This is a genomic window from Paenibacillus sp. FSL R10-2782, assembly GCF_038592985.1.
Classification (GTDB): domain Bacteria; phylum Bacillota; class Bacilli; order Paenibacillales; family Paenibacillaceae; genus Paenibacillus; species Paenibacillus terrae_C.
Map to the genome: position 1 here is coordinate 5,385,713 of NZ_CP151951.1, position 57,671 is coordinate 5,443,383.

Annotated in this window: 55 protein-coding genes, 1 pseudogene and 2 riboswitches (2 of these 58 running past the window's edge); of the genes and pseudogenes, 23 read left to right on the forward strand and 33 right to left on the reverse strand. The window is 46.7% G+C overall.

Annotated elements, in window-relative coordinates; translation table 11 throughout:
* The 3 genes from NST83_RS24510 to NST83_RS24520 form a co-directional block, all read right to left on the reverse strand.
* Positions 1–940: the start of an S-layer homology domain-containing protein gene (locus NST83_RS24510; RefSeq protein WP_342415996.1), read on the reverse strand. It extends 1,688 nt beyond the left edge of the window; the window shows 940 of its 2,628 coding nt (coding positions 1–940); it begins with the start codon at positions 938–940; its stop codon lies off the left edge, out of view.
* A 418-nt stretch (positions 941–1,358) separates the two neighbouring features.
* Entirely contained in the window at positions 1,359–2,471 is a 1,113-nt protein-coding gene (locus NST83_RS24515) for a response regulator (protein WP_342415997.1), read from the reverse strand.
* Entirely contained in the window at positions 2,464–5,607 is a 3,144-nt protein-coding gene (locus NST83_RS24520; protein WP_342415998.1) for an ATP-binding protein, read from the reverse strand. The genes NST83_RS24515 and NST83_RS24520 overlap by 8 nt, the downstream gene beginning before the upstream one ends.
* 77 nt (positions 5,608–5,684) lie before the next feature.
* Here NST83_RS24520 and NST83_RS24525 point away from each other — a divergent pair, with 77 nt between their 5' ends.
* Complete coding sequence (locus NST83_RS24525) at positions 5,685–5,888, forward strand: hypothetical protein (protein WP_342415999.1); 204 nt, start codon at positions 5,685–5,687, stop codon at positions 5,886–5,888.
* A gap of 47 nt (positions 5,889–5,935) precedes the next feature.
* Here the strand turns inward: NST83_RS24525 and NST83_RS24530 are convergent.
* The 14 genes and pseudogenes from NST83_RS24530 to NST83_RS24595 all read right to left on the reverse strand — a co-directional run bounded on the left by NST83_RS24530 (position 5,936) and on the right by NST83_RS24595 (position 20,034).
* A pseudogene (locus tag NST83_RS24530) lies at positions 5,936–6,761 on the reverse strand (Rpn family recombination-promoting nuclease/putative transposase).
* 428 nt (positions 6,762–7,189) lie between these two features.
* Positions 7,190–7,957 (reverse strand): amino acid ABC transporter ATP-binding protein, encoded by a 768-nt coding sequence (locus NST83_RS24535; protein WP_342416000.1) that lies wholly within the window; start codon positions 7,955–7,957, stop codon positions 7,190–7,192.
* A gap of 4 nt (positions 7,958–7,961) precedes the next feature.
* Positions 7,962–8,678, reverse strand: a complete 717-nt coding sequence (locus NST83_RS24540) for an amino acid ABC transporter permease (RefSeq protein WP_044646437.1) — start codon at positions 8,676–8,678, stop codon at positions 7,962–7,964.
* Between the two features lie 30 nt (positions 8,679–8,708).
* On the reverse strand, positions 8,709–9,518 hold the full coding sequence (locus NST83_RS24545; protein WP_137060824.1) for a transporter substrate-binding domain-containing protein: 810 nt from the start codon (positions 9,516–9,518) through the stop codon (positions 8,709–8,711).
* Positions 9,519–9,658: 140 nt separating this feature from the next.
* Positions 9,659–10,468 (reverse strand): nickel import ATP-binding protein NikE, encoded by an 810-nt coding sequence (gene nikE, locus NST83_RS24550; protein WP_342416001.1) that lies wholly within the window; start codon positions 10,466–10,468, stop codon positions 9,659–9,661.
* 37 nt (positions 10,469–10,505) lie between these two features.
* Positions 10,506–11,336: a nickel import ATP-binding protein NikD gene (gene nikD / locus NST83_RS24555; RefSeq protein ID WP_342416002.1), complete on the reverse strand. Its 831-nt coding sequence runs from the start codon at positions 11,334–11,336 to the stop codon at positions 10,506–10,508.
* Between the two features lie 20 nt (positions 11,337–11,356).
* Positions 11,357–12,187 carry a nickel ABC transporter permease subunit NikC gene (nikC, locus tag NST83_RS24560; protein WP_342418039.1) on the reverse strand — a complete coding sequence of 277 codons (831 nt, stop codon included), beginning with the start codon at positions 12,185–12,187 and terminating at the stop codon, positions 11,357–11,359.
* On the reverse strand, positions 12,187–13,131 hold the full coding sequence (gene nikB / locus NST83_RS24565) for a nickel ABC transporter permease subunit NikB (protein WP_342416003.1): 945 nt from the start codon (positions 13,129–13,131) through the stop codon (positions 12,187–12,189). Before nikB (NST83_RS24565) ends, nikC (NST83_RS24560) begins: the two co-directional genes overlap by 1 nt.
* 46 nt (positions 13,132–13,177) lie before the next feature.
* Entirely contained in the window at positions 13,178–14,803 is a 1,626-nt protein-coding gene (gene nikA, locus NST83_RS24570) for a nickel ABC transporter substrate-binding protein (protein WP_342416004.1), read from the reverse strand.
* A gap of 142 nt (positions 14,804–14,945) precedes the next feature.
* On the reverse strand, positions 14,946–15,725 hold the full coding sequence (locus NST83_RS24575) for a dipeptide/oligopeptide/nickel ABC transporter ATP-binding protein (protein WP_342416005.1): 780 nt from the start codon (positions 15,723–15,725) through the stop codon (positions 14,946–14,948).
* Positions 15,722–16,678, reverse strand: a complete 957-nt coding sequence (locus NST83_RS24580; protein WP_342416006.1) for an ATP-binding cassette domain-containing protein — start codon at positions 16,676–16,678, stop codon at positions 15,722–15,724. Before NST83_RS24580 ends, NST83_RS24575 begins: the two co-directional genes overlap by 4 nt.
* Positions 16,675–17,490, reverse strand: coding sequence for a nickel transporter permease (gene nikC, locus NST83_RS24585; protein ID WP_342416007.1), 816 nt, complete (start codon positions 17,488–17,490; stop codon positions 16,675–16,677). Before nikC (NST83_RS24585) ends, NST83_RS24580 begins: the two co-directional genes overlap by 4 nt.
* 15 nt (positions 17,491–17,505) lie before the next feature.
* Entirely contained in the window at positions 17,506–18,435 is a 930-nt protein-coding gene (nikB, locus tag NST83_RS24590; protein ID WP_342416008.1) for a nickel ABC transporter permease, read from the reverse strand.
* 15 nt (positions 18,436–18,450) lie between these two features.
* On the reverse strand, positions 18,451–20,034 hold the full coding sequence (locus tag NST83_RS24595) for an ABC transporter substrate-binding protein (protein WP_342416009.1): 1,584 nt from the start codon (positions 20,032–20,034) through the stop codon (positions 18,451–18,453).
* 225 nt (positions 20,035–20,259) lie between these two features.
* A riboswitch (cobalamin riboswitch) is annotated at positions 20,260–20,453 on the reverse strand.
* A 330-nt stretch (positions 20,454–20,783) separates the two neighbouring features.
* Here NST83_RS24595 and NST83_RS24600 point away from each other — a divergent pair.
* Positions 20,784–21,599, forward strand: a complete 816-nt coding sequence (locus NST83_RS24600; protein ID WP_342416010.1) for a hypothetical protein — start codon at positions 20,784–20,786, stop codon at positions 21,597–21,599.
* A gap of 106 nt (positions 21,600–21,705) precedes the next feature.
* On the forward strand, positions 21,706–22,776 hold the full coding sequence (locus NST83_RS24605) for a hypothetical protein (protein ID WP_342416011.1): 1,071 nt from the start codon (positions 21,706–21,708) through the stop codon (positions 22,774–22,776).
* A gap of 83 nt (positions 22,777–22,859) precedes the next feature.
* Here NST83_RS24605 and NST83_RS24610 read toward each other — a convergent pair whose 3' ends face one another.
* Together NST83_RS24610 and NST83_RS24615 are read right to left on the reverse strand one after the other, a co-directional pair.
* A complete protein-coding gene (locus tag NST83_RS24610) occupies positions 22,860–24,167 on the reverse strand; it encodes a nucleobase:cation symporter-2 family protein (protein ID WP_014278827.1) in 1,308 nt (435 codons plus the stop codon).
* A complete protein-coding gene (locus NST83_RS24615) occupies positions 24,161–24,778 on the reverse strand; it encodes a xanthine phosphoribosyltransferase (RefSeq protein ID WP_342416012.1) in 618 nt (205 codons plus the stop codon). The genes NST83_RS24610 and NST83_RS24615 overlap by 7 nt, the downstream gene beginning before the upstream one ends.
* A 150-nt stretch (positions 24,779–24,928) precedes the next feature.
* A riboswitch (purine riboswitch) is annotated at positions 24,929–25,032 on the reverse strand.
* A 328-nt stretch (positions 25,033–25,360) separates the two neighbouring features.
* Here NST83_RS24615 and rhaB point away from each other — a divergent pair.
* The 5 genes from rhaB (at position 25,361) to NST83_RS24640 (ending at position 32,660) form a co-directional block, all read left to right on the forward strand.
* Entirely contained in the window at positions 25,361–26,842 is a 1,482-nt protein-coding gene (rhaB, locus tag NST83_RS24620; RefSeq protein WP_342416013.1) for a rhamnulokinase, read from the forward strand.
* A gap of 12 nt (positions 26,843–26,854) precedes the next feature.
* A complete protein-coding gene (rhaA, locus tag NST83_RS24625; RefSeq protein ID WP_342416014.1) occupies positions 26,855–28,111 on the forward strand; it encodes an L-rhamnose isomerase in 1,257 nt (418 codons plus the stop codon).
* Positions 28,112–28,164: 53 nt separating this feature from the next.
* Entirely contained in the window at positions 28,165–29,010 is an 846-nt protein-coding gene (rhaD, locus tag NST83_RS24630; RefSeq protein ID WP_342416015.1) for a rhamnulose-1-phosphate aldolase, read from the forward strand.
* 224 nt (positions 29,011–29,234) lie between these two features.
* Positions 29,235–30,131: an AraC family transcriptional regulator gene (locus NST83_RS24635; protein ID WP_342418040.1), complete on the forward strand. Its 897-nt coding sequence runs from the start codon at positions 29,235–29,237 to the stop codon at positions 30,129–30,131.
* Between the two features lie 225 nt (positions 30,132–30,356).
* Positions 30,357–32,660 carry a GDYXXLXY domain-containing protein gene (locus tag NST83_RS24640; protein WP_342418041.1) on the forward strand — a complete coding sequence of 768 codons (2,304 nt, stop codon included), beginning with the start codon at positions 30,357–30,359 and terminating at the stop codon, positions 32,658–32,660.
* Positions 32,661–32,981: 321 nt separating this feature from the next.
* Here NST83_RS24640 and NST83_RS24645 read toward each other — a convergent pair whose 3' ends face one another.
* The gene (locus NST83_RS24645; protein ID WP_342416016.1) at positions 32,982–34,103 is read right to left on the reverse strand and encodes an NADH-dependent flavin oxidoreductase; all 1,122 of its coding nucleotides are present in this window, start codon (positions 34,101–34,103) and stop codon (positions 32,982–32,984) included.
* Positions 34,104–34,273: 170 nt separating this feature from the next.
* Here NST83_RS24645 and NST83_RS24650 point away from each other — a divergent pair, with 170 nt between their 5' ends.
* A complete protein-coding gene (locus NST83_RS24650; protein ID WP_014278836.1) occupies positions 34,274–34,696 on the forward strand; it encodes a MerR family transcriptional regulator in 423 nt (140 codons plus the stop codon).
* 209 nt (positions 34,697–34,905) lie between these two features.
* Here NST83_RS24650 and mmuM read toward each other — a convergent pair whose 3' ends face one another.
* On the reverse strand, positions 34,906–35,853 hold the full coding sequence (gene mmuM, locus NST83_RS24655; protein WP_342416017.1) for a homocysteine S-methyltransferase: 948 nt from the start codon (positions 35,851–35,853) through the stop codon (positions 34,906–34,908).
* A 157-nt stretch (positions 35,854–36,010) separates the two neighbouring features.
* Here mmuM and NST83_RS24660 point away from each other — a divergent pair, with 157 nt between their 5' ends.
* Complete coding sequence (locus NST83_RS24660; RefSeq protein WP_342416018.1) at positions 36,011–36,193, forward strand: DUF2524 domain-containing protein; 183 nt, start codon at positions 36,011–36,013, stop codon at positions 36,191–36,193.
* Positions 36,194–36,289: 96 nt separating this feature from the next.
* Here NST83_RS24660 and NST83_RS24665 read toward each other — a convergent pair whose 3' ends face one another.
* The 3 genes from NST83_RS24665 to rlmN form a co-directional block, all read right to left on the reverse strand.
* Entirely contained in the window at positions 36,290–37,222 is a 933-nt protein-coding gene (locus NST83_RS24665; protein WP_137060844.1) for a dihydroorotate dehydrogenase, read from the reverse strand.
* Positions 37,203–37,904: a dihydroorotate dehydrogenase electron transfer subunit gene (locus NST83_RS24670; RefSeq protein WP_342416019.1), complete on the reverse strand. Its 702-nt coding sequence runs from the start codon at positions 37,902–37,904 to the stop codon at positions 37,203–37,205. The genes NST83_RS24665 and NST83_RS24670 overlap by 20 nt, the downstream gene beginning before the upstream one ends.
* A gap of 157 nt (positions 37,905–38,061) precedes the next feature.
* The gene (rlmN, locus tag NST83_RS24675) at positions 38,062–39,159 is read right to left on the reverse strand and encodes a 23S rRNA (adenine(2503)-C(2))-methyltransferase RlmN (protein ID WP_283653892.1); all 1,098 of its coding nucleotides are present in this window, start codon (positions 39,157–39,159) and stop codon (positions 38,062–38,064) included.
* Positions 39,160–39,442: 283 nt separating this feature from the next.
* On the opposite strand from rlmN, the gene NST83_RS24680 reads away from it, so the two are divergent.
* From NST83_RS24680 to NST83_RS24690, 3 genes are all read left to right on the forward strand, one after another.
* On the forward strand, positions 39,443–40,312 hold the full coding sequence (locus NST83_RS24680) for a GyrI-like domain-containing protein (RefSeq protein WP_342416020.1): 870 nt from the start codon (positions 39,443–39,445) through the stop codon (positions 40,310–40,312).
* Between the two features lie 163 nt (positions 40,313–40,475).
* On the forward strand, positions 40,476–41,546 hold the full coding sequence (locus NST83_RS24685) for a glycosyltransferase (protein WP_342416021.1): 1,071 nt from the start codon (positions 40,476–40,478) through the stop codon (positions 41,544–41,546).
* 37 nt (positions 41,547–41,583) lie between these two features.
* Positions 41,584–42,699, forward strand: a complete 1,116-nt coding sequence (locus tag NST83_RS24690; RefSeq protein WP_342416022.1) for a glycoside hydrolase family 99-like domain-containing protein — start codon at positions 41,584–41,586, stop codon at positions 42,697–42,699.
* Here NST83_RS24690 and NST83_RS24695 read toward each other — a convergent pair.
* On the reverse strand, positions 42,650–43,072 hold the full coding sequence (locus NST83_RS24695; protein WP_342416023.1) for a hypothetical protein: 423 nt from the start codon (positions 43,070–43,072) through the stop codon (positions 42,650–42,652). The two genes, NST83_RS24690 and NST83_RS24695, sit on opposite strands and share 50 nt — an antisense overlap.
* A 641-nt stretch (positions 43,073–43,713) precedes the next feature.
* Positions 43,714–44,445 (reverse strand): YheC/YheD family protein, encoded by a 732-nt coding sequence (locus tag NST83_RS24700; protein WP_252361585.1) that lies wholly within the window; start codon positions 44,443–44,445, stop codon positions 43,714–43,716.
* Between the two features lie 202 nt (positions 44,446–44,647).
* On the opposite strand from NST83_RS24700, the gene NST83_RS24705 reads away from it, so the two are divergent.
* The 4 genes from NST83_RS24705 to NST83_RS24720 all read left to right on the forward strand — a co-directional run bounded on the left by NST83_RS24705 (position 44,648) and on the right by NST83_RS24720 (position 47,252).
* Complete coding sequence (locus NST83_RS24705; RefSeq protein WP_342416024.1) at positions 44,648–45,193, forward strand: glutathione peroxidase; 546 nt, start codon at positions 44,648–44,650, stop codon at positions 45,191–45,193.
* Positions 45,194–45,330: 137 nt separating this feature from the next.
* Positions 45,331–45,909, forward strand: a complete 579-nt coding sequence (locus NST83_RS24710) for a TetR family transcriptional regulator (RefSeq protein ID WP_342416025.1) — start codon at positions 45,331–45,333, stop codon at positions 45,907–45,909.
* 29 nt (positions 45,910–45,938) lie between these two features.
* Positions 45,939–46,679: an SDR family oxidoreductase gene (locus NST83_RS24715; RefSeq protein WP_342416026.1), complete on the forward strand. Its 741-nt coding sequence runs from the start codon at positions 45,939–45,941 to the stop codon at positions 46,677–46,679.
* A gap of 36 nt (positions 46,680–46,715) precedes the next feature.
* On the forward strand, positions 46,716–47,252 hold the full coding sequence (locus tag NST83_RS24720) for a Crp/Fnr family transcriptional regulator (RefSeq protein WP_342416027.1): 537 nt from the start codon (positions 46,716–46,718) through the stop codon (positions 47,250–47,252).
* Here the strand turns inward: NST83_RS24720 and NST83_RS24725 are convergent.
* The 4 genes from NST83_RS24725 to NST83_RS24740 all read right to left on the reverse strand — a co-directional run bounded on the left by NST83_RS24725 (position 47,185) and on the right by NST83_RS24740 (position 49,927).
* Positions 47,185–47,709, reverse strand: a complete 525-nt coding sequence (locus tag NST83_RS24725; RefSeq protein WP_342416028.1) for a DinB family protein — start codon at positions 47,707–47,709, stop codon at positions 47,185–47,187. The genes NST83_RS24720 and NST83_RS24725 overlap by 68 nt on opposite strands.
* A gap of 64 nt (positions 47,710–47,773) precedes the next feature.
* Positions 47,774–48,718 (reverse strand): YafY family protein, encoded by a 945-nt coding sequence (locus NST83_RS24730; protein WP_342416029.1) that lies wholly within the window; start codon positions 48,716–48,718, stop codon positions 47,774–47,776.
* A gap of 110 nt (positions 48,719–48,828) precedes the next feature.
* Positions 48,829–49,185: a nucleotide excision repair endonuclease gene (locus NST83_RS24735; RefSeq protein WP_342416030.1), complete on the reverse strand. Its 357-nt coding sequence runs from the start codon at positions 49,183–49,185 to the stop codon at positions 48,829–48,831.
* 70 nt (positions 49,186–49,255) lie between these two features.
* Positions 49,256–49,927 carry a hypothetical protein gene (locus NST83_RS24740; protein ID WP_342416031.1) on the reverse strand — a complete coding sequence of 224 codons (672 nt, stop codon included), beginning with the start codon at positions 49,925–49,927 and terminating at the stop codon, positions 49,256–49,258.
* A 193-nt stretch (positions 49,928–50,120) separates the two neighbouring features.
* Between NST83_RS24740 and NST83_RS24745 the strand changes: the two genes are divergently transcribed.
* Entirely contained in the window at positions 50,121–51,323 is a 1,203-nt protein-coding gene (locus NST83_RS24745; RefSeq protein WP_342416032.1) for a glycosyl hydrolase family 28-related protein, read from the forward strand.
* Between the two features lie 111 nt (positions 51,324–51,434).
* The gene (locus tag NST83_RS24750; RefSeq protein ID WP_014278870.1) at positions 51,435–52,058 is read left to right on the forward strand and encodes a GPR1/FUN34/YaaH family transporter; all 624 of its coding nucleotides are present in this window, start codon (positions 51,435–51,437) and stop codon (positions 52,056–52,058) included.
* A 78-nt stretch (positions 52,059–52,136) separates the two neighbouring features.
* On the opposite strand, the gene NST83_RS24755 is transcribed toward NST83_RS24750, so the two are convergent.
* Complete coding sequence (locus tag NST83_RS24755; RefSeq protein ID WP_342416033.1) at positions 52,137–53,123, reverse strand: aldo/keto reductase; 987 nt, start codon at positions 53,121–53,123, stop codon at positions 52,137–52,139.
* A 248-nt stretch (positions 53,124–53,371) separates the two neighbouring features.
* Between NST83_RS24755 and NST83_RS24760 the strand changes: the two genes are divergently transcribed.
* The gene (locus tag NST83_RS24760; RefSeq protein WP_342416034.1) at positions 53,372–54,079 is read left to right on the forward strand and encodes a phosphodiester glycosidase family protein; all 708 of its coding nucleotides are present in this window, start codon (positions 53,372–53,374) and stop codon (positions 54,077–54,079) included.
* A 47-nt stretch (positions 54,080–54,126) separates the two neighbouring features.
* On the opposite strand, the gene NST83_RS24765 is transcribed toward NST83_RS24760, so the two are convergent.
* Positions 54,127–54,618 carry a hypothetical protein gene (locus tag NST83_RS24765; RefSeq protein ID WP_342416035.1) on the reverse strand — a complete coding sequence of 164 codons (492 nt, stop codon included), beginning with the start codon at positions 54,616–54,618 and terminating at the stop codon, positions 54,127–54,129.
* Positions 54,619–54,682: 64 nt separating this feature from the next.
* Here NST83_RS24765 and NST83_RS24770 point away from each other — a divergent pair, with 64 nt between their 5' ends.
* Positions 54,683–55,915, forward strand: coding sequence for a copper amine oxidase (locus tag NST83_RS24770; protein ID WP_342416036.1), 1,233 nt, complete (start codon positions 54,683–54,685; stop codon positions 55,913–55,915).
* 206 nt (positions 55,916–56,121) lie between these two features.
* On the opposite strand, the gene NST83_RS24775 is transcribed toward NST83_RS24770, so the two are convergent.
* Positions 56,122–56,751 (reverse strand): YfbR-like 5'-deoxynucleotidase, encoded by a 630-nt coding sequence (locus NST83_RS24775; RefSeq protein ID WP_342416037.1) that lies wholly within the window; start codon positions 56,749–56,751, stop codon positions 56,122–56,124.
* Between the two features lie 169 nt (positions 56,752–56,920).
* Here NST83_RS24775 and NST83_RS24780 point away from each other — a divergent pair, with 169 nt between their 5' ends.
* Together NST83_RS24780 and NST83_RS24785 are read left to right on the forward strand one after the other, a co-directional pair.
* Positions 56,921–57,616: a response regulator transcription factor gene (locus tag NST83_RS24780; RefSeq protein ID WP_342416038.1), complete on the forward strand. Its 696-nt coding sequence runs from the start codon at positions 56,921–56,923 to the stop codon at positions 57,614–57,616.
* Positions 57,609–57,671: the 5' portion of a sensor histidine kinase gene (locus NST83_RS24785; RefSeq protein ID WP_342416039.1), read on the forward strand. The gene runs 942 nt beyond the window's last position; only the first 63 of its 1,005 coding nucleotides appear in the window; it begins with the start codon at positions 57,609–57,611; the stop codon falls past the right edge of the window. The genes NST83_RS24780 and NST83_RS24785 overlap by 8 nt, the downstream gene beginning before the upstream one ends.

Genomic DNA, 57,671 nt, shown 5'->3' on the forward strand with positions numbered 1-57,671 from the left:
TCTGAATTACCTTATTATCGGATGTCCTGATTACGCTCATGTTGCTGCTGCTATAATTGACCGTAAAGGCTTTATTGCCATCAGCCGAGATACCGACCACATAGGGATTAGAACCAACCGCTACGGTGCTTTCCACTGTATTACTAGCGGTATTGATTACTGAAGCAGTTCCAGAGCCACTATTAGCCACGTAAACCCTGCTCCCGTCGGGAGACACCTCAGTAGCCGATGGGTTGATGCCCACAGGGACAGTTGCTTCCACCGTGTTGTTCACAACGTTGATGACAGAAACTGAATTGTTAGATTGATTAGCTACATAAATCTTGGTACCCGCAGGATTAACCGAAAGACCATACGGGCGGGCTCCCACCGTAATTTGGCTGGTAATCGTATCGTTGGTAAAATCCACGACTGCTACTTTGCTAGCGCCAGACTGAGTCAGATAAAGCTTTTGGCCTGCCGCTACCATGGCTACAGGACTTAATAATACACTTATTGTACCCGTAACTGTAAGCGTTGCTGTATTGATTACTGACAGTGTGTTGCTGCTCATATTAGCTACATAAGCTTTGCTGCCATCCGAGTTAAAGGCTACTCCGTGAGGTTGTGAGCCTACTGTTATTGTGCCGACCACTGTATCAGTAGCCGGATTAATCACCGAAACAGTTCCACTCGCTCTGTTGGTCACAAAAACCTGCGTACCGTTCGGGTTGAACGCTGCGCTATTGGGCTGACTCCCGACCGTAATTTTGCCCAATTCCACCGTACCGCTTTCCAAATCCACCACATCAACCTTGCCAGTATTGAAGCTTGTAATATAAGCTTTCTTTAATATGTCAGTAGTAGCCGCAGAAGCAACATTAAAATTACCTAACAAAGTTGAAACCATACATAGAATAGCTACCACTGCCGCAAGCTTCATTTTTTCTTTTCTAAACATTTTGTTCCCCCCTGATCGTTTCACAGAATGAATTTTAAAGTGTTGAATCTAAACAAGTCTAAAAAAACAAAATGAGAACCCGTATTCTGCTTGCTAACACCTGATTCATGTATCGGCTGGAAAAAAGCCGTCTTCATTGCGGAATGGGGATGCCCCGAATTTGCCAGAACTCCCAACAGTATCGCATGATTCACTTGCCCCATATTTCCTCCCCCATTGCAGTACATTCTATCAAACTGTTCTCACAAAATTCTCACAAAACCACGAATACTGTCGAAAAAAAAGAGACTATCCCCTAATAGATTGTTCAACTGGGAATAATCACTTTCTTATTAATCCAGTATTCAGTTTTCGGCAAAAACAGTCGGACAAGAACAACTTTGTCCACTGTTTTACCCCCATACATCGACTTGCCGACCTACTCCAAATATGACGCCTTCTGGCTTCTCAGCTCCTGCGGCGGCTCCAGCCCCAGTTCCTTGCGATAAGAAGCCTCGAACTGCGCGTAATGCTTGACGATTTTCTCCTTGTCCCCACTGTTTGCATAGATGCTCAACAAAGTCTGATTCATCTCCTCTTGCAGGGGATACATGGTCAAATAACCATCAATTCTCTGCTCCGCTTTTTTCCAATCCTCCCTGGCGAGATCCTGTTGGATCAAACTGCGTACAAGCGCTGTGTACTGTTTGCAGAATACTTCCTCCAGCGGAGCTTTCCAGAAGTAATCTTTTCTATCCAGCAGCGGACCTTTGTAGAGCGAGCATACATGTTCCGCTTGCGCCGCATCCTGAAATCCTCCCGCAAGAGAAAAGTCATACCGCTCATATTCCAGCACATCGTACGTTCGATCCGATGGTTCCAGCATGTATCCTTCGTTCGTTTTCTGAATCTCCATGCCGATCTCTTGCTCTTTCAACAGCTTCTTTAAACGATACATCGTATTGTGCAAATTATGCGACGCGCGGTCCTCGCTCATATCTGGCCACAGCAATTCCGCCAATCGCCACTTGTTGAGATTCTGACCCGGATGGCAGAGGAAATAAGCGAATAACTCCTCCGTCTTGCGTGTCGGAAAGCGGATTAGCGATCCTTCCCTACTTCGGACCTCAAATCCTCCGAAGCACCGAATCGAGGCAAGCCCCACCCGCTGTTCAGCATCGCTGACAGGTCGATGCAGCTTGACCAGCCGGTTTGCAACCCGCTCGACCGCCGCGGGTGTCACAGGCTTCAAGATATAGTCGAAGGCATAAACCTTGAATGCATCCAGCGCATAATGCTTGTAAGCCGTCACGAAGATGATTTTCGTCTGCTCCGACGCTTCGTTGATATTTTCCGCCAGTTCCAGCCCGTTCATCTTGGGCATTTCCACATCGAGGAAAGCGACATCCGGCCGAAGCTCAGGAAGGCTGGCCAGCGCCTCAAGCGAGCTTGTAAAAGCACCTATAATCGTAAAGTACGGGTTTTGCCCGATGACATATTTCATTAAGTTCAAAATCGGTATTTCGTCCTCCACAATGACTGCATTAAACAACCTCGCTCCTCCTCCGTTTACCCGAACCGATCTTTTCGTTATTCCTTACAGGCAAATACATCGTTATTTTAGTTCCTCTTCCCCTATCGGAGCTGATGTTTAGCGTTGACCCTGGCAGAGAGTCCAGACGCTTGCGGATATTATGGATGCCGATGCCGCAATCTTGCAGATCTCCTGTGGACATGCGGTTCAACAGATCATCCGGTATGCCGACGCCGTCGTCTTCGACTACCACCTGGATGTAGCCGTCTTCCTCGTTGATCGCAAGCGTCACCTTGCCGTGTCCTTCCTTCTCGAACAAACCGTGCCGAATCGCATTCTCGACAAAAGGCTGGATGCATAAAGGAGGAATTGCCAAATGCTCTATACGTTTATCGTAGTGGAAGTCGTAGTCGAACCTCTCTCCGAAACGGGCTTTTTCAATCTCAACATACGCTTGAATCAACTCCATTTCCTGGTAGAGAGGAACGAACTGCGTGGAAGAATCCATGTCCAGGATGTAGCGCAAGTACTGACTGAGCATCGATAATAAGTACGCAGCTTTTTCCCCGTCCGTATAGCAAAATGAAATAACACTGCTCAAGGCGTTGTAGAGAAAATGCGGTTTAATCTGCGCTTGATGGAACGCTTGCTCATTGCGAATTGCTTCTTGGAGTGATGTTTTCACAGTGATCAGGGTCTGGATTCTGGCAATGAGCGTTTCCGCCTCAAACGGCTTGGTCAAATAATCGTTCGCCCCGGCCCTGAAGCCAAGCGCGATGTCTTGCGGCGTATCCTTAACCGTAGCGAACAAAATGGGCAGGTCGAGAATGGAGTAGCTGCTGCGTAGCCTCTGACACAACTCAATGCCTGAGATCCCCGGCATCATCACATCGAGAATGACAAGATCAATTTGGGGGTACTCTTCTATTTTCTCCAATGCTTCTTTTGCTGAGAAAGCGGTGACGACATTGTAGCGATGCCGTTTCAAAATATTCAACAAGGTGTGGATATTGGATGCTTCATCGTCAACAATCATGACGGTATGCTTGTGTCCATTCCAAATATTCAGTTCCTGATCCTTATCGGTATATCGCTGCTGCTCTTCCAACGCATATGCCGTTTCACGATGAGCCGGTACTTCGACGGCGCTTGGCAATGTAAACGTCATGCGCGTGCCTTGACCGACCTCCGACCAATCCACCCGAATTTCTCCACCCATCCGTTCGACCAACTTGCGGCTAATGTACAAACCAACGCCCATTCCTGTATATCCATCCTTCGGCAGCGGCCCATCAAGCTGCTCAAAATATTCGAAAATCACAGCATGCTTATCCTTGGAAATCCCTGTTCCGGTATCCTCGACGGAAATTGTTACGGTTCCCGGGGCAACCCTTGATACCACCTTGATCGACCCTTTGTCTGTATGCTTAATGGCATTGCTAACCAAATTGTACATAACTTGACGCAGACGATTCTCGTCCGCTTGTACCCAGACGTCGGGATCGACTTGATTATCCAGTTGCACAGCTTTACCCAAAAGCTCAAATTGTAGTACATCAAATACAATCTGTGTTACCATTCTGGCATCCACAGCGGCCGGATGCAGACTCAGTTCCCCGTGCCTCAAACGGGTAACATCGACTAAATCGTGAATGAGCATGGACAGCTTGATAGATGTATCCTTGATCAGCGAAAGATTCCGTTTTTGCTTCAGCGACAGATTTTTTTCCTCATCATCCAGCAAATAAGACGTCATATTCAGGATGCCATGCAGTGGAGTCTTGAGCTCGTGGGACGTGTTCATCAAAAACTCGTCCTTGAGCTGATTGGAAACCATCAATTGATAGGAAAGTAGCTCCGTCTTCTCATAAGCATTCGAGAATCGAACCACGAGCAGAATATTCATGATGATGATGAAACAAACTACTCCGAGTTTTCCCACCAGATCGGTCGAAACCATATTTTCCGAATAGAGGCTTCCGTCCACCAAAAAGATCATCATCGAAACGCTTCCGCCAATAAAAAGCATTAATTCCTTCCGATCGGATGAACCGCCTTGGCTTTGAATGTACAGATACGCCATTCTGCCAATAATGTATAGGAAAACGATGATTAAGTAAAAAAAGAAAACGTATTTTCCCTGGATATGCACAGGGTAAGGCAGCGCGACAACCGCCGTAATATATAGGGCTAACGGAGCCAGTATCAGCTTCATCATCCGAGACGACATGAGGCGTGCTTCAACTGAACTGAAAAACAGGATGAGCACCACAGCGCCGACAAATTCGCTTAAATCCAGCAGCTTGTAAGCAATATCAAAAGGCAGGCCAGGCAGTACCCTCTGTAAAATTTTTTCGCCAAAAAGTGCTTTTTCCAATAAAAGCAGTAGCAAATACAGCCCGCTGAGCCAATATGTTTTCTCTCTTCGCCCTAGCAGGCAGAAGCTGAGATGATACACGCCAAACATGCCAAGAATCAATATAATTCCGATATCTGTGCCGATCTGTATACCGTTTAGCTTCGTCACATCTTCTGCCAATCCGAATGGGATCGAGCCAGCAATACCACCGGTGACAAATACGTAATTAGACACTTGAATTACAATGTCGATTTCTTTGGCATCCGTGTGAAAAAACGTGCTGTAGGGCGTATTTCCAGGCTGATGCTCCTTGATATCGGCTGCTGGGCGCCCACTTTCGCCTTCTAACTTGCCGTTAATGAACAATCGATGGGAAAGGCGAATACTCCTTATTTTCAAACCTAGAACTTCATCCGTATCTTTAATCAGCACTTTCAACCGGTACGTACCATACCCTGTTCGGTTCATACCGCCATTCGCTGATTTTCCTTTCCAGGTTCCAGGTACGGATAAATATGAGACCTCCGCACGCGTCCCTTGGCGAAAATCGGCAGGCTCCAGTAATTCACCTTCATAAAATTCCCACTCTCCATCCAGGTTGACCCATCCCTGCTTATGGAAATCCCAATTCGACAAATCCAGTACTCCCCGCTTCGCAGGCGGTATGTCCTGATTCGGTATCGTTTGGGAATAAATAGTAACAAACAACACAATAGAAAGTGAAAAAATCAGGCCGATTCCGATGGCCTCACGATATTGCCCCCTTTTGATACATAGCTCCCCCTCGGAATTCATTTCAACACTCTTCATTCTATACATTACGTACTTCACAAAAAATCACAAGACTGATTTAAGTGAAATTGGAAATAAGCGTGGGTGAGTACACAATTTATTTTACAGACTCTATGTGTACAAGCACGGATGGCTCAGTCATCTTTGAGGTTCAGCATGTAAAAGAAAAAGCAACCATCACAGAGGAAAGTCTGCGACAACTGCTTTCTGGCTTTCAGGACCACATCTCCATCCAAAATCTTCCTGAGATCAAGAAGTTCATCGACAGCTATGTTGTCAATTAAAAGAGAATTAAATTCAGTATGTCTTTTAATTCGATATAGAAATACCCTTAACTATTCTTGCTCAAATCTTTGATTTCCTGTTCCGTTAATCCAGTGGCCTTCACAATGGTCGTTATATCCATATTCATTTCGAGCATATTCTTGGCCACTTTCTTAACACCTTCCATTTCTGCACTTTCCAGCATAGATGCCTCATCATGCAGATACTTCTGTCTGGCCTCATACAATCGTCTGGCATCCGAATCCTGACTCAAATATTGCAGGGTGTCCATCGCCTTCTCCAAACCTGGCTCATTCATCTTCAGCACCTCCCAATATGAAGTATCGGCACTTTTTAGAAACAACAGCCAATTGATCAATCCGCCTTCAGACGGAACGCTATGCTCATCCAGCTTAGGCAATTCCAAAAATGAACCTCAATGTCATCAACCAAGGATATCCCTGTCCGGTCTTCCCGCAAATGAAATATGTTATGATATTGCTCATTCTTCAAGAACGAATAGTTTAAAATGTTGATCGTCACGCATTTCTTCAGTTCTCGGTACTTATCGCCCTCGCTGAGTTGACTCGCATATCGTTTGGACCAATAAAACAGCGTTCGTTTCTCAATATCATACCTTATTAAAAAGCTGCATTTCTATATCAATTAGTTTACCTTCAGAGGTCTTGGCGTAAACATCAAAGATGGACTGTTTGTCGAGCGGATCATCTTTATTCGTATAGGGATTCATCAGGATGATCTCAGTCAGCGGCGGCTCGCCAGCTTCGGTGAAAATACGCCAGTAGCACATCCTTATTGTTCTCGCTGCCAAATATCCGTTTGAATACAAAATCTACACGAGGGTCAAGTAAATCCATCGTTATCAGCTCCATTCGCTATTATTATATCATTTTTCAAGGATTTTGAGCCTTACAAAGGTGAGTAAAACCGCTCAGCTTGAATCAGCTTGCCGTGTTGGAACATATTAGGCATAAGTGAGCAGTTTAGTAAAAGAAAACGAAGAAGCTTTGGAGGTTTTAGAGAAGTAGTTTTAACGAATCGAAGTACGGATGAGGAAATATGGAAGGCGGCTATATTTAACACTGGTTACGTGACGGCCAAACTTGCCCATCTTCGCATAGCATCAGTAAACTCACTGTATTCATTAACCGTAAGCCCCAGAAATCGTATCATAGCAAGCTTTCTAGCCGCCATGTGTATAGCCCAAAACAGCCACTGAAATGAAAAAAGACACCATTTAAGGTGTCTTCACTGGTACTGTATATGGAGGCGAACCTTGTTGTACCCCGTTCCACGTATTTTACGAAGATACCGGTTGCTCCTGTGGCGTTCTCTGTACCAACGCTTTGCCCAGGAATTGTCGTGTCCGTTCTTCCTTCGGATTGGTGAAAAACTGCTCCACCGGGCCTTGCTCCACGATTACGCCATGCTCCATCAGCACGACCCGATCCGCGACATCCCTCGCAAAGCCAAGCTCATGCGTGACGATAATCATCGTATTGCCTTCACTCGCTACCTTTTGAATGACCGACAGCACTTCATCCACCAGTTCGGGGTCGAGTGAGGACGTTGGTTCGTCGAACAGCAGCACCTGCGGATTCAGTGCCAAAGCGCGAGCAATCGCAACACGCTGCTGCTGTCCACCCGAAAGCTGGGCAGGGTAGTAGGTCATGCGATCCTTCAACCCGACCTTTTCCAGAATGCCTTCACTGATCTCCCTCGCCTGCTTGCGGTCCAGCTTTTTGACACTGGTCAGGCCGATCATGACATTGTGGAGGGCATTCAGGTTTTTGAACAGTTGATATTGCTGAAATACCATTGCTGTTGCTGTACGCAGTCCGAGAATATCCTTTTTCCCCGCCTTGGCTGCATCCACCTTCACACCGTCAATCTCAATGACACCGCTGGTCGGCTGCTCCAAAAAATTAATGCTGCGCAACAATGTGGACTTGCCCGATCCGCTTGGCCCCAGAATAACCACGACTTCTCCTTTGCCTACGGTTAGGTCTATACCCTTCAACACATGATGCTGTCCAAAGTGCTTATGAATTTGATGAAGTTGAATCATGTCCTTACTCACTTCTTTCGTAAATTCGAATACGCTTCTCAAGCACGACAAGCCCACGCTCAATAATGATGCACACCAGCCAGTAGATCAGGGACACCGCAACGTATACCTCAAAAAAGGCCAGCGCACGTGCTCCCATAATTTTGGCCTGTCCCATCATATCGACGACACCAATCATAAAGATAAAAGATGTATCCTTCACCGTACTAATCAGCGTGTTCCCCAAATTGGGCAAAGCCACTGTCAACGCCTGTGGCAGCACAATTTTAAGCATAATCTGCGTTTGACTCATCCCGATGGAATTAGCAGCCTCAAACTGCCCCCGGTCCACTGAATGAATGGCTGCTCTGAACGTCTCCGACAGATACCCACCGAGGTTCAACGAAAATGACAGCAATGCGAACAGCTCGGGTGGAATCACATAGACATTGAATTGCTGCAAGAATCCATATTCGCTCTGAAAATAATACAAAAACTTAGGTATTCCATAATATACGAGGAACAGCTGCACGATGAGCGGCGTTCCCCGAATGTACGAGACATACAGCGTAGACAATTGCGCCAATACAGGCACCTTGTATATACGAATTAAGGCCGTAGCCAACCCGATAATCGAGCCCAGCAGCATGGACAATAATGCAATCCACAGTGTGACGGGGAGATACTCCACGATCTGGGGAAGACTTTTCAGCATATAATCAAGGTCAAACAGCTTTTCCATAGGAACCCCACTCTACCCTTTACGTTGTTGTTACTGAGGAATAAATTCTCCGCCTGTCCATTGTTCAGACAGCTTTTTCAGCGTTCCGTCCGTTTTAAGCTCTTTAATAATCGGGTCGAGTTTAGCTTTCAGCTCTTCGCCCTGCTTATCCTTTTTGAACACCAGGTTAATGTTGTCACTTTGCACCGGATCGCCCACAGCTTCCACCTGCAAATCTTCTTTCTTAATCGTTGCCGCCACCATCACCGGATCATTCACATAGGCATCCACCCGGCCGTTTTGCACGTCCTGAAGGTTGTCGGACGAAGTGCCTGTATCATTGTATTTCAAAATAATTTTGTTGCCGTTCTTCGCATTGTACTGTTCCAGCAATTGTGTGTAGGAATCGCCTACCGAGGCGGCTACCTTCTTGCCTTCCAAATCCTTGAGGGAATGAATATCGGTTCTACCTTTTTTCACAACAATGACGGATTGTGCCTGAAAGTAGGATTCATCCGAGAACAAATATTTTTGCTCGCGCTCGGGATTTTTGGCAACCTCGTCTGCCACTACCTGAATTTTGTTCGAATCCAGCGCGAGGAATATCGCATCCCAGCCCGAAGGTACAAACTCAAACTTGTAGCCGTCCAGCTTCTTGTCTATTTCCTTAATTACCTCCACATCGTATCCGGTCAGCTCATTTTTATCATTCACAAAAGCAAACGGCGGGTAGTCATTTTGTGTGCCAACATAGATCACCTTATCCCCCGACGCCACTTCCTTAGAGGAGCATCCGCTCAAAGCTCCGGTCAGTAACACAAGAGATAGGCCAATCGCTGCAACAAAAGCAGATTTCTTCATATGTGATACCCCTTCTTAATCCAAGTAATTTACTATGATTTTATATTATAACGGGTTATTCAAATAATACAACAAGTAAATTTGATTTCAATTACTTATCCATATGTTGCACAAAAAAAAGGACCCTTGCGGGTCAACTCTCATACATGAAGTGAAAGACGGTCTGCTGGATGTTCCGGCAATATGGACGAGATCAACCGTTGCACAGCCGGATGAGCGGATTTAAAAATCTGGTCCTTCTCGTCACAGCGCTCGATCAATCTCCCCTGCTCCATCACAGCAAAGCCATCACAGACGGCGTAAGCCGCCCGAATATCATGCGTGATGAATAGATACGACAATCCAAACGAGGATTTCAGCTCTCCCAGCAGGGATAAAATGTGCATCTGGTGAACCATATCCAGGCTACTGACGGACTCATCCAGCACGATGAGCTTGGGCTTGAGTGCAATCGCCCGTGCAATGTTGATTCGCTGCAATTGTCCCCCGCTAAACTGATGCGGATATTTATTCCGATCCTCCGGCTTGAGACCGACCCGCTCCAGCAGGTGCTCAACCGTTCTCTTTTGCTCCTGCACCGATAACCGCTCGTAATTGTCAAGAGGCTCCCCGATAATCTGTCCAGCGGTCATCCGGGGATTTACAGACGCATAACAGTCCTGAAATACGACCTGCATATCCCGTCGCAGCCCCCTGCGGGCTTGTGTGCTTCCATTATAAATGTCCTGCCCCTGGAACAGCACCTGACCCTCCTGCGGCTTCTCCAGCCCCAGAATGACCTTGCCCAGCGTGCTTTTACCCGCTCCGCTGGTTCCAAGCAAGCCCAGGCAAAATCCGCTCTCTATGGTAAGCGAAATGTCTGCCAGCACAGGGGAGCGTGGTTTGGAGCGGCCCAACCATTTGCGCCTTCCATAGCTATGAGTTACTTCCTTCACTTGTAGCACGCGCATTCGCTCCCCTTTTGAAAGTATAACCGTCCACAGGCGACTACTCGCCTACCTGATTCACGCCCCGTAGGGACAACTTGGGCCTGGCATGCAGCAGCATTTTCGTGTATTCATGCTGTGGCTGATCGAACAATTGATGAACCTCCGCCTGCTCAACGATACGTCCCCGCTGCATGACAGCCACTTCATCCGCCATTTGGGATATGACGCCCAGATCATGCGAGATCAGCAAAATGGAAGTGTCGTATTCCGTACGCAAGCGATTCAGTTCTCTTAGCACCTGTAGCTGATTAACGACATCGAGCGCCGTCGTTGGTTCATCTGCAATCACCACCGCTGGACGCAGGCACATAGAAATGGCAATCATGACCCGTTGCAGCATTCCTCCGCTGAGCTGAAATGAATAACGCTTCATCAGCTTGGCCGGGTCGGGCAGATTCATGTTTTCCAAAGCCGATATGGCAAGGTCGCGGGCCTGTCGTGTGGTCAATCCGGTGTGCGTGCGGATCGTTTCCATAAACTGAGACCCAATCGTATATACCGGCGTAAAGGCGCTCATTGGATTTTGCATAATAAACGCGATGTCTTTGCCCCGAATACGCCGTATCTCCTCTGAAGCCATTCCATTCAGCTCGCGCCCGTTTAGACGGACACTGCCTTCCACGTCCATCGTCTGGCGATCCAGCAACTGGAGCAACGCGTTACAGGTTACGGTTTTGCCGCTTCCACTCTCGCCGACAAGACCCAGAACTTGTCCCTTTTTCAGCTCAAAATGGATCGGCTCCAGCAGAGACACCGCCCCTGCATCGGTTTTGAGCTTCACCTGCAAGCCGCTGACCTCCAGCACCTTCGACTTCGCCCCGTCGTCCATCGTTGTTCTCACTCCTGTTTTTACTGACGTTTGGCAATTCCGTATCGGTCGGACAGCGCCTCCCCCAATATATTGAAGGCCATTACCACCACCAGAATCATGACGCCTGGATAGATCATTAATTCCGGATGACTGCGGATGTATCCCGTTCCTTCATGGATCATCGCTCCCCATTCGGGGGTCGGCGGCTGGATGCCCAGACCGAGGAAAGACAACGCCGAAATATCCATGATCGCCCAGCCCATTTCCAGCGTACCCATGACCACAATCGGCCGCAGTACATTCGGAATGATATGCCGCCGGATAATGGCTCCTGAGGAGGACCCGCTAATCCTTGCGGCAGCTATGAAATTCCGCTCTTTCAGACTGACGACCATATTGCGGCACATTCTGGCATAATACACCCACTGCACCATCATCAAGGCGAGCAGTACCTGCATGAGACCCGGCCCAAAAATACCGACAATACCCAGCACAAGCACCAGATTTGGGAACGCCATAATGCCTTCGCAAAACCGCATCAGCACACTATCGACCCAGCCGCCCAAATAACCTGCAACCGATCCGATCACAACACCGATACTAAGCGAGGACAAGAAAATTAATGTCGCAAAACCGAGCGAAATCCGCGCTCCATACAGCAGCCGGGACAGATTGTCCCGACCCAAATGATCGGTTCCCAGCCAATATTCCTTCGAGGGGCCTTGCAGCTTATGCAGTAAATTGACTTTAACCGGATCATGGGGAGCCAGCCACGGGGCCAGCGCCATAATCATAAAAAGAATCAAAAGCACTACAGAGCAGACCACGATCACCTTTTGACCCTTGAACATTGTACGCAACCTTATCATCACTGCTCTGCTCGTCCCTTCGATGAAATTCGGGGATCCATATACAAATGCACCAGATCAACGAGCAAATTGCATACGATGAACAGGCATGCCGCCAGAAACACATAGCATTGTATGACGGGAATATCCCGGTTAAAAATCGCTTCCACAAAATAACGGCCAAACCCGGGCCATGAAAACACCTGCTCGACAATAATCGTTCCGGTCAGCAGCTTGCCCAGATTCATGCCCATACCCGTAATCAGCGGGGCAATGGCAATTTTGAGCACATGCTTGAGCATGATCACCCGTTCACGAATCCCTCTGGTTCTGGCATACTGCACATACGTTTCCTGAAGCTGCTCCAATATACTGGAGCGCAGCAGGCGCGTATATAGAGCAATCAGAACCAGCGACAGGGTCAACGTAGGCAGCACCAGATGCTGCCATGTCCCCCGCCCCTCTACAGGCAGCCAATCCAGCCTCACGGAGAAAAAGAAGATCAGCAGATATCCCAGCCAGAATTGAGGAATAGACGCTCCAAAATAGGAAATTCCCCGACTAAGCATGTCGATCCAGCCATTTTTACGCATCGCCGCCAGTATGCCCAGCGGGATACTCACCACGATAGATAGCACCATACTGCTCAGCGCCAGTTCGACGGTGGCAGGCAGCCGCGCCTTCACCTCATCCCACACCGGCTTGTTCGTCAGATATGAAGTACCAAAGTCCAGCCGACTGATTCTTTGAAGTGTATGCATATACTGTGTCAGCAAAGGCTGATCCAGCCCGAATTCATGTCTTTTCTGCTCCAGAATTTCAGGAGTTGGATAGATATGAGCAGCTGTCAAATAAGCCTCGGCGGGGTCAACTGGTGAAATATGAATGAGCGCAAAGGTAACGAGGGTGGCAAAGAGAACAATAGGAATGACCGCTACCATTCGCTTCCCGATATAGCTGATCATGAGTTATCCTCCTATCCTGTAAGCTATCGTTCCCCTTCGGTTTCAACTACTTCCCGATTTCAATTCCCTCAAACGGATTTTCATCACGATTGGCCGGGAATACAAAATTCGTAATCTTTTTCTGATATACTGCGGTTTTCTTAATATACGAAATAGGCACAATGGCAGATTGCTCCTGAAGGGTCGTCAGAATCGAAGCATACAGCTCTTGACGCTTGGTTTCATCAGTCGATGAGAGCGCTTCGTGTACCTGCTGATCCAGATCCTTCTTCATCGGGAGTGCGCTCAGTGTTTCGGAAATCCCGAAGCTCTTCTTGGCAATGACGTTAATAAAGGAATGCGGATCATAAGGCGCACCATAGTTGTACCAGAAGTACAGATCAAACTGATTGGATCTAAGGCGTTTGATTTGAACTGTCAGCTCCAGCCCGGTCAGGTTCACCTTGACACCCAGCTCTCCCCATTCCGCCTGAATGGTTTCAGCCATCGCCTTTTGGATCGGATCGGTTTTATCAAAAATCAGCTCAAAATCCAGCTGTTGTCCGTCCTTCTCTCGTACCGAACCACCTGCGGGCAGCTTCCAGCCAGCCTCATCCAGCAGCGCTTTGGATTTTTCCACATCATAGTCAACGGACTGTAAGTCCACATTGGTATACGGATAGTTTTTGGATAAGACAGTATCCGCTTTTTCCTCCAGCCCAGAGGTCACGCCCTCCACCATCGCCTGCTTGTTAAAACCATGCTGGAGCGCCAGTCGTACCCGAAGGTCTGCCAGCTTGGGATTGGACGAATTGAGCAACAGGCTTCTTGTACCGACAGGCTCGGACAGCTTGGTCACATACTTATCTGTGTCGCGAAGCTGCTTGAAAGCATCCAGACTAATGACGCCCTCTCCGTAAATCAGGTCCAGATCGCCTTTCTCAAAGGCCATTACACGTGTTTCCCCATCGGGAATGATTTTTACGATAATTTTATCTACCTTTGGTGCAGTACCCCAATAATTCGGGTTACGCTTAAAGGTTGCATATTCATCTTGCTTGTATTCATCCAGCATCCAAGGCCCTGTACCTACAGGCTTCTTGATGCCTTTGGACGTATCTCCATCGTCCGGAAACCCGGCTTCACCCAGAAAACGGAACGGACGAACAACAGACAAATCCTGTAGCACCGGATAGTATGGCTCCTTAAGCGTCATTCGGAAGGTGCTGTCATCTACGGCTTCGGTTTTGTCGAGCACGCCCACCACCCCAAGCCAACTGTGCGTTTTCTCATTTTTCATAACAGCGTCAAAATTCTTTTTAACAATAGCCGCGTTAAAAGGTGTTCCGTCAGAAAATTTCACGCCCTTGCGCAGCTTGAACGTATATATTTTGCCGTCCTTGGATATGGTCCAGGATTCAGCCAAAGCAGGCTCCAGCTTGCCTCCTTGCTTGTAACTGACTAACGGCTCATAAATCATGGATTGTGCAAAAAGTTGGGAAGGATTGTATACGTGAGGATTCATCGTACCAATGTCGCGCGGCCATGATAGCGTGATCGACTTTTCATTGGCAGCTCCGTCAGTTGAGGTGGATTCAGGTGTATTCTCCTGCTTCGCGCAGCCCAAAATAACGGATAATAAGAGGAGCGTCACCAACATAAGGGTGGCAGTCTTGCGTTGTCGAACGGACATCAATGGTTTTCCCCTTTTCTATGTACGTGATAATGATTATCATAATCATATTTAGAATAGGTATCACATCCTATTTTGTCAACAATATTCGAAAAAGAAAGCTCGTTTTTATTTTAAATTTGTAGAATATGAGAGGTATGGCTCATTCCGTCAACGTTTGAAAAAGGGTACGGGTGTATCCATGCCGTAACAGGTTTTCATCCCACTCCTGAAATATCTCCACGATCTCCCCCTGATACATGACGGCAATCCGATCGCAAAACGTGTGGGTGGATTGAAGATCATGGGTGATAAACAGATAGGATAGCTGGCGCTCCACCTGCACTCTTTTGAGCATGTCCAGCACAGAAGATTGCGTTGCCGTATCGAGATTGGCGACGGATTCGTCGAACAAGATGATTTCCGGCTCCACTGCCAGCGCACGGGCGATGCATACCCGCTGCTTTTGTCCGCCGCTTAGCTGTGATGGGTATTTCTCCAGACAGTCAGCCTCCAGCCCCACCGATTTTAGCAGGGACAGACAGATCTCCAGCGCTTGCGCTTTTCGTTCGGGAAAATAGTTACAAATCGGTTCCTCCAAAATATCTCGGATCATCATTCGGGGATGCAGCGAGGAAGACGAGTCCTGCGTGACCAACTGGATTCGCTTGTACAGATGGATATCCTTCATCCTTCCGGTGTGAATGGGCTGGTCATCCAGCCAAATCTCACCCGAGGTTAACGCCTCCAACCTTAGGATACATTGTGCCAGCGTACTTTTGCCGCTTCCGCTTTCGCCAACCAGTCCGAGGCATTCTCCCCGTTGCAACTCCAGACTCACCTGCTTCACGGCTGCCTGCTCACTATCTTGCTTGTTGAACCAGCCTTTTCTCCGTCTACGGACAGGAAAGACTTTGGTCACTTGCTTTAATTCCAGTATCATTCGTGCATCCTTCCTTCCGGGCTCATCTCCAGCACACGATCCGCAACACGGCTTACACCCTGACGATCGTGAGAAATCAGCAAAATGGTGAGATCCAAGTCCTCTCTCAACTGCTGGAACAATGCCAGAACCTTGTCCCGGTTGATAACATCCAGCGCCGTCGTAGGCTCATCGGCAATAAAAAGGCGCGGACCGGAGCTTAGCATCGCGGCCAGCAGTACCCTTTGACACATCCCTCCGCTTAATTCAAAAGGGTACGAGGATAAAATATGCTCAGGGTCTGCAAACCCTACATTGCTCAATAAAGAGCACAGATAAGCCTCCTGCGCTTGGGTAGCGTAGCCTCCAGCCATCTGTGCAATCCCGCTCAGCATCTGCCGCATCCGGGGCAGCACGCCCTGTGGGGCGGCATGCTGCGGTGCAGCAAGGGAGGGAGCAGCATCCGCATGCCCCTTCTGCACGGACGGTATCCAGCGCCGCCCGTGCAGTCTAAGCGTGTCCGTCAGTTGGGCACGGACGGTACGGATCGGATTCAACCCGCTCAGCGATTGTTGAATGAGCAGGGCAATGTCCTCACGGCGCAGCCTTTCCCAGCGCCGTTCGTTGAACGGGACGATGTCCTCCCCGTTATAGTACATATGCCCCTGGGTCACGCCGATTCCCGCCTCCAGCATACCCGAGATTGCGTGCGCGGTCAGACTCTTGCCGCATCCACTCGGCCCAGTCAAAGCCACAATTTCCCCTGGATACACAGAAAAGCTGACATCCCGGAGCAGCGGTTGGTTGTCGCTTATCCGTATTATTTTCCCATTCGCACCCGGCTTCCCACCTGCTGCTGCGCCAATACGTGTACCCGCTCCTGTGCCTACGCGGCATATCTCCAGATGTTCCACGTGCAACATTGGCTTGCGCCCTGCCATATTCCCTTTCATATGTCCTGTCCCATCCTTCATTCTGCCGCCCCCTTTTCCGAAAAACGGTCACCGAGAAGCTGGCACGCAAGCACAAACAGCATAATCGCTAAACCCGGAAAAATCATGACATGCGGCGCCACCTGAAAATACGAGGTTGCATCATGCAGCATCACGCCCCATTCCGGCTTAGGCGGCTGTACACCCAGCCCAAGAAAGGAAAGTCCGGCAACCATAAGCACCACTCGCCCGATGTCCCAGACCGCATACACAAGCAGCTGTGGCAGCACTTGTGGCAATACATAACGTCGCAGCACGCGCACATGTGAATTACCGGATAAACGGGCATACCGGACATAGTCCTCCTGACAGGCTTTTTGAACAAGGGTGCGAATATACCGAACATACCCGGCCCACCGTACCGCAATAATCGCTAAGGTCATGTTTACAAAGCCCGGACCCAGGATACCCACAATCGCCACCGTCAAAATGATATCGGGAAAAGCTAGCACGCCGTCAATGACCCGCATGACTAACTGGTCCACACGCCCGCGCACATAGCCAATGAGCAAGCCTATCGGCAAACTGATGCACAGCGTAGCCGCTGTAATCGCACAGGCAATCAATACGCTTGTCCGAATCCCGTAAATCAGCCGCGACAGCACATCCCGCCCCAAATGGTCGGTACCCATAGGATATTCTCGGCTGGGCGGCTCCAGACGCTTCAGTAGATCGACATTGAGAGGATCATGAGGGGCAACCCATGGAGCCAGAAGCCCGAGCAGTCCAATCAGGCCCAGCAGCACTCCTCCTGTCAGTAAGCTCCCTTGGAAGGACAGCCGCATGTTTTTCATTTTCAACTTCCTCCCCTAATGCAAACGCAGCCTGGGATCTACAGCAGCCTGGACCACATCTACCAAACACTGAACACCTACGATTAAAAATGCAGCAAAAATAACATACCCCTGAATCACCGGATAATCCCTCTGCGTAATCGCATCTATAAAATACTTGCCCAAGCCCGGCCATGAAAAAATCGTCTCTACGATAACATTGCCCGCCAGCATAAAAGACAGATTCGTGCCTAACAGCGTGATGATTGGCAAAATCGCATGCTTGAATATCTCAAAAAATAGAATATGGGTGCGAGAAAAGCCTCTGGCCTTCGCCGCCTTCACAAAATTCCGGTCACCCAGCTCCAGCATTTGGGCACGCAGCACACGGGCTTGCACAGCCCCCAAACCTGCCCCAAGGGTCAGCGCTGGCAGTACCAAATGAGTCCAATCTTCCCGACCCATGGACGGGAGCCAGCCCAAACAGACAGAGAACAGGTAAATCAGCAGAAAGCCAAGCCAAAAAGAGGGAATGGACGATCCCAGCAGTGCAAACAGCCTTCCCAGACGATCCAGCCAACCGCTGGATTTTACCGAGGCAGCCAGTCCCATTCCAAGAGTCAGGACCGTCATGACAACAAAGCCCGCCGAAGCCAGCTCCACAGTAGCGGGCAGTCTGTTCCACAGTTCGGTTAGCACCGACTCCTTGGATACATAGGAGGTGCCCCAGTGCCCTGTGAACACATCCCGCAGCCAGTTCACATACTGAATATGGAGCGGCTCGCTCAAGCCCAGCTCCTTCCGCAGCGCCGTCAACGCCTCCTCAGAGGCAGGCACATTATGCGCGGTGAGCAGAATGGTAGCAGGGTCGCCGGGAGCCAGCCTCATCAGCACAAACGTCAGCGTGGATACAACAAACACAATGATGATCAACTGCGCCACACGTTCCAGGATAAAACGAATCATAGGGTATGCAGCCCGTTATTCCGCAATATCGGATTGCGCCGTAATGTAGTAATACTCAATCGGATGCGGCGTGAAGCCCTTTACCCCTTTTTTCGCCCCAAATACATTGTCCGGATGAACAATGAACGACTGCGGCAAATCCGTATTAATGATATCCAGCGCTTGCAGTGTCACAGCATTACGTTGCGCTGTATCCTTCGCCAGCTTCAAGCTGCCAAGAAGGTTCTCCAGCGGTTTGGAACTATAACGGCTTACATTGGCTTCGCTTTTAGAGGAATAAAACATGTCCATAAAATATTGCGGCTCCCCCGTATGGGCAGTCAGCATACTGTACATGGCAAAATCCCAATCGTTTTTGGTTAGCGCGTCGTCGATATTTTCCACCTTGCGGATCTTCACCTGGATGCCCTCTTTCAGCAGCTGGCTCTGAATCACCTCAGCCATGACCGAAAGCTCTGGACGCTGAGGGAAGGTCAGCAACGTAACCTCGAACGGCTTGCCTTGCTTGGTCCATGTACCTTGGGCATCCTTTTGCCAGCCGTCTTTTGTCAACAACTGCTCCGCCGTGCCGTCCAGCGCTTTACGTTCCACCTTGCCGAAGGGGAGAATGCTCGGGAATGGGCTGCTTGCCTCCGTACCATAGCCTCTCATGATCGCACTCACAATGGATGCACGCGGTATCAGGCTGTCCACTACTTTGCGGTTAACGGCATCCTTGAACACAGGCGACTCCATGTTATACACGATCATATGGGTGCGCAAAGAGGGAGCCGACAGCACTTGCAGCTTATCGTTCTTTTTCAATACCTCCGCGTTATCCACCGGAATATCGGTCGCTACATCTACTTCGCCGGATTGCAGCGCCAGCAGGCTCGAATTGCCATCCGTGATGAACTTCATCGTTGCTTCAGCCAGCCGGGCCTTCTCGCCCCAATATCCGTCATAACGTTCTACGACCAGTGATTGATCCTTGTTGAACGCTTTAATTTTAAAAGCACCTGTCATCGCAGGGTAGCTCTGCTCATCCTTCATGGACGCTACATCCAGTACAATCGTGGATGGATCAGCCAGATTGGATACCAGCGCTGCATTCGGCTGGTTTGTCGTGATTTTCAACGCCAGCGGACCAGCTACATCAATGGACTTCACGTCCAGCAAATCCTTTGCCAGATGGCTTTTCTCGATGGATCGCAGCAGAGAAGCTTTTACTTTTTCCGCATCCATACTCTTTCCATCATGAAAGGTGACCTTATCCCGCAAGCTGAACGTCCAAACTGTGGGACTGTCCTGCTTCCATTCCTTGGCCAGCCAAGCCACTGGCTCCAGCTTTTCATTCAAACGGATAAGTGTCTCGCCTGCACCAGAACGCATAACATCCCAGCTATTATCGCCATGCGGGTCAACACCTGACGGCTTCCACGTATACGCCATCACCAGCTTTTTGTCCGTTTTGGCTTGTTGTGTCGATGCATTCTCACCCTTACCGGAGCTTTCCACCGTTTTATTGGTTGTGGAGCATCCCGCCAGAGCCATAACTGCCAGTAGCAGCAGCACCCCTGTACCTACGAACCATGAAGGCTTTTTACGATTGCTTATCATCTTATTTATCCCCCTCTGTCTTGTCATTCGCAAATATCTTGTCATTCACAAATACCTAGCGCAAAAAAAGCATCCCCGACCGCTTGATCAGCAGTCAGAAATGCTTTCATTATCAAATGCCAAAGCTCACCTCAAAGCCACCCCTCAAGCATAGAAGGGAACGGATCGGTTTCAGACATTCTGTATGCAGCACGCCCAACCACCTCCCCAGCATCCCGTGGGTCTGACAGTGATGTTAAAACAGGCAGGTCTCCTGACTTCAGGCTTATCTCTCAGGCCTTCCCGGTTCCTCACAGTTCCAGTGGCTGTTCTGAAAGCTCCAGCATACCCCTGCTGATGCCTGTATACAGTGGCGGGTCCGTGTCGGAATCTACCGAACTTCCCTTTTAAGTGAACACGCACTCTCTACATAGTCTCAACGAAACCCTGTGTATAGAGTAGTCCGGCTCACACCTGTTTTCTTCCTTTATTCGTTTATATTACGATTTAGAACTATCTTATTTTGTTGTTACAGGCTTGTCAACAAATGTCGTATAATAATTCAAATTTTAATGATACAGCGGGGAGCAAAGCTATGACTTTGCGTTGCAAGGCTGTCAATAAATGTCGTATATATCCGACTAATGGACCCTTGCTAGTACAAAAATATAGATAAATATATTCATATATACCATTAAAAGGTTGATATAGTTTGTAAGCTCACTTATGCTATCTATGGATTTACAAATATTTCAAGGAGGCAATTTGTTATGAAGGTAAAGTTTCTTCCTCAAGCAATTCTGGCTACAACGTTATTCATCTCGTGGGGAATCGTTAGTCCAGCAATCTCCCATGCTGAGAAAGAAGAAAAAATCCCTGACCAAATGTTAGCAGGTACAATCATCCAATTTGATGAGAACAATAACATGGTTGTATTAGAAAAAGGAACTCCTGTGCCTGAACCACAAAAATCTCTAGCTGCTATTGCCCCACTCACTGCTGAACAACAAATTGAGCTAGATAAAGAAGAAGCACTGATTAAAGAAATCAAAGAAGAAGCTAAATCACTGCCGGTATATCATATTGATAACCCTGCGCCTCAGCCTGGTCTAAAAGTAATTTATGATGGTGAAGGTTATATCAAAGATATTATCTTGCCTGATCAAAAGGAAAATGCGATTACTACTAATAATGTTTCACTTCAGGCATTACCACGCGGAACACGCAAAGCACCAGGGTCTTATACATACGGGGCACATAATAATGAAATCGTCATTACCGGAACATCGAGCGGCAAGGTCCAAGGCACAGGAAGAGGAACAAACTTTACGGACTCTACAGGTGAAAATTCCAATTCACTAAAAAGAGGCGACTGTGCAACAAAAGGGGCTATCGATAATCCAGAGTTTGGAACAAAAATTTCTGTAAGAAATATTGATAACAATAATGTCCATGATTTCACTAAGGCTGACAATGGAAGTCTGCCGGATGCTGTTATTGATATTTGGAAAACTGGTGTGCAGGATTTAGGCTTGACATGGAGCTCGTCTCTCTCATTTTCGGGAAGATATTTTTATTCGTTCTAATATCTTCATATCGAAAGAAGGATAGGGCCTACGTCCTATCCTTTTCCCTATTTAAATTGTCAATATTCAATCATTAAATCCCTCGTCTTAGAAAGGATGTATCCCTTTGAAAACAAGCGACATTCGCTTAATTATAATTTCCTTGCTCGTTCCAGCTCTATTATCTGCCTGCTCTCCACCTTCTACTCCAGCAGCAGAATCAAATCCATCGAAACAAATCCAATCAGGCGAAAAGTCAGCTCCACTCGAACAAGGCCAATATCTATCCATGACCTATACTGAATATGTGAATGGGAAAAATACAGATAAAGGTATGGTTATGCGGGTCATGACGTATGATTTGAGCAGCAAAAAAATGACCAAGCTGGCCGATGTTCCTTATACCTCTCAATATCCACTTTCTGTAGTGTCATTACCTGATCACAAGATTTACTACTCTGCTGATGTTGATAACAAGGGAGATCAATTATTTTCGTTCGATTTGAATTCAAAAAAAACCGAGCAACTTTCCGATAATTTGTTTGCCATTAATCGTATAGTACCAACGACTCCAGAAGGTCCACTCGTTCTAGCTGCGGTCAAAAAAGGAGAACGTACACTTAAAACTATTTTCTATAATAAATCGACTCATACAATGCAGTTCTTGCATGATGAAAATCAGGATAAGCACACCTGGTCTCTAGCCTATAATTCCGCAAAAAATACTGTTTACAATACACAGTTTTCAGAGAAAGAGCAAGATAAACAGTCGGACATTGCTTCACAGAAAAATACGTTCACAACGCCCACAAACTATACTGTTACAGAAATCAACAACGAAACCAAACAAGAGCGGCCTGTCATCACACTGAAAAACGAACAAATCCTGTCAATGTCCAGCAGTAATGATCAGTTACTCCTGGTCACTGCCCGTTTCATTAATCACGGCAACCCCGAGTATAGCCTTGTCGATATTGCAACTGGTAAACGCACCAAGTTAGAGCTACCCATTTCATCCCGCAGCTTTATCTATATGTCCCCGGACGGCAAGGGCATCTACTATTTAGGCAGTGCCTCCCAGAAAAATCAGGAGGAAGGGAGCGGCGTATATTATTATGATTTCACATCAAAAATCCAAACTCCAATCTTCATACAGGAAGAGGGTTTTATCAATAACTTCATGCTGCTGAACAAATAAATCATTCTGAATAACCCCATGCCAAAAAGCCGGAAAAAGAGACTTACGTCCTCTCTCCGGCTGTCTTTACCTAACCCTAATCATTAAACCTTTTGCGGAACCTCCGCCACCGTCACACCTTTGACTGACTCGCCCTGTTTTTTCGTTAAAACGATATTCAATACAATCGCTGTAATCGAGCCGGATACGATGCCGTTTTGCAGCAGCATTTTGGCAAAGCTCGGCAGTTGGTCGAACATTTGGGGCAGCACAGCAGAGCCGAGGCCCACCGCAATACTACATGCCGCGATCAGCAGATTACTTTCCTTTCGCAAGTCCACTTCTGACAAAATAGACATGCCCGATGCAGCAACCGAACCGAACATAACGATCATCGCCCCGCCCAGCACAGCATTGGGAATCACTGTCGTTAAGGCAGCCAGTTTGGGCAACAGACCAAGAACAACCATAATACCACCCGCAGCAAAAATAACGTTCCGCGACTTGACGCGTGTCAGTGAGATCAGACCTACATTTTGCGAGAATGCCGTGTAAGGGAACGCATTAAAAATACCCCCGAGCATAATCGCAAGTCCTTCAGAGCGCAGCCCATTGACGATTTGCTTCTGCTCCACCTTTTGATCAATCGCCTTGCCTACCGCCAGGTAAACGCCCGTGGACTCGACCATACTGACAATGTTAACGATAATCATCGTACATACTGCCATAATGCTAAACTCAGGCTTGCCAAAATAAAACGGCTGCGCAACACTCACCCAAGACGCTTGCGCCACTGGAGCAAAATGCACCATCCCCATTGCATAAGCAACCACCGTGCCTGCAAACAAACCGATGAGCACAGAAATTGAGCGCAAAAAGCCTTTGGCCAACCGATTCACGAGCAGAATAACCAGCAAAGTAACTAACGCCAGCAGCAAATTACGCGGCTGTCCAAAATCCGCGCTGCCCTGACCCCCTGCTACGTTATTCATCGCCACCGGAATGAGGGACAAGCCGATAATCGTAACCACCGAGCCCGTAACCACCGTCGGGAAAAAGCGTAGCAGCTTGCCATACAGCGGTGCCGCGAGCACCACGAATATACCGGATAAAATAATGGCTCCGTACGCGGTCGCCAAATTCGAGGTCGAGGCAATCGCGATAATTGGCCCCACCGCCGTAAACGTACAGCCCAGAATGACAGGCAATCTACTGCCGAAAAACCGCGTGCCCATAATCTGTAATAACGTAGCAATCCCGCAAGTGAACAAATCGGCAGCCACCAGATAGGCCATCTGGGCTGGTGTCAGATGCAATGCTCCCCCTACAATGAGAGGTACGGCAATCGCTCCAGCGTACATCGCCATCACATGCTGGAAGCCCAGTGCGAATAACTTTTGTTTGCTTAACATCCCACATTCTCCTTAACAGAAGAAATCACCGCACCCGCTTCTTCTATAAAATGAACCTCGCCCGGTGCCATGGAAGCGATACGTGCAAGAGAGCGTACGACAATGCCTCTTTGTTCCAGCAGTCCACGGCCTTCCTGAAAGCTCTTTTCGATCACGCAGCCGACCCCAGCCAGTTCCGCTCCTGCTTCCTTCACAATATCCGTAAGTCCGACCAATGCTGCGCCAGTCGCCAGAAAATCATCCACGATCAGCACATGGTCGCTGGCATCGAGATATTTTTGGGAAATACTCACCTGATAGGTTTCCTGCCGTGTAAACGAGTGGACCTCAGCGAAGTATACCTGCTCGTTCAGCGTGATGGCCTTCTTTTTCTTCGCATAGATAAACGGAACACCCAATGCAATGGCTGTAGCCATGGCAAACTGAATACCGCTTGCTTCAATCGTAAGCACCTTTGTAATGGGAGCAGCGCCGAAAAGACGTGCGAACTCCTTACCAATCTCCAGCGCCAATGCTGTATCTACCTGATGGTTCAAAAATGAATCTACCTTTAATACCGTGTCGGATAAAATCTGTCCCTCTTGACGAATACGTTCCTCCAAAACTTTCATGATGCGGGTATCGCTCCTTCTTTACTATAAAATAAACCTGCCAAAACCAAAAAAGGACAGGCTCTCTTGAGTTGTTTCTCAAGTGAAGCCTGTCCCTGGGGTTGTAGTCCCTGACGGATGAGCGCACAAATAAATGCCGCATTCATCCGAAGCCGATGCGCTATCACTCATAGTCGGACGATTACTGTGGTCGTCCGGTAGAAACTTTTGGGCCATATCCCCAATATTATACGAGTCATATGAAATTGATACCTTGTATACTACACCCTCTGGCGGGCGGTTTCAAGACTATTTTTCATACAGACAGCGGCACTTGAAGAACATTCCACAATTCGAACATTACAAAACATCGTCCCCCTCCGATTAAGGTACATATATTGTAGAAAACGGATATTAATTCACATAAAAAAACACAAACAATATTATATTTTATTTATAATTTGAAAAACAAAAATAAAACCATATATTTAACTTCCGTTTATGTTGACTACACAGAAAAACGGAAGTAGTATTGAATTATATAAGATGTAAAGAGGCAGGAGCTTCGACTGCCATGACTTCACCCGCGTAAGGAGATTTTATATGGATAACTATCTTGCTGTTGATATTGGGGCTTCAAGCGGAAGACTCGTAAGTGCAACCCTGCAAGGTGGCCAGCTTCACTTGGAAGAGCTTCACAGGTTTGGCAACTCCTTTACGGAAAGGGACGGACATGATTACTGGAATGTCGATGATCTGTTTGACGAGATCATAAAAGGACTGCAAAAAGCCAAACAGAAGGGGATTCATTCCTGTACGCTCGGCATAGATACATGGGCTGTAGATTACGTCCTGCTGGATCAGGAAGGTCGTCGCATTCATGATATCTACGCCTATCGCGATGCACGAACTTTTCATGCACCCGAAAGGCTGCACCAGCTCATAAGCAGAGAAGATGTATATGAGAAGACAGGCATTCAGGAACTGAACTTTAACACGCTGTATCAACTGTTCGTCCATGATCAGGGACAGCTTGCCCAAGCCAATAAAATATTGATGGTTCCCGATTATCTGTACTACCGCCTTACAGGCATCATGATGAACGAAACGACAAATGCATCTACCATGCAGCTTTTAAATGTGAAAACCCGGGAGCTGGATGAAGAACTATTGGCCCTGCTCCAGCTTCGCCGTAATCAATTTGCAGCGCTTACCGAGCCTGGTCAGACTCTGGGGGCAATCTTACCAGAGCTTGTTCAGCAGTACGATCTTCCAGACTGCCAGCTCATCGTCGTGCCTACACACGATACAGCCTCAGCTGTGGCGGGTGTTCCGTCGAAGCGGGAAGAATCGTGGGCCTATATTAGCAGCGGAACGTGGTCACTTCTGGGAATGGAGCGGCAACAAGCCTTGAATACCAAGGCAGCCATGCAGGCGAACTACACCAATGAGTGGGGAGCTTACGATACGTACCGTTTTCTGAAAAACATTATGGGCCTATGGATGATTCAGGAGGTAAGAAGAGAGGGTGGTTCCGCTCTTAGCTTTGCCCAATTGGCCCAATTGGCTTCGGCAGAAACGCCGTTTGCCAGTCTCGTTCTCTGCAACCTGCCCGCATTTTTAAACCCGGATAGCATGACTCTTGAAATTCAACGATTCTGCGAGGAAACGGGGCAACCCATTCCCCGGACACCAGGTTCGCTCGCCCGCTGTATTTTCGACAGCCTGGCCTTGAGCTACCGGGATGCCTTACATGAGCTACAGCGTTTAACAAACGAAACGGTTACCCGACTGCACATTGTCGGCGGAGGCGCTAATAACGAATTGCTGTGTCAGCTAACAGCCGATCTTTTGGGGATTGAGGTTCACGCAGGCCCTTCGGAGTCTACGGCCATCGGTAATATTGTCGTGCAGCTCATCAGCATTGGCGCTCTTGACGATCTCCAAGCTGCTGGCAGCGTCATTGCCCAATCCTTCCCGACCCAGTTATATCAGCCGAGGACAGTGGATGGACTGGGAGAAGTTCTGGATCGCTGGGAAAATCTCAGGAAGCAAACAGCGTCCTCTATTCAGATATCTCGATAAAGGAGTAAACCCATGAATCAAGCCATTGAAGCCAGTTATAACGAAGCGAAAAAGCTGTATGCCCGCCACGGTATTCAGGTGGATGACGTTTTACAGAAACTTTCAGAGATCAAAATATCATTACACTGCTGGCAGGGAGATGATGTTCAGGGCTTCCTGTTCAAAGACAAACAGCTTAGCGGGGGCATTGCTGTAACGGGCAACTACCCGGGTAGAGCAGGTACACCGGATGAATTGCGTCAGGATTTAGAGAAAGCCCTGTCGCTCATTCCGGGTCAACACAAGGTCAATCTGCACGCCATCTATGCGGATACTACAGAACAAGTGGATCTGGATCAATTGGAGCCGCGCCATTTTCAGAACTGGGTAGACTGGGCCAAACAGCAGGGATTGGGGCTTGATTTTAACCCCACACTGTTCTCCCACCCCAAAGCGGAAGACGGCTTCACACTGAGCCACAAGGACCCGGAAATTCGTAACTTCTGGATCACTCACTGTAAAAAATCACGCAGGATTGCAGAGTATTTTGGAAAAGAGCTTGGTCAGCCATGTGTTACCAACCACTGGATGCCGGATGGTTACAAGGATACCCCCGTTGACCGCTTGGCTCCAAGAGAACGCCTTAGAGATTCTCTGGACGAGATTTTCAGTGAAAAAATCAGTGAAGAATACAACATAGACGCAGTTGAAAGCAAGCTGTTCGGCATCGGTTCGGAAAGCTATGTCGTCGGCTCGCATGAATTCTATATGGGTTATGCGCTGACGCGGGGTAAATCCATTTGTCTCGATTCCGGTCACTTCCATCCGACTGAAGTCATTTCAAATAAACTGTCTTCCGTGCTGATGTTCACCAATCAATTATTGCTCCACGTCAGCAGACCCGTCCGCTGGGACAGCGATCATGTGGTGACCATGGACGACGAATTACTCGACATTGCTCGTGAACTGGTTCGCGGAGAATTGCTTTCCCGAACCCATATCGGCCTTGATTTCTTTGACGGTAGCATCAATCATGTAGCTGCATGGGTCATCGGAACACGCAACACGATCAAAGCACTGCTTCGCGCTATGCTGGAACCGATTGAAGCATTGAAGCAGGCTGAAGAGGAACGGGACTTTACCACTCGTCTTGCCCTGGTCGAAGAATTTAAATCGTATCCGTTCGGGGCCATCTGGGATTACTATTGCGCTCAAAACGGTGTCCCCGTTCGTGAAGAATGGTTGGCCGAAGCGAAAAACTATGAACAACAGGTACTGCTGAAACGGTAACTACCGCATGTATAAGCTTGAATGTTTAAATCATCCAAAGGGAGAGATCACCCATGACTACAGTGTTGGAGAATCATAAAGAACGGAAATCGGAACTGGATATCCCATTCGTCCGCGAGATGGCGGAAATTACGCAAAACATGTGGAAATTCGGCTGGGATGAGCGTAACGGAGGGAATGTCAGTTATATTCTGGATGAAGCAGAGGTAGCCAAATATCTTGATATCCATCATGTTATTCGTACAATCAAACCTGCTTTTCCTGTGAATGAGCTGGCAGGCAAATACTTTATCGTCACTGGATCAGGCAAATATTTCAAGAACGTCCTTGCCGATCCTGAAGCCAATTTAGGCGTCCTTCGTGTCTCGCAGGATGGCGAGCAATTGGAAGTCTTGTGGGGCCTCAAGCATGACGCAGTACCTACCAGCGAATTGCCATCTCATTTTATGAGCCACATTGAGCGCTTGAAGGTTGATCCTAACCATCGTGTTGTGATTCATAATCATGCCACCCATGTCATTGCCATGACCTTCATTCATAGTCTGGACGAAAACCAGTTCACCAAAACACTGTGGGAAATGTGTACCGAATGTATTGTCGTCTTCCCAGACGGTATCGGCGTAATCCCTTGGATGGTACCGGGCTCCAGCGAAATCGGCCGCGAAACGGCCAAAAAAATGAAGGATCATCACGCCGTATTATGGCCTCATCACGGTATTTTCGGAACAGGCAGCTCCATTGATGAAGCGTTTGGCCTGATTGAAACGATTGAAAAAGCAGCGCAAATTTATATGCTCATTGCTAAGCATGATATCCAGCAGCGGATTACGGATCAGGAATTGGCGGATCTGGCTAAAGCCTTTAACGTTATTCCAAAAGAAGGAATCCTGGGCGTATAAACATAGGCTAACCTCATAGCTCACAACTTAAAAAGCTCCACGGCTTGTCTCAAACCAGCCATGGAGCTTTTGTCATGCCAATCTATTCCATAAAGGCTATCACTTAATAGTATCAAGGTTTGATTTTATAACCCTAAATTCCAATGAATTAACTTGTAATTATCCATTCCTTTATATACAATAAAATCAAAACCCCCTTATCTCCAACAAGGAGAGGTGACATTATTGTGAAAAGAGTAAAAAACGAAGATCACTTCGACATTGTGGAAGATCATTATTTCACAGCTACTGAATTGGAAAAATCCAGCGCAATATGGCCAGTCAGGCTCGGTATGGATATTTCCAAGACCAGTTGTCATGTCGGTCCCAAGGTGGTGCCATATTTCTATTTGATTTTTGTGCTTGATGGTCAGGCTGAGTTTATTTATAAGCAAAAGAAATATCATGTGCAAAAGTCCGACCTGTTCTGCTTCTTCCCGCATCTTGCACATGAATATTACACGGAACAGGAGAGCCCGTTGCAAAAGGTATGGATTGGTTTTGAGGGACCCCAATCCCTTTCACTGCTGGAGCGAATCGGGATTAAGCCCTGTACGCCTTTTTTGGCCAACGCAGTAAGTGGGGAAGTCACTAGACTCATCTCGAATTTGTTTTCCATTGTAAATGACAACAGCAGACGTGACAGCGATCTCTCGCGTCTGATTACACTGCACCAGATTTTCGAGGAGCTGTCCCGCAACACATCGGATACAATGCGCAACTATGTATGCTCTGACTATTGGCTACAACAGGGGAAAGATTACATTGATATGCACTATTGTGACCGCATTACGATTGAACAGATTGCCGAGCATGTAGGCGTGGATCGCGCGCATTTTTCACGCAAATTCCATTCCACCTTCCTGATTTCCCCCGCCAAGTATTTGCAAAACCTCAAAATCGATGAGGCCAAAAGATTGCTGGAGCAAACGACTTACAATTTGTCGATCATTGCCCAGTCCATCGGCTACACGGATATGTCCACCTTTTCCAAGGCATTTAAGAAAACAGTCGGGATTCCGCCGCGTGAGCATCGGTTCCGGCATCAAGCCCGGCAAAAAATCCGCACTGCCAACGCTTAATGCACAGTACCGTATGGCGTAGGTTCCATCACTCTTTACCACCCTGTTATTTAGCACAAAAAAGATAGCACGAGTACGCTGGCATGGAGTTCAGTAGCGATACAGGAGAACAACCGTATACGGTGGCTCTCCTTTTTTTATGACCTGATCCTAATTCCTACTTGGTTCTCAGACCTTTCAACGTTATAATAGGCATCAAACCAACAGGAAAGGTACGTGAAACGAATGCTGCGATTCAATGCGATACGTACGGGCTATCTGCTGGGCATCTCACTGGTACTGGCCGCAATTATTTATTTTTTCGCCTCCAATTGGGGTGGGCTGGATCGGACGGTCAAAATTGTGCTGGCTGCTGCGCTTATCGTTCTGTTCTATGGCTTGTCCTTTGTATTTGCACGTATACGCGCTATTCCCGGTCAGCAAGCCTTTCTGTCGAATATATTTCTGGTGGCTGGCTGTATAGCCTTTGGCATTTCCGTGGCGTTGCTCGGTCAAATATACAATTCCCACGCGGACAGTTACGGATTGTTCTTGATTTGGTCGGTTCCGGCTCTGCTGTTAAGCTGGATTACACGCTACAATCCTTTTTATATACTGTCCTATGTATTAATTCATCTCGGTTTGTGGCTTTATTTTTACCCTACGATGCAAAGTACGTCTTATAGCGAACTGGAGTCGCTGTCCATTGCCGGAGTGTTCGCACTGGTCAATCTGGTGTTGTTTCTATTGACATTACTCCATCGCCCAAATTCTGGACCGCTAAAATATATGAGCTTTATCGTTTTCCATATTGCCATGCTGACGATGACTAACTCTTTTGCATTGGATGAATATGGTCTCGTTATGAACATACCATGTATCGCTGTAATCGCTATTGCATTTTATGTGTTTACCAAGGTGCGACTAAGTAAAACGCTGCTCACCTTGAATGCATTGGCGACCTCCGCTTTTGCTGTCTTTAAATTTATCGAGCTGGCGGAAGCGTACTCTTCATCGCTGTTCTTTGTCTTTGGGTTGATTTTTGTGGCGCTGCTGTTGACGGGTAATGTATGGTTTTTCCGTTATTTGAATCGTTTGGGGAAAACACCGCCGGAAGCTGGGGAAATATCCAACGAGAATAAAGGGGATATCGCAAAATCCGATACGGAGACAACGGGCATCAGTACATCAAAGACTGAGACAACCGTTCCCGAGGAACGTAGCAGTGAATGGATCAGCAAAACCGTTTCCCGCATGATCAAGGTAGTCGGAGTGCTGATCGGAAGTATATCCCTGATCGGATTGATTAGCATTAGCACGAATGTAAACCACACCGAATATGTACTGTTGGGTGTGTCGCTGCTGCTTTTGATTTCGATGATTGTCATTCCGGAATCTAAGCTGGATTCTGTCATACGTTATACCTTGCTGACGATCAGCTATATTACAGGCTGGGTAGCCATTCTCTGGTCAGATCAAACGTTGCTTTCGGTACTGTTTTTGATCGTTTCTATTGTAGGATGGTTTCGTTCCAAAGGGAAAAGGCAACTCTTTTTCACCTATACCTTTGTAAACCTGAATTTGGCGACCATTCTATTTCAGCAGTTTCAGGAGTGGGATTCTTGGAACTGGTCCTTTGAGTACATTATCCTCACTCTTTTCTTGGTCAATGCTGTGCTGTATGCAGCAAGTTATTTTATACCCAAGACGGCATCGCGGAAACACCTTCGGGATAGCTCCTTATTTTTCAGCCTGCTGTTTATGTTGTGGGCGACCTTTTTCGAGGATGTCATTCCACACTCTTATGTGCTGATTAACATTCTTTATTTCGTTATCGTTACAGGTATGGTCTTTGCCTTCATCCGACTAAAACAAAAATCGGAGGTCTTCACAAGCGTAGCGTTCTGGTTTATTTTTATTGGCTTCAAATACTATGATTTGTTGTGGACGCTACTGTATAAGTCCTTTACGCTGGCGCTGCTGGGTATCATTGCACTCGGAACTACGTGGTGGGCGGATCGGCGGATGGCCCATAGCGGCAAGACAGCGTTTGAGGCCGACCACCGCAGCTTTAGCTTCATGCGCTTAAGCCCGCTGCTGATCGCTGTAGTCATCGTGCTACAGCTCGGTGTGATCGGCTATCAGACCGTGAGAAGTGAAACCCTGCTTGCCACAGGCACTTCCATCAAGCTCAAACTAGCCCCTATAGACCCTCGCTCTCTGTTACAAGGCGATTATGTCATGCTGAATTACGATATCTCTACCCCTTTTTCGCAGGACAATTGGAATCAGGGCAAGGTTAAAGTCGTGCTTGCTCCGAGTAGCCAAGGAGTATACACCGTTGATCGACTGTATCAGGATGGTGACAAGCTTGCCAATCATGAGGTTATTCTAAATGGAAAATGGAATGATTCACGTATTCAGTACGGTATTGAGAATTATTTCATCCCTGAGGGAGCCGGGCGTAATGTTGAACAGAACGCTCATTACGCTTATATTCGGGTCAGCCGTAATGGTGATGCATTGCTGGAACGTTTGGCGGAAAGCTGACCGGAGACCGTGGTGTTTAACGTACTATCGTGTCAAGTGGGATGCTGTCACGCTGTTAGACAGGCGATACGCCATTAAGTTAACGGGCAGTTTAACGCAACAATATTCTGGAGCGATAGCCTTAGATTCAGGTTATTTAACGCCCCCTATTTGCAAAGGCCTTCAAGATCGAAACATACGTGGTATGTGTGTCCGCAACAGCAGGAATTGCCCTACCGAGCTACGGATGGACGGAGCACCTTAGAATCAGCAAAAGAAACCCGAAGTCTCATAAAAGATTTGGGTTTCTCGTCAATCTGAGGTAGCCTTTAGGACTACTCTTTATTTACTAATATTAAACCAACCTGGCATTGCTTGAATTACATTCCAAAGTTTTTCTGGAATATTAAGCTGGTCGAGTTTCGAAACGTTTAACTCAGAATCCACCTCGGCTTCACGTCCATTTGTGACCTTTTCAACCCAAGTAGGATCTATAATTAACGCATGCCCAATAGCGACTAGCGGCAAACCTAATTCCATAGCTTTAAGAGCATCATCCGGTGCTAGTATGGAACCAGCAGCCATCACAGGTACCTTACCGTTTGCTCTTTCAAGAATTAATTCAAGCCGTGTTTTTTCATCTTGACTATCTACTGGCTTTGAAGACACATTATCTAATGAAGCATGTATATAATCTAAATCCTGTTCAACAAGGATGTCAATTAATTCATATGTGTCTTTCATACGTAATCCGTCCACTTTGGAGGATTCTTCAGGGGAGAATCGGAATCCTAAAATGAATGGTTTTGTAGCATGTTTTTCAATGACATTTTTGATTTCTTCAATAATCGCCAATGGAAAACGCAAGCGATTTTCAAGTGATCCTCCCCATTGGTCCGTCCGTTGATTTGTCGCTGGCGACCAAAAATTCTGAATTAAAAATCCATGAGCCCCATGAATTTCGACGCCATCAAATCCGGCTTCAATTGCTCGTCTTGTTGTGTCTCCAAAAGCACGTACAATCGACAAGATCTCCTCATGCGATAGTTCTCTTGTTTCTGAAGTTGAACCTAAATTAGTAACTTCGGGTTGCAATGCACTCGCACTAACTGCATCCAATCCAGGCACGGCTTTATTGCCAGCATGGAAAATCTGTAGGATCGCAGGAGCGCCTCCACTTTTCGCTGCCTCAGCTAATTTTCGTAAACTTGGAGTAAATTCATCATTGTACCCAGCGAATTCGTTCGTAAAACCCTGCCCATTAGGTGTAACATGAGTACACCCTGTAATGACGAGTCCTACTCCATTCACTCTTTGTTTGTAATACTTTACTTCGTCATCCGAAACGGTAAGATCGTCATTACTTGACCAGGTTGTCATAGGTGCCATAACGATACTATTCTTAATTGTTATTCCATTTCTGAATGTGAAGGATTCAAATAACCTACTGTATTTCTGATTCATTTCATTAACCTCGCTCTCATATTTTCTTTTCTATTTTAGTTTAATTGATTACCGTTACAGCAAGTCAAGTATTTATTTTTATATGATTACATATAGATTTGTTGCGTTGTCATTCTCTTTATGATATATATTTAGTTACAGTAACTGTAACTAAAAGAGGGGACAAGTAGATGTTGTATTCAATGACATATGTAGTGGAGAATTTAAATGTATCTGCAAAGACACTTCGATTTTATGAAGAGCAAGGGATATTACCAAATATATCTCGTGACGAAAAAGGCCGTAGAGTTTATAGTGAACAACAAATAGATTGGATTTCTTTTATTCGTTGCCTCAAAGAGACAGGCATGCCTCTTTCAAAAATAAAGGATTACAAGGAACTTTATGAATTGGGGAATACCACCTATTTGCAAAGAGAAGAAATGTTGATGCAGCATAAATTGGAAGTGCAGAAGAAAATTGACGAAAGTTTCAAACACTTAGAAGAAATAAACTATAAAATTGCCATGTATGAACTTCAGAAAGAAGAGGTTATGAAAAATCCCAACTATAACTTTAAATGTCACGGTCTGGAGAGTAAGATAGTGAATTAATGTACTTAAGCTAACGGATGAAGTTAGTTCAATAAAACCAGCGGCAGCCTAGGGCTTTATTTTCTTTGAACAACTAGTCGTCATTACAAAATAGCAGGCTGAACCAAGCTTCTCCATTGCTGGAGGACAACTGGGTTCAGCCTGCTTGTTTTTTCGGGACAATCGAGGGATCCTCCTTAAGGGCAACCTCCCCCTAACCTCGTCTCCGTTTATACATCTCTCGACCAATTCGCAATCCCTTGGATATCCTCAGGCTGAGTCCGGCAACAGCCACCAATCAGACGGGCTCCTGCTTCATACCATTGGCGAGCACTCTGCCCGAACGTCCCGGTACAGCTCGTACCGTGCCATGTCTTGGTAACCGGGTCATATTCCTCCCCCAGATTGGGATACACCACCACGGGCTTATCTGTATGACTGCGTATTTCGTGGATGAGCGATGGAATGTATTGCGGCAAAGTACAATTAATGCCCACAGCAGCCACTTGCTCATGTTCATCCAGCCATTCGGCGCACGCAGCGGCAGACTCTCCATTGCTGATGTGCTGCCCATCCTTTGCACTAAAGCTGATCCAGGCATAGGTGCCGGGAAATTCCTTTAGCAATCGCGTGATGGCTTTGGCTTCAACCAGACATGGTATGGTTTCACAGGCCAAAATGTCCGCGCCCGCCTCAATCAGTGCTTTCATACGCGGCCTGTGGAACTCTACAAGTTGTTCCTCGCTCAGCGTATAATCACCGCGATATTCTGAACCATCTGCCAAAAACGCCCCGTAAGGGCCGACGGAGGCCGCGACCAGCGGTTTAGGACGATGCTGTTGTTTTGCACCAGTCGTCATGTCTGCCCAAAATTCATCCCGTGCCTGTACGGCAATCCGTACCGAGGACTGAATCAACTCCAGCGCTTCATTTTCGCTTAAACCCCGTTTGACGTAGCCTTCAACGGTAGCCTGATAGCTCGCGGTGATCGCGCAGTCTGCCCCCGCTTCGAAATAGTCTCTATGCACACGCTTGATAGACTCCGGGTGCTCATGAAGTATTTTAGCCGACCATAAGCTGTCGTTCAGATCATGCCCGTGACGCTCCAGTTCCGTAGCCATTGCTCCATCTAGCACGATCAGCGGAAATTCGCCCAGTATATGCTGTATCGGATTCATAGGTTCCTCCTGCTTGTTTCCTCTATTTAACCCACTGATTAAGTTGGAATTAATTCCTTATATTATAGCCTCTATCTGAAATAAAACAATATGCTGAATAAGGAAGAATTAATTCTCCATAATAAGGACGTATACCTAACGAAATGGAGGACATCGGATGATTGACAATCTCGAGAGTAATTACAACTGCGCCAATGCAGGGCAGGATCTTCATCAGCTCAAACAGGAACTCGCTGCGCTTCAGGAACAAGGTGTTAACGACCAAGCTTCCAAGGAAGCCATTCATCGGCTGGAAAACCAAATTTCGTTCATCTTGAACAAATGCGATATTAACCACTAGTTGAGCTTGGCTGTTTCGGTAAAATAAATAAAACCGGCTTGTCTTTTAAAGACAAGCCGGTTTATATGAATTAGTGTATGCAAAAAGGTTCCAAATTCACAAGATTCCCCGTATCTCATCCAACGACTGCACCTTTTCCCGCTGCATCCATTGTTCAAGACCGTAGACCAGTTCGGCTCCTGCTTGCAAGTGGACAAAATTGTACGTTCCCACCTGAATCGCAGCCGCTCCTGCCATCGTAAATTCGATAATATCCTCCACCGAGCTGATGCCCCCCATCCCGATTACCGGAATGGATACCGCCTGCGCCACCTGATGAACCATGCGCAAGGCAATCGGCTTGATTGCGGGACCGGAAAGACCTGCATACGTGTTGGCGAAGACACTCCGGCGCCGACGTATATCAATTTTCATCGCAGAAAATGTATTGATCAGCGAGACACCGTCTGCACCTTCTTCCTCGCACATGACCGCCATTTGCGTAATATTCTCTGCATTTGGGGACAGCTTCACGACCAGCGGAAGCGCCGTCACATTGCGCACCTGCCGTACTACGTCCCGCGCCACCTCCGTCTGGATGCCGAATTGCATTCCACCCTGCTTAACATTGGGACAGGAAATGTTCAGTTCCAGCATATCGACGCCTCTGCGGTTCATTGTGCGCCGTTTTTGCGCATTTTCCGTAATCATGGCTACGGCCTGAACGTACTCCTCCAGATTCGAGCCACCGACATTAGCAATTACAGCCGTGTTCCAGCGCGTCATATCATCCAGCTCATCCTTCAAAAAGGCCGCGACACCCGGATTTTCCAGTCCTACACTATTGAGCATACCGGAAGCTGTTTCATGTATGCGTGATCCGGTATTACCAGCCTTCGGATGAAGGGTTAATCCCTTGCCGACGATGCCCCCCAACAGTTCTGGAGAGTAAAATTCCGCATACTCACGTCCAAAGCCAAATGTACCAGATGCCATGATGATCGGATTCTTGAACGGCACGCCCGCAATATTACACGCCATGGAGATCATCAAAATCCACCTCCTCTACCGGGAATACAGGCCCTTCCTTACACACCCTCTTATTACCTCCACGAGTATGCATGGTGCAGCCCAAACACGCGCCAATACCACAGGCCATATGTCTTTCTGTTGAAATATATAAACGGGACGACGAGCCTTCTGTCTTCTCCGCAAGCGCTTGTAGCATTGGAGTTGGCCCACAGGAAAACATATTCACATAGCGAGCCGGATCGACCTTTTCGACGATGCTTCCCCCTACACGAACCTGCACAGATGCTGCCGCAGCTTCAAAAGCATCCACCCCAAAGGATTGCTGCGCAAATCCCAAATAAACATGTGCATGCGGATAATGCTTTGCAGCCAGCAGCAAGGGGGCCGTGCCCATACCACCGCCAACTAACGCCAAGCTGCCTTCTACCTGAGGAAAACCGTTGCCGAAAGGCCCATCCAACTGAATCTCCTGCCCCGGCTGCAACTGGGAAAACAGGCTTGTCCCTTCTCCAACAACTCGATATAAAAAGGAAATGTCCTCATCCCCGATATCGTAAATGCTGATAGGTCTAGGTAGCAAAGGGTAACCAGTTCCGCTGCGCAGCATGTAAAACTGGCCCATTTCCCCTTTAAAGGTTCCCTCTATTTTCATCACATAAATGCCCGGAACGAGCGCCACATTCGAAATTACGTTAGCCATATAACCCCTCCACTAACCACTCACTATAACGTAAAAACAGCCATGATTACGTGACTATTTTCACATTTATAGACTAAGTTAGGTATGAGTGCTTTTCCTTCTCCTCAAGAATCCAGGCATAAAAAAGCGTACTCCTGTTAAAGAGTACGCTTCTGTATTAACTAATCGCTTCGCGTTCCGGATTGCGACTACCTTTTGCATCCTTGCGGATTTGCTTGCTGCGCAACTGTCCGCAAGCCGCGTCAATGTCGACTCCATGCTCCAGCCGAACACTACAGCTAATGCCTTGTTTTTTCAGAACATCATAGAAGCCCGTAATCGACTCCGACTCACTCCGCTGGTATTGGCTATGCTCATCCACCGGATTGTATGGAATCAGGTTTACATTTGCCAAATTGCGACGGTGGCCTACCAACTCAGCCAACTCCAGCGCATGCTCCTTGGTATCGTTAATATCCTTCAGCAAAATATACTCCAGCGTAATACGACGATTTGTTTTGTCCAAATAATAATCAATCGCTTGCATCAGCTTCTCAATCGGAATCGCCCGATTAATCTTCATGATGCGGGTGCGAGTCTCATTATTCGGCGCATGGAGGGAAATCGCCAAATTGACATGCAGATCGGAATCAGCAAATTCAATAATTTTATCGGCAAGTCCGCTCGTGGACACTGTAATATGACGCGGACCAATCGCCAGCCCTTTGTGATCCTTAATGACCCGGATAAAGTCAGACAGATTCACAAAGTTATCAAACGGCTCGCCAATCCCCATCACTACGACGTGACTGACCCGGTCGCCCGGACGTTCCTGATCCAGATACAACTGCACCTTCATAATCTGCTCGACAATTTCACCGCTAGACAGGTCACGGCTCTTCTTCAACAGCCCGCTCGCGCAAAAGCTGCATCCGATGTTACAGCCCACCTGCGTTGTCACACATACAGACAGCCCAAACTTGTGCCGCATCAATACCGTCTCTATCAGATTCCCATCCTGAAGACGGAACAAGAATTTGACCGTCCCATCCGCTGACTGTTGCTTCACATGCTCTTCCAGCGTTTCAATTGGAAAATGCTCTGCCAACAGGCGGGTACAGTTCTCATGAACCTCCGTCATCGCGGCAAAATCAGTAATCCGTTTCCGATAAAGTGCGTCCCATACCTGCAACGCCCGGGATTTCTTATGTCCACGCTCGATGAGCCATGCTGTCAACTGATCTAGTGTTAATCCATAAATGGATTCTTTTTTCATGTTCGATCCTCTTTTCAAAACGTTAAAATTCGTCTCAGCCATCATTGCATCATAGCATGTTTAAGCAGTCTTCGCTATTTAAACGCTTCTTTCATTGTCCCAAATTTTAATTATGAACACAAGAGGGAGAGACGAATTGTATCTTCCAAAATTTCAGTATGGAATTCCGACTTGAAACAGAGTATAGGTCCCATTAAACTAGGCGACAGAGTCTGTTCAACAAGAGCACGCAAAGACAGGATTACAGACACCGCTAATGATATGATTACAACCAAGGAAGGTGATGCGGTTGGAATGGTTACTTCGGATCAAGAACGCACTGGATCTGATGGAAGAAAGAATGCAGCAGCCACTGGATATCGACGAAATTGCAAAGGCAGCCTATTCCTCTCCTTTTCATTTTCAACGTATGTTTCATATGCTAACCGGCGTCACGGTAGCCGAATATGTACGTAAACGTCGATTGACCTTGGCTGCACAGGAATTGAGTCTTTCTACCACCAAAGTCTTGGATGTAGCGTTCAAATACGGATATGATTCCCCCGAATCTTTTTCTAAAGCGTTCCGTAAGGTACACGGTATATCTCCCTCTGAGGCCAGAAGCCCTGGGGTGAACCTGAAAGCCTTTCCACGCATTACCTTCCATCTATCGTTGAAGGGAGACCAGGATATGGATTATAAAATTGTAGAGAAAGCGGCCTTTACGGTCATTGGCAAGTCCATCCAAGTCACAACGAAAGACGGTGAAAATTTCCGGCAAATCCCGAAATTCTGGGACGAGCTGAACGCTGATGGTACATCGGATCGGATTCAAGCCTTGGGAACAAGCGAGGATATCCTCGGTATTTGTTTGGATTTCAAGCATGGGGAAGAGAAATTCACGTACCTGATTGCCGCTGAGGGCAGCGAGGACGTAGCCGCTTCCAACGGATTGGATGCCAGAACGATTCCGGCTGCAACTTGGGCTGTGTTTACATCCATCGGCCCTATGCCTCATACGATTCAAAAGGTATGGCAAAGAATTTATCAGGAATGGTTCCCGGCCAGCAATTATGAGCATTCAGGCGGACCCGAGCTGGAGGTATATATGATGGGGGACTCGCGGGCTGAGGACTACCGCTGCGAAGTATGGATTCCGGTTATCAAAAAGTAAAACAATGAACCGATTGCCAATGGCAGTCGGTTTTTTGCTGTAGCTGACTCCATGCTCATTCCTCGTACTCCTTCACTTGTGCCCAATAGATCTCCGCATTTACCCACATCCTTCCCGTGAAAAAAACATAGAATAATCCAAACAAGTAAATAAAGGAGATTCTATGTCACGAAAAACAAAGATCCGTAAAAATGTTCCTCCTTATGTTCGTCTGGATCTGCGCTCCAGAAAAATGCTTGTCCAGTCTCTTCTTCGTACCATGGCCAAGAAAAAACAGATGGGCAAGATGCCTGCAAATCCATTGCTAGTACCTAAGGATCCCAAAACAGCCATTATGCCCAGTCATGCAAGTATCCTTCTTATGTCCGCATTATCCTACTCATCCCACTGGAAAATCGAACAGCTTACAGTTGATCACCTACGCGAATCAACAAGAGAAGTGATTCAACTGAAGCCGCCGTTACATGCGAGCGGAGTTCTGTCTCGTTGCAAGCCGGATCTGCTTCTTGTCCTGGGGAGTGATCTTCTCCTTGCCGAGGACTTGGATTTTATCCGCAGCCTTCCCTTTAAAAAGGCAATCTGGCTTGCAGACAGCACCGGATCCTCCGAAATCCTGCGTCAGACCGCCTTATCCTTTGATTGTGTGTTCACCCAGCAAAGCTCGCATATTCCCTTTTATCGCCACGGTGGCTGCAGGACTGTGCAATTCCTTCCCTTCCCCGCAGACCCTACAGAGTGGTATCCTCTAACGGTTCCAGAGGAATATCGTTCCGAGGTGGTCATCTTTGGCGATACCAGCCAAAAAACACCAGCGTTGATACCTGTCATCGACAGTTGGCGAGAAAACAAAAAAGTCATCGTCTGCGGAAAAGGCTGGGATTGCTTTGACGATTATCAGGTTCTTCCCGATGAGAGCCCGTGGCCTCTTTATCTGAATGGAGCAAACCTTGTGCTGCATTTATCGCCCTCCCTGAACCGCATCCTGGAGGCTGCCTCCTGCGGGGCATGCCAGATATCCGTGGATGATCCCTGCCTCTACCAATGGACAAATCCGGATGAAGACATTCTCTTGTTCCACACCCCCGAGGAACTGGGCGAAAAGCTGAACAGTTTGCGCTGCTATCCGGAACGGCGGAGAAGGCTGTCCACTCAGGCACTTGCTGGTAGCAGATTTCGCTATTCCTATCGCCAAGTAGTACTCGAACTGCTGCGGATTACCTTTGAAAACTATTAGCCGACAATCAAATCGTGCCTCAGGAGGGAAAGACAATATGAAAGTGATTGCATTTTACCTGCCCCAGTATCACCGTATTCCAGAAAATGACCGATGGTGGGGTGACGGCTTTACAGAATGGACTAATGTTCGCAGAGCTACCCCTCTGTATCCGGGACATAACCAGCCCCAAATTCCCTACCAGGAACGTTACTATGATCTGACCCAAAAGAAAAATCAGATTTGGCAGGCAGAACTGGCCAAATCCTATGGTATTTACGGATTCTGTTATTATCATTACTGGTTTAAAGGAAAACTCTTGTTGGAGACACCTCTTCAGCAAGTGCTGGCTTCGAACCATCCTGACCTGCCCTTCTGTCTGTCATGGGCTAACGAGCCTTGGACCCGCATATGGGACGGCGGTGAAAACGAAAAGAATATCCTTATGCCGCAAGAATATGGAGATGAGGAAGATTGGCGCGAGCATTTTCAATACCTACTGAAGATTTTTTCTGATAGTAGATACATTCTGATCAAAGACAAACCAGTGTTTCTCATCTACAGGCCGGAGAATATTCCCCGCTGCCGCGAAATGCTGGTGCTGTGGAACAAACTAGCCAGAGAAAACGGCCTTCCTGGTATTTATTTCGTACAGACTCTTGGGGGATTTCCTATTGAAAAGCAAGCCGGATTTGACGCCAGTGTGGAATTCGAGCCTCATTATACCTTTGCCCACGGGGGGGACTGGCGGATCTGGAATTACTTACAAGTCAAAGATCAGCAACATCTGACTTTTGATTATGATTATGTGTGGTCCCTGATCCTTAATCGCTCCCACCGAAGAGAAGGCGAGCCTATATTTACCGGCGCCTTTGTAGATTGGGACAATACCCCTCGTCGTCAGATTGATGGAGTCAGTTGCATAGGTGCGGCTCCCCACAAATTTGAATGGTATCTGACCCGGCAACTGGAACGGACTGAGCGCTTGTACCAGAGCGAATTTCTGTTTATAAATGCGTGGAACGAATGGGGAGAAGGAGCATATCTGGAGCCGGATACCCGGCATGGCCACGCTTATCTCCAGGCAGTTCGGAATGCACTGGATGCTCGCAAGCGGGCTGAGCTTACAACGGCTGGATTCCAAGAACAGGAATCGAGCCTGAAGCATCAATGAACAGGATGTAGTTCACTCCATCTGTCCCTTTCAAAATAAGTCCCGATTGATTGACAGCTCCGGTTGCGAAATAGAGCACTTGGGATGAGCTGCTGCCTGACGGCAGCAGCGCCTGCTGGCTGATCGCCACGTTTTGGCTTGCCACAATCGTTCCCCCGACTAGTAAATTGTCTCCTGCCGTAATGGTTCCGTTGACCTGCAAGTGATTATGGATGGTTTCACTACCGTAGACTTGCAAATGATTCTGGATCGTTTCATTGCCGTTGACTTGCAAATCATTCTGGATCGTTTCATTGTGGTTAACCTGCAGATCCTGCCCAACAACGGCATTGCTAGTTACGTTTATATTATCGAACGTAGGCAATTCTTTCACCTCCCTTTTTCTTATACTTCTATCCTATGCTTGGTCACCAAGATCGCTCTAGTTTATCTCCCATTTTTACTAATTTATATATCATAGAACACCCGTTGATTATCCACTAAATGGAATAGCCTAGCTACAATTAGCCACGGTCCTGTGGGGCCGAGTATTTTTGTAGAGTACCTGGATGACACTTTTATTGAGTATGTTGAAATAACCCATCAGCCTGAGTGTTAACGCTTTTGGCAATGTAATCGCCTGTACATAACGATGGACGTAAAGCAATCATGGACATGGTATGCACCGCAATCAAAAATCGGCTGCTAATTTGTTTCATGGAATCACCAACGGCTTCACGTTAGCTTGCAGTCCAATCTACCTGAACAGCACCCTTTTCTGCAAAGAAACGTTGCGTCCGCTGATTGCCTGAACCCTAATCCAACACTTATGCGCATACCTGCTTGCTTCTCTAAAAGATTAAAAATCAAATTATGTAGTTACTCAGCACCCAGTCTGAGATTCTTATAAAAACCAACAATCTACTCATCCATACAGCTTGTTAAAACAGAACCAGCCTCACACTTTATTTCTTTATTCTCGTGTTCGACTGGTTTTTGATTGATGAGATTCCAACGTGCTTGAGCAGCTCTATACTAATGTTTTTTAATCCGACGCTTGTTCTTCAAAATGGTACGGATCATAGTTTGGTTGGGGAGTTGCGTGAACAGCATATGTCCGGGGTGCGGATTGGCCTCGATAATCCAGATCTGACCGCTCTTCTCAATAGCCAAATCAATGCCCAACTCACGAACCGAATGGTTTTGCTCTATCGTGTTGGCAATAATTTTAGAGAGTTCCACGATCTGGTCCAGAGTCTGTCTCATTTTCTCTCTGTCATTTTTAAAAACTCTTAATAACACTTTGGATATCGGTGCCGCATGCCCTCCTTTTCGATAATTGGTCACAACCTTCGAGGGTGCTGCCACACGCCCGGTTATTCCTGAAATGATCCATTCTGATTCCGGCTTCTGCATATACACTCTGGCATCAAAAATCGAGCCTTTGTACTTCGCCAACCGGAGTCCTTGTTGTACCAAATAACGACGATGAGGTCTCCGGTGGGTCCTGATGACTCTTCTCACCGCGTGGGATCTGACAATTCTTCGACTGGAGCCGCAGCGAATCTCATACCTCCTCCCCAGCTTTTTCGCCCGTATGATGCCGTTTCCCCCACTTTCGTTATTAGGCTTGATGAAGACGGTGCGATAGGTATCCAACATACGTAAGGTCCTTGCATTAGTAATCCAGTGGGTTTCAGGCAAATGGTTGCGCAAAATGGGATGATGTCGCATTTCTTTGTATTGAATCATCTTTCCAATGGGCACGAATATCCCTCTATTCTGTTGGGTTTTTGCACGCATTACATGAATATGCATCCATATTCTATGTTGGTAACGGCTAATGTCACAGTTTGCTATAAAAGAGGCTAAACCCCTTCTACCTATAAAGGTCATTCGAATAATATATTAGACCAATAGACACTCTGGATATATGATGTATAAAAATAATATGAGGAGGGACTTTAATATGTCTATTTATGATTTTCAAGCAACCTCAATTAACGGGAAGCCGATTAAACTGTCAGACTACAGCGGAAAAATTCTCCTCATCGTAAACACAGCCAGCAAATGTAGCTTTTCCCGTCAATTCGCTGATCTACAGAAGCTCTATGAAAGTCGACGGGAACAGGGTTTTGAAATTCTCGCGTTTCCTTGTAACCAATTCAATGAAAAAGAGCCGGGTAGCAATTCGGAAGTTCAGGGAGTCTGCCAAATTAACCATGGAGTAACATTCACGCTATTTGAGAAAACGGATGTAAGAGGTCCATCTCCTCATCCTTTATTCCAATATCTTACACAACAGGCACCGTTTCAAGGCTTCGATACCCAAACCAAGGACGGTCAATGGATGGAGGATTTCCTGCGGGATAAGTATCCGGAAATATACGCTGGCGACGGGATCAAGTGGAATTTCTCCAAGTTTTTGATTGATCGCGATGGTCATGTAAATGGAAGATTTGAATCAACGACGGAGCCCTTTGAAATAGATTCTGTCATCGAATCACTGTTGTAGGGTTTCAGTTTGCTCCTTTGAATTAGTTTAGAAGAAAAAGAGTATCAAATGACAAAAATAAATATTTGTCATTTGATACTCTTTTTGATATTCTAACTTTAAGGAGGTGACTCACACGGCGATTTGACCGTGTCTCTATGGAAAAATCCTCAGATATATTAACCAAAGAACAGATTCTCATCGCTACAGAAGACACACTTAGACGTTTTGGTGTAGCCAAAACCTCCGTGACCGATGTTGCCAAAGTATTGGGAGTCAGTCATGGCACCATTTATCGTCATTTTAAAAGCAAAGCTGAGCTTCTTGAAGGCGTGACCGAAAAATGGCTGAATGAAAAGATTGTCGCCCCGTTAATGGAGGTCTGTCAGGATTCATCTATGCTGGGAACCCCGCATTTACAACGATATATACAGACCTTCGTCGACCTCAAGCAGTATTATGCCCGCGATGACGAGGAAATGTTCGGAATGTATACCCGTGTCACCGAGCAAGCCACTGATTTAATCGACCAGCATATCGGTCACATTGTAGATCAGCTCGCTGACATCATTGTACGCGGGGGCATCACATCGGATCAGCCAGCCCAACTGGCGCGTACCCTTTTCTATGCCACAGCCCGTTTCCATCATCCCGCTCATGCTTACGAATGGAAGAATCCTGCAATTGATCAGGAGTTTTCAGAGGTATGGAAGCTTTTAGAAAAAGGAATCTCTTAAAAAATATATGGAAAGAAGGTTAAGCACGTATGAAGCATTTGGACGGAAAAACAGCGATTATTACCGGTTCCTCCAGAGGAATTGGACGTGCCATTGCCGAGCAGCTGGCTGATCTGGGCGCTAATGTAGTCATCAATTATGCCAGCAGTCCGGACAAAGCCCAAGAAGTCGTGAAGGGCATTATTCAAAAAGGCGGCAAAGCCATAGCTCTTCACGCTGATTTGGGCAAGATGAGTGATATTGAAGCATTATTTACAAATACGATTACTGAATTTGGAAAAGTGGATATTCTGGTTAACAACGCAGGGCTGATGATCACCAAGCCGCTTGTAGACGTGACAGAGGCCGATTTTGACAAACAATTTGCACTGAATGTAAAAGGCACCTTCTTTGCTTGCCAGCAAGCGATGAAGCATATGGAGAACTACGGAAGAATCGTGAACATTTCCACATCCGTGATTGGACAAATGTTTCCTTCGTATAGCGTATACGCGGGTACCAAAGGCGCCGTAGAGCAATTTACCCGCCAGCTTGCGAAGGAGTTCGGAAGCAAGCAAATTACGATCAACGCCGTGGCTCCCGGTCCCGTGAACACTGAGCTTTTTCAAGCAGGAAAAACCGAGCAGCAGATCGAGGGCATGAAAAAAATGAATGCTATGGGTCGTCTCGGTGAACCCGAGGATATCGCGGATGTGATTGAGTTCCTGGTCAGCGCCAAATCACAGTGGGTTACCGGACAGACAATCCGCGTCAACGGCGGGTTCATCTAAAAACCGAAATACATGAAATGGAGGCTGTTCACGTTCATGATATTACACAAAGGGGAGACCCTATTTCGACAAGGAGAATCCGGCCCTCTGTATCTGTTAAAGAGTGGCTTGTTAAAAATCATCCGAGTCCATGAGGACGGCTCACAAATTTTAGTCAACGTTATTGTGCCCGATGAAATTATCCCGCATCACTCCCTGATCAGCCCCAATCCTTATTATGGTACAGCGGTGGCGCTGGTAACCTCTGAGGTTGAGGTTCTGTCGCAAAAAGAATGGTATCAGGCGCTGGAGCAGGACCCGGCTCAATGTCGGGCTATCGCTTTGCAGCTACAGGACAAGTTGCGCATGATGCAGCAACGAATTGACCAGCTCACCGAGGTGTCACCTGCCGAGAAGCTTCGGAAGCTTCAACGCTGGTTCCACTCCTACATCGCACCCGCCACGTTAACGGACGTGCTGACGCAGGAGGAAATCGGCCAGTTCATCGGGCTGCGCCGGGAGACGATTAATCGGCTATTGCGTGCTTCAAGCGCTCCTTCTGCAAAAGATGATGACGATAATGCATCTCGATGAGCATAAACCACTCTCCAGCATTTAACGCGCCGAATCCGGGATGAGAGACGGTAAACGGCCCTGTTGATTTCCCAACGACCGGTTCAATCTCTCTCATTTTACGGATCACAACGTTTAATCCTTCCACAATTTCTTCTTTGCTAGTCGGTTGTGGAGGAGTATACTGCGGAGATGGTGGGACTTGGATACGTATGGGCGGATAGCCTCCCAGATTAAAAGCTGCCGTGCCCGCCTCCGTTTTAGCCCCCGTCTCCCCATTAGACTGTAGACAATGATCTATGTTCTTAAGATGCATATAAAGAGCAGAGTTCACCAAATGAAGGTACATTTGTCCAAGCGACCATTGATCCTCCTGCGGTGTGTACTGCAATTGCTCCAAGCTAAAGCTGTCCAATTCAAGAAGATAATGTTGTACTGTTTCTTCAAAACGCTGCAATGTTTCGGTTGTTGTATTCATATACTATTAAGCCCCTCTCCTTTAGTTAGCTTTACTATACAAAAATGCTACTGACAGCATTATGTCAGTAGCATTTCAACATTTTTTCGACTTCCACACGTACCCGATCCCGTAGTGATTCAGGCTCCAGCACGACCATATCTGCACCCCACCCTAGTATCCATTGCAGTAGTTCCTCCGGCTGTCTGACACGGAAGAGTACATGCAATCCATCTGTACGCTCCTCCATACTCTCCATGTAAAAATTGTTCGCTTCCTTCACTTTATCAGCAATCTCAGGACGGGCTAGTATGCGAACGTATATATGTCGATCATCTGCTTGCTTGTAATCCTGCAATTTAAAATCGGTGGGGAGCTGAAACCTGTCCTCCAGCACGGTCAGCTCGTCCATACGGGACAAGCGGAAGTGGCGGAGCTGCTGCCGTAATTCGCATTGACCCAGCAAAACCCATGAACCATGAAGCAGTACAAGACCATAGGGGGCGACCACACGCACGCTTTGACGATTTCCATCGGCATCTGGCATTCTTTTGGAGTAGCCGAACCGTACCTTCCGTTGTTCCAATATAGCGAGACGCAGCGTTTCCAAATAGGTTTTCTCTCTACGATCTACCTCTTTCCCCCCTGCGAATAGCCTGATGGTTGTACGCACCCGCGAAACCTCCCTGCGAATGCTCTCCGGTAAAATAGCTTCTATCTTCCTGCGGGAAGCTTGCGCCTTGGTGCCGTATTCTGTATCAAATTTCTGCTCGACAAAATCCGTACCGATTAGCAACGCTACGGCCTCTTCCACGGTAAAGCTCACTGGAGGCAGGAAGTAGCCCTCCATTAAGGAATATCCTATGCCCGGTGCTCCTACAATCGGTACACCCGATTCGCTTAGAGCCTGGATATCCCGATAGATGGTTCTCACACTTGTTTCGAATATGCCCGCCAAATCCTCGGCTCGTAAAATATCCTTACGCTGCAACTCTAATAAGATAGCAAGCAGACGGTCTGTTTTGTTCATACCACGTCACCCTCTCTGGAAGGATCTAAATACAGTAATACAAAAGAGCAATAAGGGCAGTACAATCACTGCGACTTATTGCTCTTTATGTTCACACGGGAGTTGCTTCATTACTTGAAAAACACTTTTTCGACGTTATATTTAGCCTTCTGTGCATTGATGATGTAGGTTTCATAGATTTCTCGCTCTACCGCATCTTCGACAATACAAACCTCAATAATCGCCACTTCGTTGCGATTCGCCTTGATCGGCGATACAGTGTCTTCAAAATGCTTTTTGATTCTTTGTCTCAGCTTTCTTGCTTTACCAACGAACAACAATTCCTCCTGTGCGTTGTAGAACATAAAAATACCGCTCTTATCCCTGGGAATCAGGTGGAAATCTGTAAATCCGTAAATATGGCTCAGTTCAGGGTTAACCTGTTTGGTAATCGTGATGTCCGGGGTTGGAATCGTTATGTTTATCACTATGTCACTTCCTCATTCTATATAGGTGTAAATACTATCACAAATCCCGACGTAACACCATTCAAGATAGTCAGATAGTGTCCCCGGGGACAGGCTTCATCGTTTTACCCGCCATTCTTTCCAGTACCCAGACAAGAACCCCCACTGCAAGGCTGGCAATGACCGCCAAGATCGCGGATCCTCCAGCATGTAGCAGCAACACGGGAATCCAAACCAATCCGAGCAAACGATGCACAGTCCGCATCCACTTGTTACGCACTTTGTTAATAAAAAAGCCATACCCGGCGATCGCCAGCAGAATGGCAAAGCCCGCAAGCCCGGTGTAGGTTTGGTTATCTTGAAGCTTGGTAATCAAAAAATACACACCGTGAACAGCAATCAGGATCAAGGTCGCCCAACCCAGTAGCTTATGCAGGGAATGTAACAACTTCCCGGCTTTTCTGACCAATATCGATGGCGATCTTAGCTTCTTCTTAAACCAGAACCAAGAGAAAGCGGCCGCGCCAAGGAATACGGAGATCGTACCCAACGTCTTGAATATTTCCCCGTTGCCCCCGCTTCCTTCTCCACCGGGACGTCCTCCTACATTCCCTGTAGGCAGGTTACTTACGCCGCCTTCTGGCGGTCGCGGGCCAGGCCCGCCGCCGGAAACCGAAGACATGTAGTAATAGTAGATTACGAACACAGTTGCTACCGTAACTGCAATTATTGCTGGAATCCAAACGGTCTTTTTCTTTTTCATTCGTTATGTGTCCTCCCTAGGAAAATTGCCTTGAGTGTACCTGGTCAAGCTGAAAACAAGATTAAAGCAAGCTGAAAGTTAGTGGCTCTGCAATTTTATTGAAGTAAAGACTTGAAATAAAACCCATTTTAACCGATATATTAAGGGTAATTATGTAATTGTTTCAACAATCTTGTTAAGAGGAGTGTTTACAATGTCTAGTCTTTTTAATCGCAAGGGCAGGATCAGCTTGTTGCTGGTAGCTGTCGTTGCACTCGTTATTCAAGGCTCTATAGGAGGAAGCCCGCATGTGGCCCAGGCGGCCGACAACGTGATTAATGCCCAGGATTTTGGCGTTAAACCCAACTCGAATTCCTCACAATCCAAGGAAATCCAAAATGCGTTGAGGTATTTTTATGATCGCGGTACAGAAGGAACTGTGTACTTCCCGGCAGGTACATATCTGGTTGACGATTCGATCCGTTTATATGCCGGGGTGAGTCTGAACGGTGACGGAATGGGCAAAACAATTTTCAAAAAAACAGGGACCAAAAGCCAATACGTTATTGCGAATCCTATCCTGCGGAACAATTCTGAGCGATTAAATGTGAAATTATCTAATCTTACGATTGACGCAGACCGTACGAATCGTGAAGCCCGTGGTGAAAGTCAGGTAGGCGGTATGATTATAGATGTAGCCGTCTCGCACCTTACGCTGGATCGTGTGGAGATTCGTGACACAACCATTGGAGCGCTACTTCGGAGAACTAGAGATTCCGAGATTACCAACAGCCGCTTTGACCGGAATAATGGTCATGCGATTGCCACCGGACATGAAAGCTTCCCGGCAGGCGAGTTCCGTAACGTCAAAATCACGAATAACCAAATTACCAATTCGGGTGGAGGGAGTGGAATCAACCTTTCACGCGCAACCTACACGACAGTCACCGGAAACCAAATTATTAACAAAACCCATCAATCTGACGGCTACGCAGGCATTCGCATCCCTAATAATGGTGCCAACAATACCGTCAACAATAATGTAATTGAAAATTATCCTCGGGGAATCTTTGTACTTACTGGAGCGACAGGTAACAACGTAAACGGGAATACGGTAAAAAATGCATCCCTGCAAGGTCTGCTGGTCCAATCGGATGGCAATACATTTACAGACAATAAGTTCTTTCAGACCAACTCTTCACTCAACCCGGAAGCAATCATTCGCCTTTCCAGTGCAAACAACAATAAGGTGAACGGTAACGAGATGACTACGCACTCTGGCTTCTCCAACATAGGAATACGTGTCACTGATTCCAGCTCCAATGAAATTAAAGATAACATCACAGATACTTCAGGCAAATCAGTCAGTATTGAGGGTGGGAGCAATAATGTGAATAAGGGCAACCGCAATCGGTAGCAGAATTATGTACTATGCTAGTTCCTCTGTTTCCGTTACAATATGTCAGTGTGATTCTGGCATCGGCAGATTGACACGTACTTGAACATTATTGGAGGCTTCTATTTTTTCATGCAAAACGAATCTCATTCTAACGTAAAAATCGTAACAGCCGATCCGAGCGCGATCGGTCTGTTTGGCTTGGCTATTGTAACGCTTGTCGCTTCATCCCAAAAGCTCGGTCTCACTGAGGGCTTGAGCTTCATCATCCCTTGGGCTATCTTCCTTGGTGCCTTTGCACAGCTATTTGCCTGCATTCAGGATGCAAAGCATAACAACACCTTTGGCATGACGGCTTTTGGCGCTTACGCCTTCTTCTGGTTAGCCGTAGCTAGTAGCTGGATGATCAAAATGGGCGTATTCGGCCCTGAGCTGGCGTCTGCTGTAGACGGTAAGCAACTCGGCTTTGCCTTTGCCGGCTACCTCATCTTCACGCTATTCATGACCATTGGAGCGATGGAAACACATAAGGTCCTATTCTTTATCTTTGTCCTGATTGATTTTCTGTTCCTCGGTCTTAGCTTCGATGCATTCGGCGTTGCTCCAGAGGTGTTCCATACCCTCGCAGCTTATGCTGAAATGGGTATTGGTCTACTCTCGCTGTACGGTACAGGAGCCGCTGTTCTGAATGCACATTTTGGCCGTACGTTCCTGCCTGTAGGACGTCCCTTCGGTATTTTCAAACCACGACCTTAGCTGTATATGTAAGCCCCGCAAAGCCGCCTTTCGCGCCGATCCGCGTTAAGGACGGCTTTTTGGGTTATAAAGCTGGAATTATTCGGCTTGCCAATTCGGCATCCGCTCTGCCGCATAACGAAGGCCAGCTGCCATTCCTTTGGGAATGATCGCATTAATATTTTCCATTTCCTCCGTAGATAAAGCGATATCGACTGCCCCCGCATTTTCCTCTAAATAAGTAACCCGCTTGGTGCCTGGAATCGGTACAATTCCCTCTTGCGCAAGCAGCCATGCCAAGGCCAGTTGAGAAGGCTTGACCCCTTTTTGAGCAGCGAGGTCCTTAATATGCTGTACGAGATCGAGATTTTTCTGGAAATTCTCAGGCTGAAAGCGTGGCACGGTGCGACGGAAATCATCTTCTGCAAAATCATCAAACCTCTGAATTTGCCCGCTCAAAAAGCCGCGTCCCAGCGGACTGTACGCTACAAACTCAATTCCCAGCTCCTTGCAAGCGGGTATAACCTCATCTTCCGCCTCCCGGCTCCATAAGGAGTATTCCGTTTGCAGAGCCGTGATCGGGTGCACCTTGTGGGCACGCCGAATGAGTGCGGGAGAAGCTTCGGACAACCCCAAATAGCGGACTTTTCCCGCCTGAACGAGGTCACTCATCGCTCCAACCGTCTCCTCGATAGGTACATTCGGATCGACACGGTGCTGGTAGTACAAGTCGATCACATCTACGCCCAGTCTTTGCAGGCTGCGGTCACATGCCTGTTTTACATATTCAGGACGGCCGTTGACACCCAAGAATGCCCCATCCTCTCCGCGCATAATGGAGAATTTGGTAGCCAATATCACCTCATCCCGGTGGCTTCGCAGAACTTCACTGATCAGTTTTTCATTTTCTCCCACACCATAGACATCCGCTGTATCCCAGAAATTGATCCCCAGCTCCAACGCACGATGAAGCGTTTTGATCGACTCCTGATCATTCAACTCGCCATAATATTCGGACATTCCCATGCAGCCCAGACCCAGTGCAGATACTTGAAGGTCACTTTTACCCAGTTGTTTCTTTTTCAATTCCCATCAACTCCTATATTGAAAGAATAGTCATCGGCCTTTCTAATCGTCATCACGTTACATCCAGTATGTTACTACTTAAAGTTAACTTTAAGTCAAGCATTGTCTCAGTACACGCTATTTCAAATATTTTTAGGAAAATGTGATTTCCGGGTTGTAAGAGACGGCCGTAAATTTCCTATATATATGAGAAACGAATTATCGCGCGAGATTCGGTTTCAAAATACTTCACCCGGAGGTTGCCCATAATGCCAACAAACTACTCTTATACCAAAACGTCCGATGGTTTTCATGTAATCATCACGCCAGCTTCGAATATTCAAAATAAAAATATTAGAAGCCGGATCACACAGCAAACCGACTATGGGATTAATGGAGGCTTCTTTAACCCCATCAGCACAACAAAGCCGCCGACGGATTGCCTATCGATTGCGGTCACACCCAATAATACCCATGACAGCAAGGCGAATGCCAAAGGGAATAGCCGGGGTACAGCATTTGTATACACGGAGAGCAACAAAACAAAAATGGGGATTACCCGTGCTTCAAGTGTAACGGATCTCAAGAAACAAATGGGGACTTCGATTACGTATAAGTCTATTATTAGCGGGGGCAGCCTGTCGCTGAAGATGGAGGAAAAAGAATGGCTTGAGGCTTTAAAAGATATTGAAAAATTCGATTTGAATGGAACCTTGCGATACACCGACTCTACCGGGCGAACTGGCCTGGGCTTCAAAGTCGTAAATAATATTTGGCAGGTCTACCTGGTTGTCCATGAAAATGCGACTCTGAAACAGCTTCGCAATTATTTTATCAAACAGGATTGCTTTGAAGCCATTCTTCTTGATGGTGGAGGCTCGTCCGGTATTCAAGTTAAAAACTCTGCAGGCACTATGGTGAAGTATGAGCAAACACGTTATATCTACAACATGGTGAAGCTCATTAATATCACCTAGCCTTACGATGTGTTTCCATAGGAGCAAGGAGGCCTTACCGGCCTCCTCTACAATTCATCCAGCACGACGATTTCCAATGCCAGGAAAACAGGTGTTACAGGGTACACATAAGAGACTTCAATGGGTTCCCCCACCTGTAATTCTGCTGGATTGATTAATTGCCTGCGCTGATCATCCATTCGCTTATAAATATGTGTATCGGGAATAGATATATACACCGATTGGATAGGCTTTTCGGTTGAATCATCACTTTTGGGCAGTCCTTTAGCAAATTGAACAGGCTGTTCAAATCGGATCAAATAGTCCATGGTGGGGGCAGCTAATGGTTGTTCTACTTCTTTTTCAATCTTTTCAATACTTTTGATTTTGGCACGCCCCGTGTATACTGTTGTGCTTTCCAGACGATCTAAATCAAAAATAGATTGAGCTACCGCTTCGTTAGATTCGTTAACCAGCCTAGCCGATTCTGTTTTAGAACATGCCGGCAATAATGCTGCTGCAAGCAAGATAAGGGCAAGGGCAGAAACTCTATTTTTCATAAGTGATCCTCCCTAATCTGGTTTATAAAATACGATTCACTATTAAGACGCAGGCAGGAATAATTTGGTTGCTTTAATTATCTATTATATTTCGAAAGGTGTGTTTAGTAATATGTTAAAAAAATTAGGTTTGGCAGCTCTCGCCGCATCCACACTTCTGATGGGAAGTTCCATTACAGCAAGCGCTGATTCTACTGTAAATTACGATCATTTGCTCTCGGCAGGGTCAACTAATGCTTTCCTGGCCATGGAAGATGGATCTTCATTTTATGCAACTGGAAGTAACAGTAATGGCAAACTCGGTGTAGGCGCTGGCGGAGGAAATAATAAAACAAGTCCGATGCAAGCGGATGTATCTGATATTGCTATGATTGATGCTGGTGATTCGCATTCAACCTTGCTCAAAAAAGACGGAACCATCTGGTCCTGGGGCTTTGCAAGTTACGGCGAGCTAGGCACTGGGAATAAGAGGGATACGGCAAGAGATCCAGTTAAGAACAAATATATTAATGATGTTAAGGAAGTGAGAGCAGGAGGTCAATTCACACTGGCCTTAAAAAATGACGGAACCGTGTGGGCCTACGGAGAAAACAACTTCGGGCAACTGGGCATTGGCACAAAAGGGGTTTCCGCCTTTTCCGTTAAGCCTGTCCAGGTACAAGGCTTGGAGGATATTGTAGCCATTGACGCTGGCGATAGCTTTGGTGCAGCTTTAGACAAAAATAATCAGCTATGGGTATGGGGAAAAGGTTCTGATGGCGCACTGGGACAGGATGATAAAGAAAACCAGCTTACCCCTGTTCAATATCGAATTGATGATATCAAAACCTTTACTGCCGGGTCTGACCGCATTTATGTTTTAACGAATAGCGGAGAAGTATACGCTTCCGGTAGCAATACTTCCGGAAAGCTCGGGGATGGAACCTCGACTTTTAGAAGATCACCCGTATTGATCAATATTTCTAATGTAAGTAGACTGAAAGCAGGCAACACCCAGGCGTTTGCCCTTAAAAATGACGGCACTCTTTGGGCATGGGGAGTAAATACTTATGGGCAGGTAGGTGACGGGACCGATGTATTTTCTATTAAAGTCCCTACCCAAGTTGTAGATGACATGAATACACCACTAACCGATGTAGTAGCATTCAGTGCAGCAGGCAACCATTCGCACGCTTTGACAGCAGATGGAACGGTCTGGTCCTGGGGATTTAACAAAAACGGCGAGCTCGGAATCGGTAGTACCAAGGAACAATATTCTGCCACTAAAACGAATTTCCCGAATCCTTTTTCGGAATAAATAACATTTTCATAATTAAGAAAGTGTTCAAGGAATACGCATAGGCCTCCCGTGCTTTCCGAACCAAAAAAAGCAATAAGGGCAGTTTAATCACTGCCACTTATTGCTCTTTATTTTTATACGGGGGTTACTCCATTACTTAAAAAACATCATTATGTATGAACAGAAGCGCATCTGTAGCTTCTGGACGGTAAGGAAATTTTAATTTATAGTGCTAAGGCTTCTTCCGTAATCTTTTTAATATCAATGGATGAAGGCGTTTCTTCCTTAACCATATCCGGCAAAATATGTTCCAGAAAATAATCAACACATTTTAATTGAATGTTTTTGATTTTCACAAGCGCATTACGATACATGACTATAAATTCTTTTTCTGTATTTCCCCGTTGTAGCTCGGCAAATGCTTCGTACACCTGATCCATTTTGTCCGCAACTTCAAGGATCAAACCTTCTACTGAATCATCTTTGCCTTCTCGGAGCTGTTTGCGGAAAATAGCTTTGAATTCCTCGGGAATATTCTCTTCAATAAAATACTCAATCATACCTTCTTCGACCTGCTGGATTAATAACCGGAGTTCCTTGGAGGAATGCTTAACAGGCGTTTTAATGTCTCCAATAAAAATCTCCCCGTAATCGTGACTGCTTGTGATCTCGTAAAGCTTTTTCCAGTCAATGCTTACGCCGTTTCGCTCTTCAATATCAGCCAGCGTTTTGGCATATTGTACAACCTTCCAGGAATGAGCAGATACGCTATGCTCCTCAAATTTAAATTTACCGGGACAACGGATGATTCTTTCCAACTCGTTTAGTGATCGAAAATACGTATGAATCCCCATACTTGCATCCATCCTTTAGTTTATATGATATTTGTGGGTATAGATCCTTACTATACGCCTCAACTATTAACAGTAGATTAGCGCAGTATAAAGTGGGGACTTACACATATAGCACGTAAACCAATTTTGCTATACACTTTATATAAAAAAGTAAAAAGTGGTGAAAGCGTTGTTCAAAATCTTGCTAATTGAAGATGATCAGACTTTGTTCCATGAAATTAAGGACAGGTTAACTCAATGGGCCTATGATGTGTATGGCATCCAGGACTTTAGTAAAGTAATTCAGGAGTTCACAACGATAAAGCCTGATCTGGTCGTGATTGATATTCAATTGCCGAAATTTGATGGGTTTCATTGGTGCCGAATGATTCGATCCCACTCTAACGTTCCTATCATTTTCTTATCCTCTCGTGATCACCCTACGGATATAGTCATGTCGATGCAGCTTGGAGCTGATGATTTTATCCAAAAACCGTTTCACTTTGATGTACTCATTGCGAAATTACAGGCAACTCTTCGCCGTGTATATAATTACAATACTGAACCTATCGCCTTGAAAACATGGTGCGGTGCCACAGTGGATTATGAGAAAAATGTAGTTGCCAATGAGGCTGGCTCCATCGAATTAACCAAGAATGAAATTTATATTTTAAAGCTGCTCATTGAGCAAAAAAATAAGATTGTTGCCCGAGAGGAATTAATTAAAAGCCTATGGGATGATGAACGTTTTGTCAGCGACAATACCTTAACAGTCAACTTGAATCGCCTGCGAAAAAAACTGGATGAGCTGGATATGGGACGTTTCATTGAAACGAAGGTGGGGCAAGGCTACATGGCTACAGAAGAGGCACCTACATATGATTAAAAAGTATCTTATGGAAAGGCTGAGCTGGATTCTATTATTTGTATGCCAGCAATTC

Excerpts from the sequence above, each read along its gene's own strand:
- NST83_RS24660 (WP_342416018.1), top strand. The coding sequence starts at position 36,011 with ATGATTGACAATCTCGAGAGTAATTACAACTGCGCCAATGCAGGGCAG.
- NST83_RS24540 (WP_044646437.1), bottom strand. The coding sequence starts at position 8,678 with ATGGAAAAGCTGTTTGACCTTGATTATATGCTGAAAAGTCTTCCCCAG.
- NST83_RS24615 (WP_342416012.1), bottom strand. The coding sequence starts at position 24,778 with ATGAAAGTTTTGGAGGAACGTATTCGTCAAGAGGGACAGATTTTATCC.
- NST83_RS24730 (WP_342416029.1), bottom strand. The coding sequence starts at position 48,718 with ATGAACAAAACAGACCGTCTGCTTGCTATCTTATTAGAGTTGCAGCGT.
- nikA (WP_342416004.1), bottom strand. The coding sequence starts at position 14,803 with ATGTCCGTTCGACAACGCAAGACTGCCACCCTTATGTTGGTGACGCTC.
- NST83_RS24575 (WP_342416005.1), bottom strand. The coding sequence starts at position 15,725 with ATGATACTGGAATTAAAGCAAGTGACCAAAGTCTTTCCTGTCCGTAGA.
- rlmN (WP_283653892.1), bottom strand. The coding sequence starts at position 39,159 with ATGAAAAAAGAATCCATTTATGGATTAACACTAGATCAGTTGACAGCA.
- mmuM (WP_342416017.1), bottom strand. The coding sequence starts at position 35,853 with ATGAATCCGATACAGCATATACTGGGCGAATTTCCGCTGATCGTGCTA.
- NST83_RS24520 (WP_342415998.1), bottom strand. The coding sequence starts at position 5,607 with ATGAATTCCGAGGGGGAGCTATGTATCAAAAGGGGGCAATATCGTGAG.
- nikC (WP_342416007.1), bottom strand. The coding sequence starts at position 17,490 with ATGAAAAACATGCGGCTGTCCTTCCAAGGGAGCTTACTGACAGGAGGA.
- NST83_RS24670 (WP_342416019.1), bottom strand. The coding sequence starts at position 37,904 with ATGGCTAACGTAATTTCGAATGTGGCGCTCGTTCCGGGCATTTATGTG.
- NST83_RS24715 (WP_342416026.1), top strand. The coding sequence starts at position 45,939 with ATGAAGCATTTGGACGGAAAAACAGCGATTATTACCGGTTCCTCCAGA.
- NST83_RS24760 (WP_342416034.1), top strand. The coding sequence starts at position 53,372 with ATGCCAACAAACTACTCTTATACCAAAACGTCCGATGGTTTTCATGTA.
- nikE (WP_342416001.1), bottom strand. The coding sequence starts at position 10,468 with ATGCGCGTGCTACAAGTGAAGGAAGTAACTCATAGCTATGGAAGGCGC.
- NST83_RS24600 (WP_342416010.1), top strand. The coding sequence starts at position 20,784 with ATGAAGGTAAAGTTTCTTCCTCAAGCAATTCTGGCTACAACGTTATTC.
- NST83_RS24680 (WP_342416020.1), top strand. The coding sequence starts at position 39,443 with ATGCGGTTGGAATGGTTACTTCGGATCAAGAACGCACTGGATCTGATG.
- NST83_RS24595 (WP_342416009.1), bottom strand. The coding sequence starts at position 20,034 with ATGATAAGCAATCGTAAAAAGCCTTCATGGTTCGTAGGTACAGGGGTG.
- nikD (WP_342416002.1), bottom strand. The coding sequence starts at position 11,336 with ATGGACGACGGGGCGAAGTCGAAGGTGCTGGAGGTCAGCGGCTTGCAG.
- nikB (WP_342416003.1), bottom strand. The coding sequence starts at position 13,131 with ATGATCAGCTATATCGGGAAGCGAATGGTAGCGGTCATTCCTATTGTT.
- NST83_RS24775 (WP_342416037.1), bottom strand. The coding sequence starts at position 56,751 with ATGGGGATTCATACGTATTTTCGATCACTAAACGAGTTGGAAAGAATC.
- NST83_RS24650 (WP_014278836.1), top strand. The coding sequence starts at position 34,274 with ATGTTGTATTCAATGACATATGTAGTGGAGAATTTAAATGTATCTGCA.
- NST83_RS24745 (WP_342416032.1), top strand. The coding sequence starts at position 50,121 with ATGTCTAGTCTTTTTAATCGCAAGGGCAGGATCAGCTTGTTGCTGGTA.
- NST83_RS24740 (WP_342416031.1), bottom strand. The coding sequence starts at position 49,927 with ATGAAAAAGAAAAAGACCGTTTGGATTCCAGCAATAATTGCAGTTACG.
- rhaA (WP_342416014.1), top strand. The coding sequence starts at position 26,855 with ATGAATCAAGCCATTGAAGCCAGTTATAACGAAGCGAAAAAGCTGTAT.
- NST83_RS24765 (WP_342416035.1), bottom strand. The coding sequence starts at position 54,618 with ATGAAAAATAGAGTTTCTGCCCTTGCCCTTATCTTGCTTGCAGCAGCA.
- nikB (WP_342416008.1), bottom strand. The coding sequence starts at position 18,435 with ATGATTCGTTTTATCCTGGAACGTGTGGCGCAGTTGATCATCATTGTG.
- NST83_RS24710 (WP_342416025.1), top strand. The coding sequence starts at position 45,331 with ATGGAAAAATCCTCAGATATATTAACCAAAGAACAGATTCTCATCGCT.
- NST83_RS24685 (WP_342416021.1), top strand. The coding sequence starts at position 40,476 with ATGTCACGAAAAACAAAGATCCGTAAAAATGTTCCTCCTTATGTTCGT.
- rhaD (WP_342416015.1), top strand. The coding sequence starts at position 28,165 with ATGACTACAGTGTTGGAGAATCATAAAGAACGGAAATCGGAACTGGAT.
- NST83_RS24720 (WP_342416027.1), top strand. The coding sequence starts at position 46,716 with ATGATATTACACAAAGGGGAGACCCTATTTCGACAAGGAGAATCCGGC.
- NST83_RS24580 (WP_342416006.1), bottom strand. The coding sequence starts at position 16,678 with ATGAAGGATGGGACAGGACATATGAAAGGGAATATGGCAGGGCGCAAG.
- NST83_RS24705 (WP_342416024.1), top strand. The coding sequence starts at position 44,648 with ATGTCTATTTATGATTTTCAAGCAACCTCAATTAACGGGAAGCCGATT.
- NST83_RS24665 (WP_137060844.1), bottom strand. The coding sequence starts at position 37,222 with ATGATCTCCATGGCGTGTAATATTGCGGGCGTGCCGTTCAAGAATCCG.
- NST83_RS24645 (WP_342416016.1), bottom strand. The coding sequence starts at position 34,103 with ATGAATCAGAAATACAGTAGGTTATTTGAATCCTTCACATTCAGAAAT.
- NST83_RS24750 (WP_014278870.1), top strand. The coding sequence starts at position 51,435 with ATGCAAAACGAATCTCATTCTAACGTAAAAATCGTAACAGCCGATCCG.
- NST83_RS24690 (WP_342416022.1), top strand. The coding sequence starts at position 41,584 with ATGAAAGTGATTGCATTTTACCTGCCCCAGTATCACCGTATTCCAGAA.
- rhaB (WP_342416013.1), top strand. The coding sequence starts at position 25,361 with ATGGATAACTATCTTGCTGTTGATATTGGGGCTTCAAGCGGAAGACTC.
- NST83_RS24640 (WP_342418041.1), top strand. The coding sequence starts at position 30,357 with ATGCTGCGATTCAATGCGATACGTACGGGCTATCTGCTGGGCATCTCA.
- NST83_RS24535 (WP_342416000.1), bottom strand. The coding sequence starts at position 7,957 with ATGATTCAACTTCATCAAATTCATAAGCACTTTGGACAGCATCATGTG.
- nikC (WP_342418039.1), bottom strand. The coding sequence starts at position 12,187 with ATGATAAGGTTGCGTACAATGTTCAAGGGTCAAAAGGTGATCGTGGTC.
- NST83_RS24545 (WP_137060824.1), bottom strand. The coding sequence starts at position 9,518 with ATGAAGAAATCTGCTTTTGTTGCAGCGATTGGCCTATCTCTTGTGTTA.
- NST83_RS24725 (WP_342416028.1), bottom strand. The coding sequence starts at position 47,709 with ATGAATACAACAACCGAAACATTGCAGCGTTTTGAAGAAACAGTACAA.
- NST83_RS24610 (WP_014278827.1), bottom strand. The coding sequence starts at position 24,167 with ATGTTAAGCAAACAAAAGTTATTCGCACTGGGCTTCCAGCATGTGATG.